The sequence below is a fragment of the Microseira sp. BLCC-F43 genome, assembly GCF_041929235.1.
In the GTDB taxonomy this organism is placed as follows: Bacteria; Cyanobacteriota; Cyanobacteriia; order Cyanobacteriales; family Aerosakkonemataceae; genus Microseira.
Genome location: NZ_JBHFNP010000207.1, coordinates 1 through 56245 on the forward strand (window position 1 = coordinate 1; position 56245 = coordinate 56245).

General features: G+C 44.8%; 49 protein-coding genes, 1 tRNA gene and 2 pseudogenes. 23 read left to right on the forward strand and 29 right to left on the reverse strand.

Going from position 1 to position 56245, the window contains the following annotated elements:
• Window positions 1-26: 26 nt before the first annotated feature.
• Window positions 27-2510, forward strand: a complete 2484-nt coding sequence (locus ACE1CM_RS28190; protein ID WP_374882175.1) for a hypothetical protein — start codon at window positions 27-29, stop codon at window positions 2508-2510.
• A gap of 502 nt (window positions 2511-3012) precedes the next feature.
• Window positions 3013-3381, forward strand: a complete 369-nt coding sequence (locus tag ACE1CM_RS28195; RefSeq protein WP_374882176.1) for a hypothetical protein — start codon at window positions 3013-3015, stop codon at window positions 3379-3381.
• A 30-nt stretch (window positions 3382-3411) separates the two neighbouring features.
• Here ACE1CM_RS28195 and ACE1CM_RS28200 read toward each other — a convergent pair whose 3' ends face one another.
• A complete protein-coding gene (locus ACE1CM_RS28200; protein ID WP_374882177.1) occupies window positions 3412-3645 on the reverse strand; it encodes a hypothetical protein in 234 nt (77 codons plus the stop codon).
• 75 nt (window positions 3646-3720) lie between these two features.
• On the opposite strand from ACE1CM_RS28200, the gene ACE1CM_RS28205 reads away from it, so the two are divergent.
• Both ACE1CM_RS28205 and ACE1CM_RS28210 read left to right on the forward strand, forming a co-directional pair.
• Window positions 3721-4536, forward strand: coding sequence for a hypothetical protein (locus tag ACE1CM_RS28205; protein WP_374882178.1), 816 nt, complete (start codon window positions 3721-3723; stop codon window positions 4534-4536).
• 122 nt (window positions 4537-4658) lie between these two features.
• Window positions 4659-5162, forward strand: coding sequence for a hypothetical protein (locus ACE1CM_RS28210; RefSeq protein ID WP_374882179.1), 504 nt, complete (start codon window positions 4659-4661; stop codon window positions 5160-5162).
• Window positions 5163-5291: 129 nt separating this feature from the next.
• Here the strand turns inward: ACE1CM_RS28210 and ACE1CM_RS28215 are convergent, their stop codons facing one another.
• The 3 genes from ACE1CM_RS28215 to ACE1CM_RS28225 all read right to left on the reverse strand — a co-directional run bounded on the left by ACE1CM_RS28215 (window position 5292) and on the right by ACE1CM_RS28225 (window position 7075).
• Window positions 5292-5897 (reverse strand): HU family DNA-binding protein, encoded by a 606-nt coding sequence (locus tag ACE1CM_RS28215; RefSeq protein ID WP_374882180.1) that lies wholly within the window; start codon window positions 5895-5897, stop codon window positions 5292-5294.
• 330 nt (window positions 5898-6227) lie between these two features.
• Window positions 6228-6536: a hypothetical protein gene (locus tag ACE1CM_RS28220; protein WP_374882181.1), complete on the reverse strand. Its 309-nt coding sequence runs from the start codon at window positions 6534-6536 to the stop codon at window positions 6228-6230.
• 80 nt (window positions 6537-6616) lie between these two features.
• Window positions 6617-7075, reverse strand: coding sequence for a hypothetical protein (locus ACE1CM_RS28225; RefSeq protein WP_374882182.1), 459 nt, complete (start codon window positions 7073-7075; stop codon window positions 6617-6619).
• Window positions 7076-7690: 615 nt separating this feature from the next.
• On the opposite strand from ACE1CM_RS28225, the gene ACE1CM_RS28230 reads away from it, so the two are divergent.
• The gene (locus tag ACE1CM_RS28230; RefSeq protein ID WP_374882183.1) at window positions 7691-8842 is read left to right on the forward strand and encodes an ISL3 family transposase; all 1152 of its coding nucleotides are present in this window, start codon (window positions 7691-7693) and stop codon (window positions 8840-8842) included.
• A gap of 20 nt (window positions 8843-8862) precedes the next feature.
• Here the strand turns inward: ACE1CM_RS28230 and ACE1CM_RS28235 are convergent, their stop codons facing one another.
• From ACE1CM_RS28235 to ACE1CM_RS28250, 4 genes are all read right to left on the reverse strand, one after another.
• Window positions 8863-10431 (reverse strand): AAA family ATPase, encoded by a 1569-nt coding sequence (locus tag ACE1CM_RS28235; protein ID WP_374882184.1) that lies wholly within the window; start codon window positions 10429-10431, stop codon window positions 8863-8865.
• A gap of 81 nt (window positions 10432-10512) precedes the next feature.
• Window positions 10513-11589, reverse strand: a complete 1077-nt coding sequence (locus ACE1CM_RS28240; protein WP_374882185.1) for a hypothetical protein — start codon at window positions 11587-11589, stop codon at window positions 10513-10515.
• Window positions 11582-11914: a hypothetical protein gene (locus ACE1CM_RS28245; RefSeq protein ID WP_374882186.1), complete on the reverse strand. Its 333-nt coding sequence runs from the start codon at window positions 11912-11914 to the stop codon at window positions 11582-11584. The genes ACE1CM_RS28240 and ACE1CM_RS28245 overlap by 8 nt, the downstream gene beginning before the upstream one ends.
• 76 nt (window positions 11915-11990) lie before the next feature.
• Window positions 11991-12560, reverse strand: coding sequence for a helix-turn-helix transcriptional regulator (locus ACE1CM_RS28250; RefSeq protein WP_374882187.1), 570 nt, complete (start codon window positions 12558-12560; stop codon window positions 11991-11993).
• Between the two features lie 290 nt (window positions 12561-12850).
• On the opposite strand from ACE1CM_RS28250, the gene ACE1CM_RS28255 reads away from it, so the two are divergent.
• From ACE1CM_RS28255 to ACE1CM_RS28270, 4 genes are all read left to right on the forward strand, one after another.
• The gene (locus ACE1CM_RS28255) at window positions 12851-13726 is read left to right on the forward strand and encodes a hypothetical protein (protein WP_374882188.1); all 876 of its coding nucleotides are present in this window, start codon (window positions 12851-12853) and stop codon (window positions 13724-13726) included.
• 43 nt (window positions 13727-13769) lie between these two features.
• Window positions 13770-14360 carry a hypothetical protein gene (locus tag ACE1CM_RS28260; RefSeq protein WP_374882189.1) on the forward strand — a complete coding sequence of 197 codons (591 nt, stop codon included), beginning with the start codon at window positions 13770-13772 and terminating at the stop codon, window positions 14358-14360.
• A gap of 353 nt (window positions 14361-14713) precedes the next feature.
• Window positions 14714-14857 carry a hypothetical protein gene (locus tag ACE1CM_RS28265; protein WP_374882190.1) on the forward strand — a complete coding sequence of 48 codons (144 nt, stop codon included), beginning with the start codon at window positions 14714-14716 and terminating at the stop codon, window positions 14855-14857.
• Between the two features lie 3 nt (window positions 14858-14860).
• On the forward strand, window positions 14861-18079 hold the full coding sequence (locus ACE1CM_RS28270) for an AAA family ATPase (protein WP_374882191.1): 3219 nt from the start codon (window positions 14861-14863) through the stop codon (window positions 18077-18079).
• A 282-nt stretch (window positions 18080-18361) separates the two neighbouring features.
• On the opposite strand, the gene ACE1CM_RS28275 is transcribed toward ACE1CM_RS28270, so the two are convergent.
• The 5 genes from ACE1CM_RS28275 to ACE1CM_RS28295 all read right to left on the reverse strand — a co-directional run bounded on the left by ACE1CM_RS28275 (window position 18362) and on the right by ACE1CM_RS28295 (window position 21132).
• Window positions 18362-19516, reverse strand: coding sequence for a tyrosine-type recombinase/integrase (locus ACE1CM_RS28275; protein ID WP_374882192.1), 1155 nt, complete (start codon window positions 19514-19516; stop codon window positions 18362-18364).
• Window positions 19517-19674: 158 nt separating this feature from the next.
• Window positions 19675-19748 (reverse strand) — tRNA-Pro (locus ACE1CM_RS28280).
• Window positions 19749-19804: 56 nt separating this feature from the next.
• Window positions 19805-20170 carry a DUF1818 family protein gene (locus ACE1CM_RS28285; protein WP_374882193.1) on the reverse strand — a complete coding sequence of 122 codons (366 nt, stop codon included), beginning with the start codon at window positions 20168-20170 and terminating at the stop codon, window positions 19805-19807.
• A 71-nt stretch (window positions 20171-20241) separates the two neighbouring features.
• On the reverse strand, window positions 20242-20841 hold the full coding sequence (locus ACE1CM_RS28290; protein ID WP_374882194.1) for a hypothetical protein: 600 nt from the start codon (window positions 20839-20841) through the stop codon (window positions 20242-20244).
• Between the two features lie 57 nt (window positions 20842-20898).
• A complete protein-coding gene (locus ACE1CM_RS28295; RefSeq protein WP_226585161.1) occupies window positions 20899-21132 on the reverse strand; it encodes a DNA-directed RNA polymerase subunit omega in 234 nt (77 codons plus the stop codon).
• A 181-nt stretch (window positions 21133-21313) separates the two neighbouring features.
• Here ACE1CM_RS28295 and ACE1CM_RS28300 point away from each other — a divergent pair, with 181 nt between their 5' ends.
• On the forward strand, window positions 21314-22024 hold the full coding sequence (locus tag ACE1CM_RS28300) for a GDSL-type esterase/lipase family protein (protein WP_374882195.1): 711 nt from the start codon (window positions 21314-21316) through the stop codon (window positions 22022-22024).
• Here the strand turns inward: ACE1CM_RS28300 and ACE1CM_RS28305 are convergent.
• Window positions 22010-22555, reverse strand: a complete 546-nt coding sequence (locus tag ACE1CM_RS28305) for a pentapeptide repeat-containing protein (RefSeq protein WP_374882196.1) — start codon at window positions 22553-22555, stop codon at window positions 22010-22012. The two genes, ACE1CM_RS28300 and ACE1CM_RS28305, sit on opposite strands and share 15 nt — an antisense overlap.
• 74 nt (window positions 22556-22629) lie before the next feature.
• On the opposite strand from ACE1CM_RS28305, the gene ACE1CM_RS28310 reads away from it, so the two are divergent.
• The gene (locus ACE1CM_RS28310; RefSeq protein ID WP_374882197.1) at window positions 22630-23367 is read left to right on the forward strand and encodes a Uma2 family endonuclease; all 738 of its coding nucleotides are present in this window, start codon (window positions 22630-22632) and stop codon (window positions 23365-23367) included.
• Between the two features lie 40 nt (window positions 23368-23407).
• On the opposite strand, the gene ACE1CM_RS28315 is transcribed toward ACE1CM_RS28310, so the two are convergent.
• The 3 genes from ACE1CM_RS28315 to ACE1CM_RS28325 form a co-directional block, all read right to left on the reverse strand.
• Window positions 23408-25270, reverse strand: a complete 1863-nt coding sequence (locus ACE1CM_RS28315) for a hypothetical protein (protein WP_374882198.1) — start codon at window positions 25268-25270, stop codon at window positions 23408-23410.
• Between the two features lie 144 nt (window positions 25271-25414).
• Entirely contained in the window at window positions 25415-26914 is a 1500-nt protein-coding gene (locus ACE1CM_RS28320; RefSeq protein ID WP_374882199.1) for an LCP family protein, read from the reverse strand.
• A 195-nt stretch (window positions 26915-27109) separates the two neighbouring features.
• Window positions 27110-27256, reverse strand: a complete 147-nt coding sequence (locus ACE1CM_RS28325; protein WP_374882200.1) for a hypothetical protein — start codon at window positions 27254-27256, stop codon at window positions 27110-27112.
• A 211-nt stretch (window positions 27257-27467) separates the two neighbouring features.
• Here ACE1CM_RS28325 and ACE1CM_RS28330 point away from each other — a divergent pair, with 211 nt between their 5' ends.
• A complete protein-coding gene (locus ACE1CM_RS28330; protein WP_374882201.1) occupies window positions 27468-28679 on the forward strand; it encodes an anion transporter in 1212 nt (403 codons plus the stop codon).
• Window positions 28680-28771: 92 nt separating this feature from the next.
• Here the strand turns inward: ACE1CM_RS28330 and hetL are convergent, their stop codons facing one another.
• From hetL to ACE1CM_RS28355, 5 genes are all read right to left on the reverse strand, one after another.
• The gene (hetL, locus tag ACE1CM_RS28335; RefSeq protein ID WP_374882202.1) at window positions 28772-29521 is read right to left on the reverse strand and encodes a heterocyst differentiation pentapeptide repeat protein HetL; all 750 of its coding nucleotides are present in this window, start codon (window positions 29519-29521) and stop codon (window positions 28772-28774) included.
• Window positions 29522-30151: 630 nt separating this feature from the next.
• Complete coding sequence (locus ACE1CM_RS28340; protein WP_374882203.1) at window positions 30152-31261, reverse strand: RNA ligase family protein; 1110 nt, start codon at window positions 31259-31261, stop codon at window positions 30152-30154.
• On the reverse strand, window positions 31254-31586 hold the full coding sequence (locus tag ACE1CM_RS28345) for a hypothetical protein (protein WP_374882204.1): 333 nt from the start codon (window positions 31584-31586) through the stop codon (window positions 31254-31256). The genes ACE1CM_RS28340 and ACE1CM_RS28345 overlap by 8 nt, the downstream gene beginning before the upstream one ends.
• Before the next feature lie 190 nt (window positions 31587-31776).
• Window positions 31777-31953, reverse strand: a complete 177-nt coding sequence (locus ACE1CM_RS28350) for a hypothetical protein (protein ID WP_374882205.1) — start codon at window positions 31951-31953, stop codon at window positions 31777-31779.
• Window positions 31954-32280: 327 nt separating this feature from the next.
• Entirely contained in the window at window positions 32281-33306 is a 1026-nt protein-coding gene (locus tag ACE1CM_RS28355; protein WP_374882206.1) for an ABC transporter permease, read from the reverse strand.
• 340 nt (window positions 33307-33646) lie between these two features.
• On the opposite strand from ACE1CM_RS28355, the pseudogene ACE1CM_RS28360 reads away from it, so the two are divergent.
• Both ACE1CM_RS28360 and ACE1CM_RS28365 read left to right on the forward strand, forming a co-directional pair.
• Window positions 33647-34851, forward strand: a pseudogene (locus ACE1CM_RS28360) (RNA-guided endonuclease InsQ/TnpB family protein).
• A gap of 42 nt (window positions 34852-34893) precedes the next feature.
• Window positions 34894-39483 (forward strand): AAA family ATPase, encoded by a 4590-nt coding sequence (locus ACE1CM_RS28365; protein WP_374882219.1) that lies wholly within the window; start codon window positions 34894-34896, stop codon window positions 39481-39483.
• A gap of 114 nt (window positions 39484-39597) precedes the next feature.
• On the opposite strand, the gene ACE1CM_RS28370 is transcribed toward ACE1CM_RS28365, so the two are convergent.
• Window positions 39598-41247 (reverse strand): ABC transporter substrate-binding protein, encoded by a 1650-nt coding sequence (locus tag ACE1CM_RS28370; protein ID WP_374882220.1) that lies wholly within the window; start codon window positions 41245-41247, stop codon window positions 39598-39600.
• Between the two features lie 156 nt (window positions 41248-41403).
• Between ACE1CM_RS28370 and ACE1CM_RS28375 the strand changes: the two genes are divergently transcribed.
• Both ACE1CM_RS28375 and ACE1CM_RS28380 read left to right on the forward strand, forming a co-directional pair.
• Window positions 41404-42192 (forward strand): DUF4058 family protein, encoded by a 789-nt coding sequence (locus ACE1CM_RS28375; protein ID WP_374882207.1) that lies wholly within the window; start codon window positions 41404-41406, stop codon window positions 42190-42192.
• Between the two features lie 24 nt (window positions 42193-42216).
• Window positions 42217-42372, forward strand: a complete 156-nt coding sequence (locus tag ACE1CM_RS28380; protein WP_374882208.1) for a hypothetical protein — start codon at window positions 42217-42219, stop codon at window positions 42370-42372.
• 436 nt (window positions 42373-42808) lie between these two features.
• Here the strand turns inward: ACE1CM_RS28380 and ACE1CM_RS28385 are convergent, their stop codons facing one another.
• Entirely contained in the window at window positions 42809-43825 is a 1017-nt protein-coding gene (locus tag ACE1CM_RS28385; RefSeq protein WP_374882209.1) for a sulfate/molybdate ABC transporter ATP-binding protein, read from the reverse strand.
• A 392-nt stretch (window positions 43826-44217) separates the two neighbouring features.
• Between ACE1CM_RS28385 and ACE1CM_RS28390 the strand changes: the two genes are divergently transcribed.
• A complete protein-coding gene (locus tag ACE1CM_RS28390) occupies window positions 44218-44664 on the forward strand; it encodes a DUF29 domain-containing protein (protein ID WP_374882210.1) in 447 nt (148 codons plus the stop codon).
• 338 nt (window positions 44665-45002) lie between these two features.
• On the opposite strand, the gene yidD is transcribed toward ACE1CM_RS28390, so the two are convergent.
• Both yidD and ACE1CM_RS28400 read right to left on the reverse strand, forming a co-directional pair.
• Window positions 45003-45458 (reverse strand): membrane protein insertion efficiency factor YidD, encoded by a 456-nt coding sequence (gene yidD / locus ACE1CM_RS28395; RefSeq protein ID WP_374882221.1) that lies wholly within the window; start codon window positions 45456-45458, stop codon window positions 45003-45005.
• A gap of 254 nt (window positions 45459-45712) precedes the next feature.
• Window positions 45713-46423: a PEP-CTERM sorting domain-containing protein gene (locus ACE1CM_RS28400; protein WP_374882211.1), complete on the reverse strand. Its 711-nt coding sequence runs from the start codon at window positions 46421-46423 to the stop codon at window positions 45713-45715.
• A 632-nt stretch (window positions 46424-47055) separates the two neighbouring features.
• Here ACE1CM_RS28400 and chlP point away from each other — a divergent pair.
• Window positions 47056-48276 carry a geranylgeranyl reductase gene (chlP, locus tag ACE1CM_RS28405; protein ID WP_374882212.1) on the forward strand — a complete coding sequence of 407 codons (1221 nt, stop codon included), beginning with the start codon at window positions 47056-47058 and terminating at the stop codon, window positions 48274-48276.
• Window positions 48277-48445: 169 nt separating this feature from the next.
• On the opposite strand, the gene ACE1CM_RS28410 is transcribed toward chlP, so the two are convergent.
• On the reverse strand, window positions 48446-49189 hold the full coding sequence (locus ACE1CM_RS28410) for a response regulator transcription factor (protein WP_374882222.1): 744 nt from the start codon (window positions 49187-49189) through the stop codon (window positions 48446-48448).
• 427 nt (window positions 49190-49616) lie between these two features.
• On the opposite strand from ACE1CM_RS28410, the gene ACE1CM_RS28415 reads away from it, so the two are divergent.
• The 4 genes from ACE1CM_RS28415 (at window position 49617) to ACE1CM_RS28430 (ending at window position 53899) form a co-directional block, all read left to right on the forward strand.
• On the forward strand, window positions 49617-50957 hold the full coding sequence (locus ACE1CM_RS28415) for an alpha/beta hydrolase fold domain-containing protein (protein ID WP_374882213.1): 1341 nt from the start codon (window positions 49617-49619) through the stop codon (window positions 50955-50957).
• Window positions 50944-51915 carry an SDR family NAD(P)-dependent oxidoreductase gene (locus ACE1CM_RS28420; protein WP_374882214.1) on the forward strand — a complete coding sequence of 324 codons (972 nt, stop codon included), beginning with the start codon at window positions 50944-50946 and terminating at the stop codon, window positions 51913-51915. The genes ACE1CM_RS28415 and ACE1CM_RS28420 overlap by 14 nt, the downstream gene beginning before the upstream one ends.
• A gap of 18 nt (window positions 51916-51933) precedes the next feature.
• Complete coding sequence (locus tag ACE1CM_RS28425) at window positions 51934-52731, forward strand: SDR family NAD(P)-dependent oxidoreductase (protein ID WP_374882215.1); 798 nt, start codon at window positions 51934-51936, stop codon at window positions 52729-52731.
• A gap of 100 nt (window positions 52732-52831) precedes the next feature.
• A complete protein-coding gene (locus ACE1CM_RS28430) occupies window positions 52832-53899 on the forward strand; it encodes a YheT family hydrolase (RefSeq protein WP_374882216.1) in 1068 nt (355 codons plus the stop codon).
• Between the two features lies 1 nt (window position 53900).
• Here ACE1CM_RS28430 and ACE1CM_RS28435 read toward each other — a convergent pair whose 3' ends face one another.
• Window positions 53901-54140, reverse strand: a complete 240-nt coding sequence (locus ACE1CM_RS28435; RefSeq protein ID WP_374882217.1) for a hypothetical protein — start codon at window positions 54138-54140, stop codon at window positions 53901-53903.
• 55 nt (window positions 54141-54195) lie between these two features.
• Entirely contained in the window at window positions 54196-55299 is a 1104-nt protein-coding gene (locus ACE1CM_RS28440) for a YihY/virulence factor BrkB family protein (protein WP_374882218.1), read from the reverse strand.
• Window positions 55300-55534: 235 nt separating this feature from the next.
• On the opposite strand from ACE1CM_RS28440, the pseudogene ACE1CM_RS28445 reads away from it, so the two are divergent.
• Window positions 55535-56086, forward strand: a pseudogene (locus ACE1CM_RS28445) (SDR family oxidoreductase).
• Window positions 56087-56245 lie beyond the last annotated feature (159 nt).

Genomic DNA, 56245 nt, shown 5'->3' on the forward strand with positions numbered 1-56245 from the left:
ACACTCACAGGCACGTGTAGCCCGAAATGCCGCCCACAAAGCGACAAAGTAGAAATCGACTAGGAGCCGGATGCGATGAAAGTCGCACGTCCGGTTCTGAATGGGAGGTGTCCCTTGGCAACAAAGGCATCGACCCTAACAGGGGCGAAATAAAAACTATATCAGAATTTAAAGTTTGGGACGCTTATCGCAAAGATTGGTCTAGTAAGCCTAACGTTGTGTTTAGAAACATAATGCTTTGTGCGCTTTACCCAACCAAGAATTTTTGTTTAACAGAAATATCAGAAACAGAAAGAAATTCAAGAACTCTAGATCCATTTAAACCAGCGGATGATAATAAAAATTGGTTTCTGGATTTAGCTAGCGGCGCTCGCACTCATGGCAGATTTACATTTACAAGGGAAACGACAGTAGGAAAACTATATTACGGAAGTAGACCAACAGACCAATGGAAAAGGATAATCTACGGCTCAATTATTCATACCGGATGCAAAAAACTCATCTACAAACAGATGAAGTATGTAGTTGTCGATGATGAAAATACTTTTAACGGAAACCCACTAGACGATCCGGTAAACCGCATTCATTGGGAAACAGGAGATTCCCATGCTAAAGCTAGCGGTGAACTGATGAGATTATTGGAAATAAGTACCACTGAAGAACCAGCTACTGGTGAAATTCCGATCCAGTTTAGAGCAGCACTGCGATCGCTCAACAATGGGCCAGGATGGGTCGGTAAAGGAACTGTTAGTTACAGCCCTCTATGTGACGCCAGAGGAGTTGATCTAGTAATACCGTGGAGTTCGCTTAAAGGAAATAAACCAGCCCTGGGGAATTATCAAGACAAAATCCTTATAGGCACTGTGTTTGAAGCTGAAGAACGAAAAACCAAACTAGGCTGGATGATATGGCAATGGTTTGCTTTTGAAACTCTAGAGCAAGATAACATCATCTCGCAGTTAAGACAAAAAGCTGAAAGACTAGGCAGTGCTTTTCAATCTATTCAGAATTTGGCAGAAATATTAAGGGTAGATCAGAAAGAAAAAGAAGAAGAGCAAGAGCAATCAGCGGATGGGCTAACAACAGATTCTTACAAAACACCTGTTCTAAGAATTATTCAGGCTGACAGAAGAGGCATCCTCCTCTTACACCCCTATGTAATCACAAGGGTGAAAGACGGAATCCAGGAAATGTGGCTAAATTTAGCTAAGTCTGCCGGTGTAAAATTTCATTCAGTAATGGCTCAGCCCGATGAGTCACTGGCGCATTATCACGTAGTTCAAGACGATGGCACGATCGTTGGTAGAAAAGTATTTTGTTCGGGTAGTTTTCCACCGGGCGAGTACATCGTCTACTGTAATCCCATGCGACATTGGGGCGATATCCAACTTTGGGAAAACCGTCATGAAGGAGCATTTGTCAGAGCGATCGGAACGATCGCTGCACCCAGAAAGTTACTCGCTAGTTTAGGCCGCGACACCGATGGTGATTTTATTCAACTGATCAAAGCCGATCGCTATCCTGGTTTAAGAGCAACGATCGCTAACTTTGATAGACCTCCCACGGTAGCAAAGTTTCCCAAAGTTGCATTACCCGGAACTTTACAGCAAATTGCGATTCGCAGCATGAGCGATCTTACAGGTGTAGTTGCTTCTTTGTTGGGCAGAGCAAGAGCAGTAAACGCCGAGCAACAAGTTCTACTGATTCCGCCTGGTGGGGAACAAAGAGAACCAATGGAAATGCGAATTATTGAGTTTTTATCCCAGGAACTTCAAATCGCAGTTGATTCTCTAAAATCAGCTTACCCAAACAACGAAAACGGTATCAGGGCAGTTACTGAATACTTAAATTCAATTGGGGCTGAGGCTCCTTGGCTGAGAGATTTCAAAAATGAAAGTTGTTACTACGATAGACCTTGTAATGTAGATCCCGATGCAATTGATACAGTTTCTCGAATTGTTCAGCTAGTTAATTCCTACTATCGCGCCCCTTCAATTGGATCGGATAGCTCACCCAGGTCTTATCAAAATGTTCTTTTTAACGATGTTCCGCATACTGAAGAGCAATATAACTATGCACTCTCAGAACGCGATAGGTATCGTCAGGAAATGGGTAATGCTGATGCGATCGCTCAAAGAGAGGGAGGTGACGATGCATACATAGTCAAACAACTTGCCTCAGAATACAAAAAACAGGTTGCTAACAACTTTAGAGAAAGGAAAACAGAAGTATATGAAATTGTTTCACCCAGAAGCCGTGAAAAATACCCTCCTATGAGTTGGGTTTCTGCTTACTGGAAAGCCAGCCACCAGGCTGAAACAGGTACAGCAGGTTTCGTGTTTTCTGTTTTTGTTGATGAAATAATTGAGAAATTAAAAAACATGGAAGAAACTTTTTTGTTTTCAATTGAAGTTTATGCAGTCCAACATACGTTTTTAAAAAGCTCTAGGTTTACAGGTCAAAAAGCGCAATTTCGGGGAGTTTTAAAAACGAGAAATAATAAGCAATAAATGAGGCTTGAAATAAAGTCCCTACTGGTATAAATGGAGTTTAAAGATTTAGGGATAGTCTCAGAACGTGATAGATCTAGATTAAGTCCTGGTCAAACGTTTATTATGATAATTTGTACACGCACAGTAAAAAACGGCGAAATGACTTCGGCAAAGTTATTTCACGAGGAAACAACTTATGAACACGCGATAGAGCATGTGGCTACTAACTTTTACAGAGAGCAATGGCCTGATTATTGATAGCGATCGCCCAAGTTAGTTGCAGAAGGAGCGTAGGCCATTGTTCACATCGCTGTCCAAGTTGCGGAAGGAGCGCGTGCCTGTGGCATATCACAGCCCCAGAACCAGAAGTACTTCATAGAGTTGCAAAAGTATAATTATCTTTGAATTTTGGTACGCATCATTACTAAAACTAATTCCAGGGCTTCAACTTAAGTCGAAGGCGCAGAATTAATTTTGGTCTATATTTTGGGTTAAAATTGTTTAAAGTTGTTTTTTTATTATGAACGATTCCAATTCTCACCAACCGCTGAAAATTCTCAAGGATAAAAACTTTTCCTTCCTCAGTTATAATATCGAACTTACCCAATCATCAAGTTTACCCAATACGGATTATTCTGCTATTCAAACCACACTTAACCAATCCTTAGAAAACCTTAACAGTTGGTTAAGGCAGTTACAACAGGTTTATGCAATTATCAGAAAAAGAACTTACACAGTTTCAGAAGTTGAACAACTAGCAGCAATCTTTTCTTGCCAGTTAGTTCGCGTTATAACCAGGTATAACCTAGTAAAAAATGGTCAGGTTTTGTTTAATGGAAACCTGACCCAAATTGTAGACTATTGCTTCAACAACTTAATACAGTTTTAGTTATTAGCAGTTTAGCTGAATTTTAAGACTTTAGGTTCCGGCTTCAGCAACCACTTCAGATAAAGACTGGGCAATTTGCTCTAGTTGAGCCAGCATTGCATCTGCTGCTGCGTCCTCTTGAGCCTCTTGTTCTCGAAATTCAGCGTATTCTTCCGAAACTTCTGCTAACTGACTTCTCAAATTATTGATTGTTTCTTTTTGCGATCTGATTAGGTTTATTGCTGCTGCGATCGCTTCCCTTATCTGATTTACGATTACTTCCATGATAGTATATTTAAACTACCGTACAATTCTATCCAAACCAAACTATTTTGTCAAACATATTAAAGGAGTAACAAGGTGTTTACAAAGTGCCAATTAGCTGATAGTTATAGACGAGCAAAAAACTATTCATTAGAAAAGTGGTGGTCAAGTCCAAAAATCGACGGTGTTAGGGGTATTTACACAGATAAACTGTTAAGCATAACTTTAAAACAAAACTATGTGGGGTTAAAGCATATAGAAGAAGTATGTCAGGAAATTGCATCAATGAGATATGTAATCGACGGTGAACTTTTCATAAAAAATGAAAGGTTTGATGTAATTTCAGGAATAATACGCGATCGCAAAAACTATGACATCAATCAAAAACTTAGAGTTCAGTTCCACGTATTTGCTTTGTGGAAAAATGCTCTATGGTTAAATACTGAAGAAATGTTAACCGAAATTAGCAATTTAATACCGTCTAATCAATCAGCAGTTGTAGCGGTTCCTTACAGCATTGTTTTAAATAATCCAGTTGCTATTTTTGCTCAAAACCAATTTAACTTTGAGTCGGGTGCAAGCAATGAAGGAACAATGCTGAGGAATACAGAAATAGCGTATCATCAGGGGCGATCGCAACATCTAATTAAGGTTAAAAACTTTACCAAAGGTCAGTTTATTGTTAAAGGTTTCTCAAAAGGAACTGGCAAGTACGCCAACTCACTGGGCAAGTTAGTTGTTGAAAGAAATGGAATTAGATCATCAGTTGGAACTGGATTTACTGATGCTGAACGTCGTGAAATTTGGTTAAACCAGAACAGCTATTTAGGCTCATTGACTGAAGTAATTCACATGGGAACAACGCCAAATAACAGCTTGAGGTTTCCAGTGTTTTCTCGTTTTGTTAATTAGAAAGCTTTAGCTTTTCCGGACTTAGTGCGATCGCGTAGCGTGCCGGAGGCATATCGCAGACAGTTTTGAGACAAAATCAATCATGGGTGATAAAATTAAATAGAAGCTTTTTTGGGTAAAAAATGGCAGCAACATTAACAAGAACGCTCGCAATTAAGGCACTAAGAGAAACTATTAGCGATTACAATTATTGGGGAGAAAGTGAATCAGATTCACCCCTAACAGTACGGTCTTCGCGGACACCGCTTGATGAACGACGAATTTTATCATTAGATGCATCGGCAAGGCGATCTGCACTGCAAACACCTGGTTACAAGGCTCCTGAAAGAACAATCCGAACTGAAAGCTTGGACGAGATTTTTGTACCATTGGCTATGAATAGCTTATCGGAGTTGCAGCAGTCTTCAGATGCGGTAAAGGCAAAAGGCTCTGGACTAGAAACTTTGGAAAAGCCAGCAGAAGCAGTGGAATTTTACGTTCAGCTTTACAGTACATTCAAGATGCTTGGTAATCCGAAAGTTTATTACGTAGAAGATTCAAGCGATCCCTATACTGGACTGTTTATTATTGGAGAATCTTCCGATGGCGAAACTGTTTACGCTCAAGCATTGTTAACCCAAACTTAATCAGTTTCGGTAAACTGGTGCGATCGCATTAATAAAAAAAGGCCGTGTATGCTCAAACACGGCCTTTCAATTTTACGGAGCTAAGGAAGACATAGAAAGGGTAACAAATTTGGCGTAACATTGGGCGTGCTATTGCAGCAGGTGAGCTAGTTCTGGAACATCTTTTACAAGTTTCCAGCCCGTGCGATCGCTCCAAATCGGAGTATTACCAGTTACGCCAGCACTTTTTAACTCAGATTCTGGTAATTCCACAAAAACACCGTTACTACCCTTGATGTGCCAAGTTCTCACAGGTGATAATAGAAAGGCAGGAATTGGAGGCGGAGACTTTAACTCATTTACAGTAACTTGAGGAACAGGTTCCGGGGATTCAAACGGTATCAATTCCACGGAAACGAGAGGATCGCTTACGGGTGCAGCGATTCCTATTTCCTTCTCTAAGGCAACGCCTTCAGATTTCGCCAACGCATCAGGCTGTATAAGTTTTGCAAACTCCTTAGAGAATTTGAAAACTGGTTTCCGCAACGGCGCAACGGTTATTGTTTCCCCGGTGCGTGGGTTTCTAGCTTCCCGTTCTGGTAAATCTTTAATTGAGAAAGTACCAAACTTTTGGAATTGAATTTTTTCTCCCTGCCTCAACGAGGTCTGAATCCCCATAAAGAAGGATTCAAGGACGTTTGCAACTGTTGATCCACTATATCCGGTTGAACTTTCAATGTACTTTGTCAGAGCCATAACAACAACAGGAAACACACTTACTTCAATTATTACTCTATTTACGCGAAGAAAGTAAATTAAACTTTTTACTATTTTAAAACACAACTGATGTGGCATATCTTCAAGCGATAAAACAAAGGCACTGATCTCCCATAAGCGATCGCAGTTGACGTGGGTTAAGAGCTACTACGGTTCTGGGATATTTTTTTACCAGACCATCACCGACGAAAAAATACGGTAAGCTTTCGTTGATGTTACGGTACGCCGCAATAAAATGCGATCGCATGTACTCGCTGAAACCATTTTCAATACACTCTTGCTACTGCGGCAAGATCGCAATTATTTCGTTTAAAACTCGATTTTATTTACATCAGCATCATCACTGTCACTGATTTTATCGGGTGGCATCAAAGTCCAACAAATATCTGAATCACATAGGTAGGGAAACTCTACAATGTCGTCGTTTTTCATATTCTCATTAATTCTAATCTTCACAGGATAAAACTCTCCATCTTTACATGCTAATGTTATTTGTTGTTCTGTTTCGCTTGATAAGGCTAAAGCAAGACAGTAAATCAGGTGAGCAGCAGCTTTCTTAGTGCAAACTATTTCTGCTGGGTATCCAGGGCCAAATTGCTGATAAATGTGAAGGTACATGTTTTACTCCATTTGAACTTTATGTGAACTACTGCACCGACCCTATCGGGGTAGGACGTGGGGCTTCTCCCGGAAGAAAGCTAAAATGGGCTTTCGTCGCTCATATCACTTTTCTCTTCATATACAATGCAGTCCGCACCAAGACTGTCAAGTTCAAATGAAACATTGCTAACATCAGTATCATTAGCTTTATCTTGTGTTATGCTCACAGCTTCAAAATCATACAAATAGGGTAACTGCACACTGTCGTTGCTGGTTATGTTCTCTTCAACTTTAACCTTGAGATAGTAAAACTTTCCATCCTTACATCTTAATGCCACCTGTTCTTCTTGTTTGGTTGATAAGGCTCTAGCAAGGGCATAAATTAAATCGGCAGCGGCCTGTTTATCACAAATTATTTTCGCCTCACTTTTGGGACATGACTGTTGGTAAAGATGAAGGTACATGTTTACTCCATTTGGTTTTTTAGCGATTTTCAGGATTCCCCAATATTTAGCTTGAATTGCGAGAAGCCCCACGTCTGACCTTGTGGCACTCATCACGATCCTGATGGTAATGCGGCATTGAACATCAGACCAGAAGGCATTCGGATATTAACTATAGACGGAGGGAAAGAGAGTCCCTGCTAGCTTTGCCTGTGTAAGACCGGATAGCCGTAAGGTGAAAGGGCAACGGGCTAAGAAGCTAGAAACCCACACCGACTCTTTAGAGCGGTGTGGTTAGTTTACATCCGATAAACTTGAGATTAATCGCACGCAAGCTGTATACTGCGATACGCAATAGTTTAGCAAACAGCGGTAAGCGATCGCGTATTGCAGGTTATGCAAGTCTTTCCTTGCCCCTGCCGACATGTGTGTTGGCAAAGTGACTTAATGGTGCTTTAACTTGGTGAAAAGGTTACATAGCGATCGCCGTGCCTTGGGCTGTGTGTGCAGAAGAAAAAATGGGTTAGTGCTGTCATGTTTCGTGCAGAACACGGCTCTCCCGTACTTAAGCTGATAACTTTTACTAATGAATAGTCACTTCAATCATTGCTTGAAAGGCTGAAATACTGATATAGTAAGACATTGGGGCTTGCCAATTCCCAAAAAAATGTCGGGGAAGAGGGATTGATTCTGATTTGATGGTAATTGTACGTGGAGCTAAGTTTAACTATGAACTCTCCTGTTGATGATTTGCTCAAATTGCCGGGGATTACTGTAGAGCGATACAGCCAAGTAGAGGGATGTATATTTTTCGAGCTAAAAATCAATGACGCACAAGTTAATTGTTATCGTTGCCAGCAATCAAGTCAAGAATTACATCGACAGACAATTTTATTAGTACGAGATTTGCCAGCATTTGGTCAACCAGTATATTTACGGGTACCGAGGCGACAGTTTTATTGTCGTCACTGTCAAAGATATTTTACAGAAAAACTAGATTTTATTACTTGGAGGCATAAACAGACAAAAAGATATGAAGAACAGATTTACCAACGAGTGCTTTATTCTAACATTGAACAGGTGGGACGTGAGGAGCAGTTAAGCCCAGAAATAGTTGAAAGCATCTTTAAATCAACCAGCAATCAAGTCAAAAAAAAAGATTGGAGTCGAGTTGAACGATTAAGTATAGATGAAGTTAGTAAGCGTAAAGGCCACAAAAATTTTGTGACTGTAGTTAGCGATATTGACTCCAGTTCGTTGATGGAAGTTATTGATAGTCATAAACAGAAGGATATCATTGAAGCCCTGAAACAGCAACCGATTGATCTGAGAGAACAAGTCAGAGAAGTCAGTGTGGATATGTGGGCTGGGTTTCGTAAAGTTGTCATCGAAGTGTTCCCTAATGCGGCGGTAGTTATTGATAGATTTCATGTGATGAAGCTGGTTAACGAGCGGTTAAATAAAATTCGCCGATTAGCTAAAGTTACAACGAAAGGAAGTAGATATTTATTGCTGAAGAATCACCAAGATTTGACCGAATCAGAGCAAGCTGCATTAGAGCTAATTTTAAATCAGTCAGCTTGCTTGAGAATCGCTTATGAGATGAAAGAAGAATTCCGAGACATCTATGAGACTTGTCAAAGTGTAGAATCTGGTAAGCATCGGATGTCACAATGGCTAGTCCATGCTCAAGTTTTTTATGGAAAAGTTACTCGCACTATTCGGTCACATTTATCAGAAATTTGTAATGATTTTATTAGCCACACAACTAGCGCCGTTATGGAAGGCATTAACAATAAAATTAAGTTAATTATGCGGCTAGGTTATGGCATAACAAATTTCGAGAATTTACGTTCTCGTTTGCTCGGCTGTTTCCCTTAATATGAGTAAAAGTTATCAGCTTAAGTACGGGAGAGCCAGAATGATAGTGTTTGTTTAGATTTCCCAGAATTCGATTCAACTAAGCCAGCAGATTTAGCACCGCTCCGCAATGCCCAGGATTTCAGCGCTTCTATTTGCGGTTGAGCAATGCGAGACAGCGGGACAGTTTCGGCGATCGCTTCCAATAAATCTGTCTCAGTAAATTCCTCGCCCCTACTAAATCCCTGTTGCATTCCTTCATAAATACACTGCTCAATCTCTGCCCCAGAAAAATCCGACGAAGCGCTTGCAAGTAAATCAAAATCAAATCCATTGCTATCAATTCGGTCGGGGCGCAGTCGATTTAAATGGACTTGGAATATCTGCTCGCGCTCTACGTGAGTTGGTAAATGAACGAAAAACAATTCATCTAGCCGTCCCTTACGAAGAAATTCAGCCTGCTGAATTTCCACATTGTTTGCAGTCATAACTATGAATACTGGGCTGGTTTTCTCCTGCATCCAGGTAATCAAACTACCAAATACCCGCCGTGAAGTTCCTGAATCTCCATCAGAGCCATTTTGAATGTTGCCAAAAGCTTTGTCAGCTTCATCAATCCACAACACGCAAGGTGCGATCGCTTCAGCCAGCTTGATTACCTGCCGCATCCGCAATTCGCTTTCTCCAACGATGCCGCCAAACAGCCGCCCTACATCCAAACGAAGTAACGGTAACCTCCATTCAGCGGCAATCGTTTTAGCTGAGAGCGATTTACCCGTTCCTTGAATTCCTGCCAGCAACAAACCCTTGGGTGCAGGTAATCCATAATCACGTGCAGCATCGCTCCAAATACGCGATCGCGCTCTCACCCATTCCTTCAAATTCTCCAATCCACCAACGGACTCTAACCCAGCCTGCACTGGAATAAATTCGAGAATGCCCGTCTCTCGAACGTAGGAGCGCTTCTCATCGATGACAGCAGCGATCGCACTAGAATCAACCCTTCCCGACTTCGCTAAGCACTTCGCCAATACCCGACTAATTCGCCATTGAGTTAATCCCTGACAAGCTTTCACCAGTTGCTCCCGGCTACTGTCAGATAGTTTTAACTTCGACCCAATCCCTATCAGCTTATCAATTAGGTCTGAGATTTCTCTTATCGATGGTAGTGAAAAATCTACAACTGTTGTCTCTTCTCTAAGTTCTACAGGTAGGCGTAATTGATCTGACAAGATAACTAAACAACGGCGATCGCGCGCCATTTCCCGTGCCAAATTCTTAATTTCCCTTACCAACGGCAACTGCCCCGCTGTAATTTGACTATTCCCTCCGGGTGCAATGACTGTCGCCAAATCTTTCAATACAAACAGTACAGCAGTATCGCCTGCTGTTTTAGCTATACGCCCCAATGCGTTCATTGGATTCGCCTTATCTGCACCGTCTTTGTCTGACCAACCGCGCGAAAAATCCCAGAAGTAAATTTGCGACTTCCGATTAACAGCAACTGCACTCAACACATATAAAGCTGTTTCTTCTTCTGGTGATACCACGTATAACAACGGATATCTTGCCGCCAACATTAGCTCTATTTCTGCTCCAATTTCTGGCATAATAATCTTGCTCCCCTTTAATGCTGCTATCCAATAACAAAAACGCGATCTCTGCTATTGGATAGCAAATATCGCTTCTCGCTATTTGCTATTTGCTGTTGTTAGTTTACTGTTTTTGGAAACAGTTTGTAACTTAGCTAATTGCAACTGAAGTTGACTAATTTCTTGCTCCCGTTCTGACAGTTCTTTCTCAAAGTCGTTAACTTTCTGCTCAAGGACTGTGTTCGTGAATGAATCAACTTCTAAGGCAGAAGTTGATTTTTGTTGAGCCTGCAAACGGGTAATGGTAAGAGTAGCCTCCTTAAGCTGACTACGCAACTGCTCAATTTGAGATTCCATTACCTGTTTCTCACCAATCTGTGCTTGCAGATTTTGAATTTGTTGGTGGTAAGTTGATATTTCCTTTTCTCTTGCCTCAAGTTGTCCATTGATCCGGGAAATCTCACCAGTGCTTAAGCGCTCTCTACTTTCCAAATCGGCAACTTCAGCCAACCGTTTTTGAGCCTCCGATAGCTTACCCACCAAATCATTACGTTCTTGATACAAATTATCTAGCTGTTGGCGGAAATTATCTGAATCTACTAATTGTTGTTTGTTGAGATTCATGTATGCTTCGCGCAGTTCGATCCGTTGGCGTTCGTATTCAGCTTTGTAGAAATTCAGTTCAAGTTGTAGTTGAGGAAAATCCTTAAGTTGCTGCTTCATCACATCATTTTCAGCAGCTAGAGTTTTCATCCGATCGCCACTTACCGACGTATCTGCGTTTTGGTACGCTAGCCTATATGTTGCGATCGCCATCTGTTTTGTTGCCGTCAGATATTCTTCAGGAATATCCTGTTCATCAAGCAATCCATCATCCGCAGCATCAACAATTGCACTAACTAAATCTTTCTCTCCTTTTCCTTGCTTCACAGAAAATAGGTTTTCAGCACGCCATTCTTTCAGAAGACTGCACACCGTATCAGCAGAACCGCCAATCCCATAAATGCTCTTCAGAGCCGCCTGGACTGATCGCATTACTACACCCACGCGGTTTTTTTGCAACACCGCGCAAGCAACGTCTACCATTTCCCGATTAATGCTGCTGTGCTGTTTATTTGGATCTATGTCAAATCCTGTCAAATCAAGCTTTGTGAATGTTGTTGGTAGTTTAGCCATGATTTATACTCCCCAAACGATTAGCGATCGCTTTAAGTAAGACACCCAATTCCTTTCGATCCATAAAATCGACAGAAACAGATATAGATTCAACTATTTCCAGCTGATCTCTTGCTGGCACCCAAGCCAATTTCCACTTATCCTCACCTAATTCACAGCTTTTTAATTTTTTCCAAGTCTTTTTAAGATTCAGCGAAAATCCTAAAGTCTTAACCTCGGAGGCTGTTGAATTAAACAAAAAGTAAACACAGGCTATCTCTGGCAAGTTGTTTTCTTGTTTTTCCCCCACCCAATTCAATCCCAATGGATTGATTAAATCGTCCACTACCAACCTGCCTTCATTTTTCAGCCTTCTTCTCTTACAATAGCCTGCTTACGCAAACCTGTAAATACGCCAACTGTTAATCTTTTTTAAAACGATCGGCGATCGCCTGAAGAACCAGAGAGATTTGCTCGTCAGAGAGGCCAGAGATTTGATTAAGCAATCTTTCCATAGGATCTCGGCGCTTGGCGCCATTCAGAAAGGAAAGGAATTCATCTAGTGACTCGCCGCGCATCTCGGCAACGATCTCAAGGCTTTCACGCTTTGGGACTACCTTGCAGTTTTCCCAGCCGATGATAGTAGGTCGGCTTACACCCACTATCTTTGCGAACTCCTCGCGATCGCGGTTTCCCCGCAAGGCTTTTACCGCCTCTGCAAAACGTTTCTTAGCTTCTTCATCCATATATGCACCTGTTAACCCTTCATCTAAACAAAAATTTACTAGACATGAATCCGTAAATACACTATTATGTAAATATAATATCAAATTATATAAAATGGAAAAACAAAAAAGGACAATTTGCTTGTCGTATGAAATTGACAACCAATTGAGGTTGTTTTCAGCGATTTTCAAAAAACCAGCATCGAAATTGATAGAAGAAGCTCTGGAAGAATTATTCAAAAAAAAGCCAATTACTTCTTCTAACAAACCTGATGTTTAACCCTATAACTTGCAGAAATTAGGGACACCAAAGAATTGTTTACAGTGCAGCACCCGATGGGGTGAAACACAAAAAAGCAAAGCCAGAAATACTTCACGAGGCAGTGTTAGCGGTACAAAAAAAATTCTGTATATTTACAGACTGCCAGAGCCTAACTGGAAGTGGGAACCAATTTCAAGACAGCTAGAGCTAGCAGTTTAATCGTTGCGAGATCGCAATACCGCGTTCGCGCAGCGTGTCCTTGGCGTATCGCTTTATTCCAAGTAAGCGCAAAAAAATGAACAGTGAAAATTTAATCTCCAAATTAAACCAACAACAAGCCGAAGAAATACTCAACCGAGCCAAGGCTTTAGTATTTGCAATGTGGCAGTGGAAAGGAACCGGAGTTGTTACAAGCAAACAGCTCGCTGAATACTATGAAGTCAAAGAGCGAACAATCAGAACAATTGTAGAAAACCACAAAATAGAATTTGAGTCTGATGGCTCAAAAGTCTTGATGGGCGCGGATTTGAGGGAGTTGACGAAATTCGGCATCACTACGGCGCAACGAAACCTCAGAGTATGGACACCCCGCGCCGCGCTACGACTGGGCGTACTACTAACCAAATCAGCAGTGGCAGAACAAGTCCGAGGATTATTACTAAGTCTCGTCCAAATCCAACAACCCCAAAACTCAAATACTCGCAGCTTTCAACAAAATACATTTGTACTGAATACAATCTGTGAATGGTTAGCAGAAGCACAGGTAGACTCCAACTTAATAACTCAGTTCAAACTTCAGAAGCTCGCTGTTCTAGAACCATCAGTTAAAGAACTGTGTGAAAGCGCCAGATTACTTGTTTCTAGTGAGCAACCTCTGCAAAGCAATTTGTACACAGCAACCGACTTGGGTTTGTTAATAGCAAAGATTCACAACTTACTATCACCCCCCAGGGGAGAATTTGTTAATAAAGCCTTGATGATAGCGGGGTTGCAAACTAAAGTTCTTAAAAATTGGTGTCCGAGCGATCGCGGCAAACAATATTCGGCGCTCGTTCCAACAGTTGGTAAACACAGCAACAAAGGTTTAACCCAACTCAAATGGTATGAAACGGTAATACCGCTAATTGAACAATCTTTTTTGAACAGCAACGCACCCAATCATGCCGGGTAAAACAACAGCACTTTAAAAGCTAGCAACCAAACACACGCGACACTTGAAGTTTTTCATGAACAAACTAAACATTCAGCCAACAAGTTTACCATCATTTGGATGGTGTTCCTATTGTCTTCAAAGCGTTGGTCAAAGAAAGTTTAGGCAACTAAACTCCAATCAAATGTGTCAGGATTGTTCCAAAAAATACAAGCCGCAAGTTAAAGAAAAACCCTGGCCGCCCTTGACTGCAACTAAGACAAGGCTTACGCACAAAGTAGTCGAAACTAAGTCTCATACCGCTGAAATTTCTGACCCAATATGCAAGGGGAGAGCCGCTGCAAGGGGGGCAACGGCGAGGAAAACCAAGGCTAAAAAACCACCAAGTGAGTTAAAATTGACACTTCTTTTAGAAGAAGATGAATTAAAGAAAGCGCTTGACAAAATGGAAGTAGGAGCTAATTGGAGAAAAGCGATCGCATCACATTTGAACTGGTCAATAAAAAAGGTAAGAGCAGTTGGCAGACGCTTGGTAAAAAAAGGGTTTTTGATTCCACCCAAACCAATTGAAGATATGATACTTGAAATACTTGCAGAAAACCCCTTTTCCACCTGCTATGAAATAGCTAATGACTTACCAATTGAAACCGAGTAGACAAGAGAGATTTTGGTTAAATTAGTCAAGCAAAAAATATTAGCACCAAAAAAAAATATTGGAATAACCCAGATAGATATTCAATTAAATCAACAAAACCCAGCTAGTTTAAATACTGCACCTTGTAAGTAAAGCTATTGCTTCTAGGTTTTGACTTTTCTCATCACATCAGAATATGCAACTATTAATTATTGACACAGAAACCGGAACCGACGAAACACATAGTGTTGGCGAAATCGCTGCAACACTTTATCAGATTGGAGAAACGTTCAAAAAATTGGATTGTGAGGAGGATTAGTATTTTGCCGAACTTTCAAGCAGTATCAAAAGGTTTTTCAGGCAGAGCAAAGAAGATGAAAGTTTCACCTACTTACAAATTAAGCGATCGCGTCAACATTAGGTGTTTATATCGCTTCAGAGAAACGCAGCAAAGTCAAACGTTTTTAGACCTCGCATTCGCCGCTGCCAACTTTGAAAGCTTTGAGGAGGTGGCCTAACATATGGTTGCAAACTTCTCCCAAAACCCTCGACTAATAGACCGCACCCAAGTGCAGCAACAACTAGAAGCACTGGGATATAAGCCAGGTGATTCGATATTTCTACGCGCCTTCTACCCCCAAGGCGACCCCCGCAAGGATACAGACAAGGGCAGAAAAGCTGAAGCTAGTAACATTGATGAAGTTATCAGATTGGCTACGCATTTCCAGAAGGAGGGGCGCGGCGTTTATCTAGTAGTTAATGGCGGAGGACACTTAGACAAGGAAGTCCCGGCAGCGCGCGCCATTTTTTACGAGCATGACGACTTAGACAAGGATATCCAAACTGACCTATGGCAACACTTAGGGCTACCAGAGCCTACGGTGCAAGTGGATACAGGAGGCAAATCAATCCATAGCTACTGGGTATTCGACATACCTATTGAGATTGACGATTGGCGGGAGCTTCAGCGGGACTTGCTCGAATATTCGGACGGCGGCGCTCTTAAAAATCCCTCACGGGTAATGCGCTTAGCTGGCTGCTGGCATCCATTAGGCAACCAATCCCGAATCATCCGCAACTCATTGCAGCGCTACGACTACTCGCACTTACGAAAAATCGTCCCTCGTCAGCAGTCAAGAAAACCTATTCAACCCTTATTCGATGCTCCCAAGACATCAAGAGCTACAAATCAAGGCATTAAATACGACGATATTCAAGTCCCCGTGCCTGCGGTAATTCCCTTAGTGCAGTGCTTGTCTAAAAAATCGAGAATGCTAATAGAGCAAGGAGTAAGTCAGGGGGGACGCAACCAAGCTGGGGCGAAGTTAGCCCGCGACCTGATAGGTACGGCGAACTATCTGCGAACTATAGAACAGCAATTTATTGACTTGCCTGAAGTATTGTTCAATAACTTTGCAATGCGCTGCAATCCGCCCCTTGATTTACACGAAATCCAGGATATTTGGCGCAAAGCAGAACGCGCAAATCCATCTCCCTCGTCCAAAGAAGAAGGCGTAAACAATTGCATTACCGCTTGGTATTGGAATAACCACATAAAAGCAGAAAAACGGTGTTCAATCTACGAAGCCGAGACCAGAAGGCAAACCTCAGACTTCGGTGTGAGCTATCAGATCAACGCAACCGTTGAACCCAAGCAACGACCTGCTGCGGTAGACTTCGATCGCACCAGATCGCGTATTCTTTCTATTCAACATGCCGCAGAACAAGCACGATCTATTTTAAAAGAGTGCGACGACGAAATTGCCGCTAACATCCGCTTAGAGAATGTAAGACTCTCTTGTGGGATGAGCGATTACTCATGGGCTAACAACATAATTAAGCCACTCAAGCGCGAATTAGAAGGCTCACGCTTCAAGCTTGAACTATTAGGTTTACTCCAGATGGAGGACGAGGTTGAGCGCGAAAGGTTAATCGCCCAGTTGGCTCCGAAATACTCAATGAGTGCGAGGCGGGTTGAGAAGGCGATGAATATGATGCGATCGCGAACCCAGACTCCAGAAACAAAAGTTTTTGACTTAGACGAGCTATTTGATTTAGAGGTCAACGCGCTTAGCTGGATTGTTCCTGGTATACTGCCAGAAGCGGAAACAATTGTATTGGCAGGCGCTCCAAAAAGCGGAAAAACTTTATTAGCTATTGATTTAGCTTATGCCGTAGCAACAGGCGAAGCTGACTTTTTAGGCGAAGGTGTACAGTGCGGCAAAGTGTTGCTTGTAAGCACAGATGAAACCCCTGCTAGTACCCGCAATAAATTGCTGAATCGCGGATTCAGACGATGCGACAAAGATTTAATCAAAATTGTTCCGTCCTGGGATATCTCGCAGCTTTCTAGCTTAGAAAAAATCCTAGAAGATTTTCGCCCGACAGTCACTATCATTGATTCGCTTCGTCGCATCAATAAAGGCAGTGAAATATCGGAAAATTCAGCCGAGTTTGCAGACAATATCTATACCCTTAAGGAGACACTAACTCGGTATAAATCTGCTGGAGTACTCATTCACCACACCAATAAAGATCGAGAAGCTTTGGGAGTAGATCGATTGCGCGGTTCTTCTGCGATCGCCGGGGCAACTTGGGGTGTGTGGCAGATAGATCAGATTGCCAAGCCAGACCCCAACAACAAGAAACGACTAATCATCGATCCAAAAGATCCGAAGCGCCTACTATCAGTATTCGCGCGGGATGCCGAAGGACAACAGCTAAATATCGAACTTGACCTTTCAGATAGCAGTTGGCGGAACTTGGGCAGCAGCGAATCGGAGGAGGAGCAGGCAGCTAAGTTGACCATCCGCGATCGCATTCTAAGAGTTTTGACCATCAATCCCTCGCCCATGAGTGGCAAGGCAATCATTGAGTGCTTCGATATTGAGGATATAAGCCCTAACAGCATCTACAACGAATTAAACGCGATTTCGCGGAAGCGCCTGATCAACAGCAAGCCCGCTCCTGGCGATAAGCGATATAAAGTTTTTTCGTTGGCGCGAAAATCTCAACAAAACTCCAGAAATACTCTACCCCCCCTCCCCCCTACACCCAATGTTCAAAATATGACTAATTTCTCTGAAATCCATACAGTGATTGGATTTGAGGATAGTCATATAGATAGTCATCTAATAGTCATATCCCAAACTGGCACAACCGAGCCTGAAATCGCTGAACCCCATACAGAGACAGGAATTGAAAATAGTCATATTGATATGACTGTCACAAGGGGAGGGGGGGTAGAGAGAAATTCAACAGAAGCTCACCAACCCATAAGAACCAGTGAGCTAGATCTTGTAGTACCTGTGGCTCGCGCTAGGGATATTGCTACCTCAAACCCAGCCACTTCTCACAAAGGCTCACAAACCAACGCATCCATACCCACACCAGCCGAACAATTAGCCGATTTGGTGCGTGCTGCAACCACATACGAACAGGTAGAAGCGGCGAAAGCACAGTATCCAGGTGTGACTAATGAGGCGGCTAAACTTCTCACAACAGAGGAGTTAGAGCGAATAAAAAATCTAAAACCACCGGAGTTGGTTTTAAGCGAACGCCTTAAAAACGTAAACACGCTCGCAGATTTTAAGGCAATTGTGCTTGAATTCGCATCCTCTTATCGCGGCACTCAAAAATCACTTAATGAGGCGATCGAAGAGGCTATAGCTAGGGTTAGTATTTCCAGGGGTGCAAATCAACTTTACTCTTGGTGGAACCAGATCTGGAAAGAAATTTGATCTCGGTATCGAAATATCAAATTGCTATTGCAAGAAATAGCAAATAGCAAATTTTGTTATGGTGAACAAAAATGAATCAGATAGTTTATTGTGATGGTCTGACTGCAAAGAAGATTTTGGGATGTAGCGATCTCACCCTAATCAGATATAGGCAAAAAGGGAAATTGTTAGAGGGAATTCACTGGGGACGCAATCCCAGCGGAAAGGTACTTTACAATTCGGTTTTACTGAATCAATTAATAAGATGTGGTGGCGATGTTAATCATCCCGATCATCAAAAATTCATTCAGAGATATCTGGAATCTCTAAGAGAGAATCAACCGATGAAGCGGGGGAGAAAGGCGGCAACAAATCGGGCAATTGTGGTTGGTTAACTAAACCAGCGTAGCTCTCATAAAGAGTTCGTACATCGTGTCCGGTTAGGGATGCGATCGCGACAGCATTCATTCCCGTTTCCAAGCCATGCGAAATTAAAGTATGCCTCGTGGTGTAGGGGCGACGATAATCAATTCCAAGTTCTTCCAGAGCAGGTTTCCAATAACGACGACAGAAGTTTTTCGAGTCTATTAAATTTCCTTCCATGCTAGTAAATATTATAACATCGGCAGTGGCATTATTAGCATTTTTTCGGTTCTGAAGCAATTGCTGAAGTCTGGGAGTAAGAAAAATAGTACGAGCCTTATTATTTTTGGTTGCCTTTCGATTTCCTCTACTAATGCTTTCTCCAATCCAGATGCTTGAGCAATTTTTTGAGCAATGTTTCCACTGCAAAGCTGCGGATTCGCCTGTTCTTAAGCCAACGCCAAATTTAAACTCAACATAATCAGCGTAATGCAGCAGGCGTGGAGCTGTACGAAATTTATTAATAATATTATTGATTTCTTCCAACGTAAAAGGATTTGGCTTTTGCTTCGGAGAAACTGATACCTTGATTTCTGCCCACGGGTTTTCCTGTACTAATTTTTTTTTGATACCCCACTGCCAGCAAGCGCTAAGCATTACGAGTCGCTCGCGAACGGTAATTGGCTCCAATTTTTCAAGCAACCAATCCCGAAAATTTAGTCCAACAGTTTCGGTAACAGCTTGAGCAGACTTGCTTTTAAAGTAAGACTCAAGATGTCCCCGCAGTCCCCGGTACTTTTCCAAAGTCGCGCTCTGTACCTGTCGCTGCTTATAATCAACAAATTTGTCCCATAGGGATAATAGAGCGATCGCCTGTTGCCGTTCCGGTTTGTACTTCGCCAGACTTGGATCGAAGTTCCCGGAAACAATATCTAGCTCGTTCTTGTCCGCCTTAATCCTCGCCGCTTTTCGATTAGCTTGGGTGTCGGGCAGCCCTACATACAAAAAGAAGCGCTTGCCCTCCCACGACCAATAGAGTCTAAGCCGACCTTTAAATTCTTCAACAGTAACGCCGCCTTTCGGAGTTCTTGCCATGTTTGTATGTTTATCACAGTTTTATCACAGATTTTGTCTGGTATTGTCATCCCTTGTCACCCCTTATTGAGAATTGACTGACTATTGCTTTGACTATCAAGTGGCTGTCAAATAGCCATAACCACCTACTAGATGTGGTTCTGGTGATTTTTTATTAATCGGAGCGACACGATTTGAACGTGCGACCCCCACTACCCCAAAGTGGTGCGCTACCAAGCTGCGCTACGCCCCGATGTTTTTCAATTCGCTTTGCTAGTATAGCATGGTTTTTTGGAAAATAACAACCATTCAAAACACTTTGAGAATTTGGGTTGCTTGCAGCAAACCTGGAACTGCTGCTGGCTGCCAATTACCTTCGCTGCGCCGTCCTGCGTTTAAAATAAAGCGCAAGCTGTAAGCATTGGGATAGCCTTCGACTTCCATCCAGAGTAAGTCGCTTTCGGCTTCGCAGGCTATTTTCTCTTCATCCATTAATTCGCTTGCCATATGACTCATGGTTGTTGCTAGCTGTGCCAGTAGGCGGCAAAAGTCGTTTAATTCGGCTTCTGTTAGCTCAATTGCCCAATTATCGCCACCGACTAAACCTTTATATTCTTGGGCGTTGGGGTTCCAACCGATGCGCCAACCTGGGCCACTTTTAATTAAACGATCCATTGCTGGAATTGGGTAATGGGTAATGGGTAATGGGTAATGGGAAGAAACCGATTAGCGATTAGCCATAATCGTTAAAGTCTAAGTCTTTGGGCGTCTCCCGGTTGTGGTAGGGTGGGAAGCGATGTGGGATTGGGTGTGGGCGTAAGCGGTGGCGTCTCCCGCCTTAAGGGTGCTTCTGTTTGCTGTGCGGCGTTGGGGTTAAAAATATTGACGAGGGTTTGAATTAAGGCATTGCGTTGAGGACGAGTTAGGCGTTGGATGGCGGCGCGATCGCTTTCCATAGGATTTTCTCGCAAGGTGTCACCTCCCGGATAAACCCCCTCTTCCATCAGTTCGTTTGCGTCCAGATAATCTGCGATCGTCAGTTTCCAATCCAAGCGAAAATTAGGCGGACGCCCTTTGACGAACATGTGATACCGAATCAACCGACTCGCCAGGGTATTATCTGAATCGACTTTCCCGCTTTGTTGGTTGACGTATTGATTTTCTAGCGGCAAGTCGGGCATCTGTTGGTATACTTGCCGCCAGAGATCTTGGGTTCTTAAAGCTTGAGCCATTACCGGATTTTGACTCAATATCCCCACTGGCGTTGATTGCCCCATCCCCGCTCCCAAAACCACAAGACCTGTTACGATAACTGGCAGCGCTGCCAAATTCAGTTTTTTGGTCATAGGTCAATGGTCTAGGATGATGGACGGCAATTAGCCATTAGCAATTAGCTAATCACTCTATTCGCCTATAATTTCCGGTTGCGTTAACTCATCGGACATTTCGTAAATCGCTCGCAGTACAGGCTTCATCATCGGATCGTCGCCATTGTCAAAGTCTTCGTACCGGCGGCGTTTGGCACGATTGGCAACTTGCACCGTAATCCGGTAGCGATTGGAAGCTGCTTTAATTAAATCTTCGGCTCGATACATGATTTGAGCCTGGGTTGTCTCGAACTTAGAACGCTTTGGCATAGAACCAGATATATATCCTGATGGAATATCCCCATCCCTAGTGTACCAGCAGCTAGTGGCTCCCAGGCGCTGCTTTACCCCTTTTGGTTATTCCGGAGCGGTTACACCCAGAATGGCATATTGTATAGGTTCTGCACGGTGTGCCAATATTTAATCTATCTTTACATAAGTGTTATTGCTCATGCGATCGCTGTTTGCACCTGCTTTGACACCGTTACGCGGGGCGAATCCCCATCCTCTCAAAATAGTCGTGTTGGGAGATAGTTTAGTTTATGGATTTGGCGACCCTGAAGGTGGCGGATGGGTAGAGAGACTGCGGCGCAAGTGGATGTCGCCCTCTAGTCCGGGTCACGTGCTGTACAATCTCGGGGTGCGGGGCGATCGCACCAGTTCTGTATCCCAGCGATTGGAACACGAGTTCCGCCATCGGGGAGAACTGCGAAATCGCGTCCCGGATGCGATTATTCTTTCCGTCGGCGTGAATGATTCGCCACGCATGGGACGATGGGATGGACGCAATTGCACGAGCTTTGATGATTTTCAACGGGAAATCGAGGCGTTGCTGCTACGATCGCACCAGTTATGTCCGGTTTTATTTGTCGGAATGGTGCCGGTAGATCAAACCAAGATGCCATTTCTAGATTGTTTCTACTTTAACCGCGCCGACCAATATCGTTACAAGGAAGCGACTCGACAAGCTTGTCTGTCGCGCGGCATTCCTTATTTGGATATTTTCGATTTATGGATGGCGCGGGGTGAAGACTGGGTAACTTCCCGCCTCACCGAAGACGGACTCCACCCGAATACTTTAGGCTATCAGGCATTGTTACACGATGTTCTCTCCTGGGAAGAAATGCATCAACTGATCGCCAACAAATCAGCGGCAACCTAAACTTTCCCGCGTCGAGACGCCGGTAATCGGATTCACCCCTGTTGCCCGAGGGCACAAAAGTTTTACTTCATATCTGTCTACCAGCGCATCGGTAAAATCTGCGCCAGTAATATCCGCATTAAAAAAACTGGTGCGAGTCAACATTGCTTCAGTAAAAATCGCATTCTTCAAATTAGCCTTGTCAAATGTCACTTGATCTGCTAAAGCACCCGTCAAGTTAGCACCTTCAAGATTTGCTTCGAGTAAAATTCCTTGGGTCAAAATCGCATTGGTTAAATCCGCACCCTGGAAATTTGCCCGTTTCATTTCAGCAGCGGCGAAAACAGCACCTTTTAAATCGGTGTGGGAAAAGTCGCGGTTTTGCAGGTTAGTTTTGGTGTAATTAATTGTGTTTGCTTGTGCATAAGCGGGAGTTGCACTCAGCATCACCCAAAACCAGGCAAGTGCGAGGATTAAAATTAAACTAAACAAGCGCCACCATATAGTTTTGAGGGTTACGCTGTTGTGGTTGTCTTGGGTAATTTGTGGCATTGTTTTCATCTTGATTTACAAAGGTGCATAATAGACATCAAGGGGTTAAGATAGCGCGACTGCGAGGTGAAACTATGCTCGCACAACCACCAGTTCCCAAATTATCAATTTCCTGGCCTGTATTGCCAGAAGATTTTATCTTACCGGACGCTCCTGTGGAAAATACCGACCAACCTCCACTTGCTGCGGCGCTGAAACAGCCTTTAACCCGATTTCCCGATTTAATCCAAGATGCACTAATTGTCTCTAATTTTGCTTTGTGTGCCGAGATTAACGAACGAATTATCTGCAAAGCACCCGACTGGATGTATGTAAAACCTGTCCATCCTTGGCAGTCAAGACAACCGCGTCGCAGTTATACGCCTAACACAGAAGGTGCAATTCCTCAAGTGGTAATGGAATTTCTTTCGGCTACCTATGGGGATGAATACTCGGTGGAGTCGGAAGAAAATGTGGGCAAGTGGTTTTTTTACGAACAGGTAATCAAAGTTCCCCGTTATGTTATTTTCCGACCCACTACGGGGCGGGTTGAGGTTTATAGTTTAGAGTCGGGGCGTTATAGTCGCCAAACGCCGGATGAGCAAGGGCGTTACTGGATTCCCGGATTAGACTTATTTTTGGGAGTATGGGAGGGAACCCACGAAGGTAGAACTGGCTTTTGGTTGCGCTGGTGGGATGCCCAAGGTAATATTTTATTGTTCTCTGAAGAACGGGCCCAACAGGCAGAAGCAATGCTTGAACAGGAAAGACAGCGATCCCAAGCCTTATTAGCTCAACTTTGCGAAATGGGCATCGATCCAAACCAATTATAGAGCAGTCTGGGAAAACCCCGCGTCAAGAAACCGGGGAGTGTCAATTTGATATCTTTTTGCCTGAACGCAATTTATTGGCGATCGCTTCGATTATTTGAGCTTCTTGGGATGTAATTATTCCATCTAATTGGGCAATTTTTTCGCATTGAGCCAAAAGTGGAATTGCAAAATCACCGTCGATTTGAGCGAGCAATGTTTCTAATGGGGGTGGGGAGTTAATATTGGCAGCGATCGCATCTAAAGATGCTGGACTAAGATTCGCTGCTTGTAATTCTGGCAAAATCATCTCCCAAGTTTTCCCTGCATTACCCGCCAAGACGACATGAACCAAAATTTGATCCATAATCGTTTCTTGAGTAATGGCTGCTTCTAAATACTTCTGACTTTCTGCTTGAGAAGTTTCCAGGGTAGCTTCCATTATTAAAGGATTGAGCTTCGCTTCATAAAAGCGACAAGCTCCATATCCCAGTGCATAAATCATAGCAGCATTAGAACTTGCACCGATCGCTGCGCCAGCTACGGGAATATTGCCTAAAAAACCCACACCTGCCTCAATAGCTAAACTCCCACTCAGCGATAAACCAAAAATTGTTAATATTTCGTGTTTTCGTTCTGATGATTGCAAATCCTGTGCGTAAGCAGCGGCAATCTGATAAACTAATTCTGCCGATAATGCAGTTGTAGCTGCTAAATCTATTCCGGCTAGTGCAATAGCTGTTCCAGGTATCAGATTGCTAAATAATCCACTTCCCGCTGCCAGCAAGGCTTTATCTAACATTAAGCGATGAGCAATTTGACGCGGTTGTTCGTCAGGATACCGCTCTTGTAATTTTGTGACTTCGGTTTCAGCTTGAACTATATCTACTTTGTCTATGATGCGGATCAGCCAATCTGTGCTTGCATTTGCAGCCGTTTGAATTGTTTTCCCAGTAGCATCAACAATTGGAGTGACTAAATCTGTAGTTCTTTTAACAATTGTCTGACTTGCAACTGAGGCAGTATTAATGATCGCTCCACCAATTTCTGTAGCCTTTCCCACCACATTTTTACCGGCGACTGAGGTATTGTTTGCGATCGATCCACCAATTTCTGCCGCTTTTCCTACCACATTTTTACTCGTTTGCAAAGCTGTATCAGCAATGGTTCCACCTACTCCCGTCGCTGTCTGCGCGATCGCGTTACTTGCTTGGGAGGTAGTATTGGCGATCTCCTTGGTAATTGACCCCCAAAAAGATGGTTGATTATTTTCTTTTGCTTTTACAATTGAGTTTGAAGATTCAACCTCTGCTGATATTTCATTGACTGGGTTTACCTGTGCTTCTAAATCAAATTCTTGTTGCCACTCGGGAAAATCTTCGCCTATTTCTCGCGCATATATTTTGACTTTCTTAAAATCTTCAATCCCTAAACTGTTTAATTTATCTCCGATTAGCGGAACGATTATGTTTTGAGTTGGCACTGGGGTTGATTCCAGCATAACCTGTAAGCAACCCGGTTTCAAACTCGCTTTAACTGTAATATTAGGAGAGTTTAACCAGCGATTTATCAGGTTAACGATCGCATTTGCATCACCTTGCTTTGCCAGTTGTTCCAACTCAGGCAGATTCTGCGTTACTAAATCAAATTCTTCATGCCATGCGGGAAAACTTTCCCCTATTTTACGTCCATAAACCTTTACCTTCTTAATTGATGCTGCTCCCAAGCTGGTTATCCCTTTCCGTATAATTGCGACAAGGGTTTGTTGATTTGGTACTTGCACCGCTTCGGTCATCACGTTCAAACAATCGTTTTTAATAGAGGTTTTTACAGTAATGCCTTTGGGTTGCAACTGGCGGTTGATTAGGGAAGCGATCGCTTCTGCATTTCCCTGTTTGGCAAGTTCCAGAATATTTGGCTTTGTCATAACTGGCGGCGCCCAGAAGCTTTTTTCCAATATACTATGCTCCCAGGGGGAATCGATCGGTGTTTTTACTGATATTTAGGATGCGATCGCTAACCAGTAACTAAAAGCCCCCCTCTCCTCGCAGGAGAGGGGATGGGGGAGAGGTCAAAACCCTGCTAAATAAGAAGACCAATCTTCTCCAATCCGCAGCGTTATATCAGACTCGATATCGCCTGTAGATGCAGACTCAATATTTCCCAATCCCAACTTATCTTTAAGTCTTTTTGCCGCTGCTATATCACCCTGTTGTACAATTATTTGAGTTTGACGTTCTCGCTCGGGCCAATCTTTGACTAAATAAATGTTGTTGAATCCCAAAGTTTTTAAGTACTGGGCAACTCGACGACTCATGTGGGGTTCGCCAGAGGCGTTTTGAACTGCAATGCGAATATTATCTTGGGAACGCTTGGTTTCGCGGGCAATATCGTTGCCATCGACGGCGAAGAAGTCGCGCATGACACGATCGCGCCCCCTGGGATCGACGATCCAGTGACTGGCATACTGTCTCGAATCGCTGAAATGACCGGGCAACATTACCATTTGGATATCCGCCCGATCGAGTTTCAGCCCGAAATTCGCCAGCGCCAGCATTTCTTCTAAACTAACGTTCGTGTCCACATATTTTTGCATCACCCGCAGCAACTGAGGCAAGCGGGGTAAAATCGCCGGACTGACCAAACGCTGTCGCAATGCTTTTAGCAGCACTTGCTGTCGCTGCACTCTGCCGATATCGCCGTATTTATCGTGGCGATAGCGGGCAAATTTTTCTGCTTGTTCGCCGTCGAGTAACTGCCACCCCGGATCTAAACTAATATTTAACTGCTGAGTTTTATCTACATAACGCATCGGGTAGGGGACGAATACTTCCACGCCGCCTACTAAGTCTACGAGTTCGCGGAAGGCATCGGTGGTGACGCGGACGTAACGGTCTATGGGTACGTCGTTGAGGGTGCTGCTGACGATTCTGGCGGCTAATGCGGGTCCGCCATCCGCGTTGGCTTGGTTAATTTTTTGGATGGTTAATTCCGGACTATCGACTTGGGTGTCTCTGGGAATCGAAAGCACTTTGACCGAGTTGTCGCTGGGGTCTACCCGCAGCAGCAGCATCGTATCGCTGCGACCATTGAAGCTGGCGCTTGAGTGGGGTGGAATGTTGGGAACACGGTCTATCCCCATGACTAATATATTAACCGGGCGGGTGAGGCGATATAAGAAGGCATCGCGCCACAAGTCTACAAGCGATCGCGCCTGCTTCTCTGGCACTACGCAGCGGGGTGGCGGACATATCGCCGTAGATAATGGCGTGATCAGCGCCAGCGTTGCTCCCAACGTTGCAGAAATGGTAGTTGTCAGGAATAATACCAGACTCCAGAACAACCATCTAGCTACCGACGACCTTCTTCCCGTGCTTGACTTGGTCTTTTCTGTATATTTAGAAACAAATAATGCTCGCCACAACCACCACTTCGTTATTGGATGCGGATCGTCGGTAGATTGGTTACTGTCTACCCTTGCTGTTATGGGAACAATTGCTCCCGCGGGTTCCTCAGATTCTCGCGAAAAGTTTGGAGTTGACTCGTTGTTAGGGATTTTCACTCCATCCACCACAGATATCTCCTACCACACCTGAAATACCACAACCCGCGTGTATCTTTCTCTACACTTAGGTCAAGGCAGATTATAACCCGAAGCCAGGAGAAACTCGATCGGAGCGGATGATGATACAAAATCAAGTGCTTTCGCAACAGACGCGATCGCTTGGGGGATGGTTGGAGCTATCTATCCGATTATGGAGAAATCCTAGCGATTTAACCGTACTTTTTTAGCCAATTTTAAAATCGAACCGCTCAGATGTTGGATTCCCCAAGACTGTTGGTTTTTTTGCGGTATCTGACCGCACACTTCCTGGGGCGACCAAAAATGGTCATCAAAATCGTAGTATGCCATATTTTTGGTTTTAATATTAATGTTTTGGCAATTGTACCGCTTTTACTTACACTGGCAAAGTTTCTGGTCGGCATCTCCCACCCAGCTTTGTCAAAGTCTCAAGAGTAAGACGAAGATTTTCTTAGCGTCCTTCGCGTCTTCGCGGTTTAAAAATTATTTTTAACCACGAAGACGCGAAGAGCGCGAAGGTAAAGAGTAGAGTTAGGTTTGTGTGTTTTTCCAGTTTATTGAAATGCTGCTGCAATATACGAGGTATTTAATTTTAGGGGTAACTTACCTGGGTCTGGTATGGGGAAATTTCCCTGGTTTAAGGATGAACCGACCTACGATTGCTTTGGTAGGTTCGGCTTTTTTAATTGCGTTGGGTGTATTAGATTTGCCAGAGGGTTGGCAGGCAATTGACCCCGGTACGATAATTTTCCTACTAAGCTTGATGATTGTCAATGCGAATCTATCTTATGCGGGTTTTTTTCAATTGGCGCTGGCATCGCTGTTGCGGTTTACGCGCAGTCCGTTTGGGTTGTTGGTGATTTTAACGTTTGGGGGCGGGATTTTATCGGCTTTTTTCTTGAACGATACGCTGGCGTTGGTGTTTACGCCGCTAACGTTAGGTTTGACGCAAGCTTTGGGGTTAAATCCGATTCCTTATTTATTAGCAATCGCAGGTGCTACCAATTTGGGTTCGGTGGCGACTCTGAGCGGTAATCCCCAGAATATCTTAGTTGGGACTTTTTCTGGGATCGGTTATCTAAAATTTGCCCAAGTGCTGACGCCGGTGGCGCTAGCGGGTTTAATCGTACAAGTTGGACTGTTGTGGTGGCTTTATCCGGAGGTGCGTTCCGGCGCAGCTGGCGATAATTTTACTCTACCGCGCTACCGCCTCCACAAGCCTTTATTAACTAAAACTTTGGTAATCACAACAGGATTGTTAATTGCGTTTGTGGTTGGGGTTTCTTTGGGAAAAGCGGCGTTAGTCGCGGCGGCGTTGTTGTTAATTACCCGGCGGGTCAAACCAGAACGAGTTTTAAAGCAAGTGGATTGGAATCTTTTGGTATTGTTTTCGGGGTTGTTTATTCTCACCGAGGCTACGCAAAAACTCAATCTTTTACAGGCATTTACGGGTTGGGTGGGAACGCCTGCGGGGTTGTTGGGAACGATTGCAATTTTATCCAACATAATTTCTAACGTGCCTGCGGTGTTGTTGGTGGAACCGCTGATTGGGCGCGAAGATACTCGCGCTTGGTTGCTGTTAGCTGCAGGTTCTACTTTAGCGGGAAATTTGACCTTGTTTGGTGCTGTGGCTAATTTAATTGTTGTGGAAGCTGCGGCTAAGTTGGGTTACAAGTTGAGTTTTTGGGAGCATTTACGTTTTGGTTTGCCTCTGACAGCGATTACTCTGTTGATGGCTTATTTTTGGATTTAGGAATCCCAGCAATAGACCCCAGAGGAAAGAGCGTCCTCTGCGCTTAGTTTAAAAAAGTCTTTACCCGCAACTCGAATCGGATTGCTACACCTTCAATCGTGAATCTTGCCATCGGGCATAATAGCGCCTTGCAAGTTAGCATCGGTGAGGATAGTGCGGGTAAGGTCGGCTCCTTTTAGATCCGCTTTTTGTAAGTTCGCTCCGGTTAAGTCGGCATAGCTGAGGTCTGCTTCTTGTAAGTTTGCTTCCCTTAGATCTGTCGGGTGGGATTTGTCGTTTCCCCTGCCTAAAACGGCGCGGCAAAGTTTGGCGCGCTTTAAGTTCGCCCGTTGCAGTAATGCTCCGCTTAAGTTGGCATAACTCAGATCGGCTTCTTTTAAGTTGGCGTCGCTCAAGTCGGTTTGTCGTTCGGAATTAGATCGCAAGTTGGCTGCAAATAAAATTGCCTTTTCTAAATTCGCCCCGCTTAAGTTGGCGTCGGACAAGCAAGCTTTGGCGAGTTTAGTTTTTTCCAGGTCAGCTTTCACTAACTTGGCTCCGCTTAAATCTGCTTCCCGCAATTCGGCTTTGCTCAAGTCGGCTTCGCTCAGGTCGCATCCCCAGAGTATGCTTTCGCTCAAGTTCGCTTTCGACAGATCCGCTTTCGCTAGATTCGTTTGTCCTAGCCTTGCTTCCCGCAAGTCGCTGCGACTTAAATTAGCGCCCGCAAGATTCGCGTTGACTAAGTTGGCTTCTCGCAGCGAAGCCAAAGGTAGGTCTATTCCAGCAAAATCACGCTCATCGGCTGCGTATCGTCTCAAAAGTTCATCCGCATCCATGTCTTTCTCAAATTGTTGATTCAAAACCTTTCCCACCTGGTTCCTCCGCTATAACCCGGACTTACTCTAGCCTAATCGCAACATGATTACCCAGATTCCAACTGGATAAACCCGTTTTAGCGATTACTCCGATGGCAATCGATTAGCTAGGCACAAGGTTTCAGCTTCCCTAACCTCCTGGCGAATTTTATCATAAATGGTCAATTTTGCAATGGCTTTTCCCCGCTATATAGCTTTATTTAATCAAACAACGCTAATCATTTTTAAATTTTAAAATTTATTTCGTGTAACGGAACGTAAAGGGTCAATTTTTATTGACACCATTCTCAATTATTCCACGAATTTACTTGCTTTGAGGCCAAAAATTCAATTATCATAATCAAGGCGTCGTATGACTAAAAATGCCATTTTGGCGAGCGATAAGCCTTAAACCCTATTAATTTCGTTAGTGGGACGCCAAAATTGTCAGGGAACATTGATAAATACTTAGGCAAAAATTGTATAAAAAAAACAATTAACCACCGATCTTTGGTAAATTCTCCAGACCATGTCAAAATACTATTGCTATGATTGGGATTTGCTGATATAATTACAAGCCCGGAGATTGAAAAAGCCAGAATTCTCAGGAGTGGCACGGGGAAAAAATGGCAGCATTTAAAGACATTTTCCAATAAATTTTTCGGCCTCGTTTTCTAATTTATGGATTAAAGTTTGCTGACTTGGGTGGGGTAGACTTTGAAAGAATTTTCCATACTGGTCTTGAAAGGTTTCGAGGGCATCGGCTACGAATAATTGAACTAATTGGGATTTGAGTTTGACATCGGTTGGCGAGACTCTACCAATTTTAGAGATAGCGTTATGCAAGGGATTTTCGGTAACCATTGCTAGTAGTGCTTGAGTTAACCATTCTTCGGTACTGGCAAGATAAGAGGAATGCTGATTCCATTTCTGCGCCTGATGAAAGCGGGTTTCGGAGAAGTCGGGGATTTTGATTTTCAGAATGGGTCTAATTTTGCCTTTGGGAGTCTCGACCCAGATAGATTGGACTGGTTTGATGACAATGCCTTCGGCGCGATTGCTAAAGGGTAATTTTGGCAATGATAGTAAAGCTGGGATAGTAGACTCGAACTCTGGGTTATAGGTAATGGCTCTGTCGTATTTACCGATGAAGAGGGGGGAAGCGCAGAACATGCCGACTTGCTGACAGAGGTGGAGGGTTTGGTTGTAATCGAAGTAAGTTCGGGAGGCGGGATTGTTGTTGGCGATCGCCGCAATATCGAAAGCACAGAATTGGATATTGGGGGAATAGTAGACGCCGGTTTGTACTGGTTGGATATGGGGAGTTGGAGGAACATCTGGGTGGGGATACTCGCCCCCAAACAATTCGCCGTAAATTGAAACGCAAAGGGGATGGTTAGAGGAAGTTTGGAGCATCTGGAAAATTTCCCTAACCTGGGGGACCAACTGACTCTCAAAAGATTTAAACCCAAAGAAATCTTCCCCTGGTTCCAGAAACTCTTTGCGTTTGGCGAAGCGGACTATTTCGCCATCGGTGACGATGCAGAAATTAGCGCCGTGAATTTTTTCAGTGACGACCCAGTAGGTTTTGTTGAAAGCGCGATAGTCGGAGGGGGAAAGATTCCATTGATTCGGACTATCGGCAATTTTCTCGTAACTGACGAAGTGGGGAGGCGGGTTCATCTTTATTTCTCGGAAATTGGCAATAAATTTATCCCGGTCATAGTCTGGTCCGTAATTATCCAAGTTCCCGACCCTGGAGAGAGTTTAGCACCCCACTCACCCTTGTGGCGATAGATTGATCGATGGCGCAGCAAGCAGCTAAAGGGTCGTGGAACACTTTCCCGTGGGGGCGAACGCGCAGGTAGATATCGATTCCTTGCCAGATTAAGGATAGAGATAAACTTTTATCTTTAACTGCTGCGAGTTGCCCGTGCATTTCCCAGTCATAGCAAATGCCGTAACAGACATTTTTAGAGACAAATCGTTTGACGGCAATACCCAGATAGGCGAGTGCAGCTAAAGCGGATTTCGGGTCGCCGTTGAGGTTGTAGCTCCGACAAGTTACCAATCCTTTGAATTTATCTAACTGTTTATCTGGGGGGATGACGCCAACGCCAGCAAATCACGGGGCGACCCAAGGACAGACTGGGAAATTTAATCGGATTGCGCTGCCCAAATTTTTCAGCGACGCCCCTGTAGTTAGCGTTGTATTCGAGTCGCAATAGCGCCGCAAAACTTCGCCGCCATCTTCAGCATTGTCAGGATGTGGGAATATCGCCTGCACGGATATCGAGGTTAAAAAAAGAAAGCGCTTTCCTCACCAATCCAATCTGCTGCGGCGAACCTGGGGTAATCGTTACTGCTTTAAGGTTGACTGCTGGATGTCCTAGTAACAGTAACAGCGTGAGGAAGTCATCGGGGTCGCCGGTTTCCATGTCCCAAACTACATCAATCGTTAGTCTTTTCCCTGTGGAAGAAGGGAAGAATTATTGAACCGCCAAGAAGCCATAGACAAGGGTAGCGTCTTCTCGAAGAGTAGAACGCCAAGGAAGAAGAAGGGAAGAATTATTGAACCGCGAAACGAAGGACAAGAAGGAAGAGAAGAAGAAGGGAAGAATTATTGAACCGCCATAGACGCGCAGCGACTTCCCGTAGGGTAGACGCCAAGAACGCCAAGGAAGAAGAAGCGAAGAAGAAGGGAAGATGATAGGTAATCTGGTGGCGTACTAGGAGTAAGTCGATCTGCGATCCCTCTCTCGTTATTAATACCGAATGCGCGGGTCTATATAAGCGTTGACGATATCGATCAATATGCTGGCGAAGACTACTATGGCGCCGAAAAAGACCATGATTCCCTGTACTGTGGTGTAGTCCCGTTCCGAAATGGCTTGGTAAAGTTGATTTCCCAATCCAGGCCAAGAAAAGGTAACTTCGGTTAGTACTGCACCGCCTAGCAAAGATGCGAAGGTCAAACCCAAAATTGTAATCACGGGAATCAAAGCATTTTTGAGGGCATGGGCGAACAGGATTCGTCGTTCGGCAATGCCTCTGGCTCTCGCGGCTTCTACGTAATCTGCTTTGAGGGTTTCTTTTAAGTTGACTCGCACTATTCGCTCGAATATACCGCTGATTAGAATGCCTAAAGTTAGGCTGGGGAGGGCGAGATAGTAAAGCGATGTCAGCAACTGACTGATGTTGCCGTTGAGCAGGCTATCGATGGCGTAAAGTCCGGTAATTGTGGGTGGTGCTTCTAAGGCGAGGGGGAAGCGAGTACCCAAGGGAAACCAACCGAGTTGGACGGAAAAAATTAACTGCAAAATCATTCCGAACCAATACATAGGTATGGCGTAGGTGATGATGCCAAATAAGCGTCCGCCTGCGTCGAAAGCAGAATTGGGTTTCGAGGCGGAAAGTGCGCCGACGCCGACGCCGACAAGGAAAGCGATCGTCATGCCAAATAAGGATAATTCCAAAGTCGCGGGGAAATGTTGCCAAATAATCTCCCAAACGTTTTGACCCTGACTGGTAATCGATGTCCCTAAATCGAATTGCAATATCTTGCCCAAATAGCGGAGGTATTGCACTAGCAATGGGTCTGCCAATCCTAATCGCTGGCGCAATTCTTCCTTGGCTTCATCGGCAGCGCGACCGCTGAGTAATGCATCGACTGGATCTCCTGGTGTGGCGCGTAATAAGAGGAATACCAGGGTTACGATGGTCAAAATCATTAACGGCGCTAGGAGCAAACGCGCCAAAATGTAATACTGTAAAGCTTTGGAACGGGACATAAGGTTGAGGAGGTGAGAGATTGGCTGTCCAAACAATATCGTAAGGTTTGATGGCACTTAGAGCGGACTCGCTTGTCACCGGAAGAATACTCGGGTAATGAACCACAGAGGCACAGAGGACGCAGAGGAAAGAGAAAAGCAGAGGTAGGCAATCTTGGATGTGGATTTTGGATGGTCTGTCCCCTGGTTGGGAATACTAACTGGGAGTTAAAATCTTTCCATGAGTTCCCAGATGCTAAATTTACCAAAAAAATGGGTCTAAAGCCTCCCCCTTCTAGGGGGACTTTTCTTGATTCTTCATACATGATAGAATTATCTATACCAAACGCAACAACGTAAAATGCTGGTATTTGAGGCAAAACTTGAGGGAGAAAAACAACAGTACGAGCGGCTTGATGAAGCCATCCGTACTGCGCGTTTTATCCGCAATTCTTGCATCAGATACTGGATGGACAATCAAAAGATCGGACGATATGAACTGAGTGGTTATTGCAAAGTTCTTGCCAGAGAGTTTCCTTGGGCAAACAAGCTCAACTCTATGGCTCGTCAGGCTTCTGCCGAAAGGGCTTGGTCTGCTATTGCTCGGTTCTACGACAACTGCAAAAAGAAAGCAGCGAAGAAGGGGTACCCACGCTTTAAGAAACATCAAACACATGGTTCTGTTGAATACAAAACTTGTGGTTGGAAGCTCTCGGAGGATAGAAGAACTATCGCTTTCACCGATGGCTTTGATTCGGGGAGTTTCAAGTTGTGGGGAACTCGTGACCTGCATTTTTATCAGTTGAAACAGATTAAGCGAGTCCGGGTTGTTCGTAGGGCTGATGGGTACTACGTTCAGTTTTGCATCGCTCAAGAGCGGATTGAGAAACGAGAACCAACTAATAAGACTATTGGTCTTGATGTTGGGCTGACTCACTTCTACACCGATTCCAATGGTCAGACTGTTGAAAATCCCCGTCATTTGAGAAAGTCCGAAAAAGCATTGAAACGGCTTCAACGCAAACTTTCTCACACTGAAAAAGGCTCTAAGAACAGAGCTAAGGCGAGAAACCGCCTGAGTCGAAAACACCTCAAGGTAAGTAGGCAGCGTAAAGAGCAATGCTCGTGAAATTGGCAAGGTGCGTAGTCCAGTCTAACGACTTGGTTGCCTATGAGGACTTGCAGGTGCGGAATATGGCGAAGAACAGAAAACTGGCTAAGTCTATATCTGATGCTGCATGGTCGGCTTTTCGCCAGTGGTTGGAGTATTTTGGCAAGGTATTTGGCACGGTGACGGTTGCAGTTCCACCCCACTACACAAGTCAAAATTGTTCCAACTGCGGGGAAGTTGTCAAGAAGTCTTTGAGTGTGAGAACACATGTTTGTACTCATTGCGGACATACTCAAGACCGCGATTGGAATGCTGCACGAAACATACTTGAGAAAGGACTCCGTACTGTGGGGCACACAGGAACGTTAAACGCCTCTGGAGACATCGACCTCTGCATTGGCGAGGAAACTCCTCAATGTAAGCCGAGTCGCGGAAAGAGGAAGCCCAAAGAGTAATCTTTGGAATCACCGTGGCTTTAGCCCGGTGAAGATGTCAAGATCCCGGAAAAGCTCTACGGTAGAAAGGCGGAAGTTGCAACCTTACTAGCGGCTTTTGAACGAGTAGCAGGAAAAAGAGACGCGGCGAGGCGGGGACTCTCTGACGCGGAGATGGAAAAATCCCAAATCGAATTAATGTTGGTTGCTGGTTTTTCGGGGATTGGTAAAACCGCTGTCGTGAATGAAGTTCACAAACCTATCCTTCGCCAGCGCGGTTATTTCATCAAAGGCAAATTCGACCAACTCAACCGCAACGTTCCTTTTTCTGCCTTCGTGCAATCCTTCCGAGATTTGATGCGGCAATTACTCGCCGAAAGTAACGAACAGATGGCAAGGTGGAAAGCGGAAATTTTAGCCGCGTTGGGAGAAAATGCTCAAGTAATTATTGAAGTTATACCGGAACTGGAATCAATCGTTGGCAAGCAACCTCCTGTGGTGGAACTGTCGGGAAGTGCAGCTCAAAATCGGTTTAATTTATTGTTTGGTAAATTTATCCGCGTCTTCGCCACCGCAGAACATCCCCTGGTTATTTTCCTCGATGACTTGCAATGGGCAGATTCCGCTTCGTTAAAGTTAATGCAAGTGCTGGGCAGCGAAAGCGAAATCCGTTATTTGCTGTTAATTGGAGCTTATCGAGATAATGAAGTTTATCCCGCCCATCCCTTGCGATTGACTTTAGAAGAAATCCAGAAGAGTGGGACAAAGGTAGAAACTATCACCCTCGCGCCTCTATCCCAGTCAGACCTCAACAATTTAATTGCCGATACGCTCAATTGTCCGACAGAAAGGGCAATGCCTTTAACCGAATTGGTCTATGGGAAAACTCAAGGCAATCCCTTCTTTAGCAATCAATTTCTCAAAGCATTGCATGGGGATGGGTTGATTGCTTTTGATGCGGAAAATAATTGCTGGGAGTGCGATTTGGGACGAGTGCGATCGCTCGCCCTCACCGATGACGTAGTAGAATTTATCGCAAGTCAATTGCAGAAGCTGCCAGCACCAACTCAAACCGCCCTCAAACTCGCTGCCTGCATCGGCAATCAATTTGATTTAAACACCTTGGCAATTGTTACAGAACAATCCCAAACAGAAACCGCCGCAAACTTGTGGCAAGCTTTACAAGAAGGGCTACTTTTACCTATCGGCGATCTTTACAAGTTTTTTATCCACGATGGCATCAATACCCAATTACCAATTTCCCATCCCGAATTACCAGGTTACAAATTTATCCACGACCGAGTGCAGCAAGCGGCTTATTGTTTGATTGACGAACAGGAAAAACAAGCCACTCACTTAAAAATTGGGCGATTGCTGTTAACCCATACCCCTGAAGCAGAATGGGAAGAAAACATATTTGAAATTGTCAACCATTTGAATTACGGTCGGCAGTTGATTGCCTCTCCCAGGGAACAAGATCGATTAGCGCAGTTGAATTTATTAGCCGGACGCAAAGCTAAGGCAGCAACAGCTTATGAGGCGGCGCGTAAGTATTTTACCTTTGGCTGGCAATTGCTCGCGCCAAACAGTTGGCAAACTGATTATCGATTAACTCTAGCTTTGTCTGAATCAATCGCAGAAGCAGCCTATCTATGCGGCGAGTTTGACCAGATGAATCAATGGGTGGAAATCGTTCTGCAACAAGCAGAAACCCTCTTGGACGCCCTGAAAGTATATGAAATTAAAATTGTAGCTCTCACTGTTCATGGTCAACAAATTGAGGCATTAAATTTAGCAATTTCTGTTTTAGAACGGGTCGGAATTAGTTTTCCAGAACCAGAGAATATAGAGGCGGAAATTCAGGTAGAAAAAACAGCGATCGCCACTTTTTTAGCCGGAAAATCAATCGAGGATTTAACCTATTTACCCCCCATGACCGATCCGGATAAGCTGGCTGCTATGCGGCTACTGTTCGGTGTGGTTACTGCTGCTTATAAAGTAGCTCCTAACTTGTTGCCTTTCATCATATTTAACCTGGTTAAATTATCGTTTAATTTTGGCAATTCTCCCGCTTCACCCTATTCTTATTCGTTGTATGGAATGATTGTTTGTATCGAGGGGAATATCGAGTTAGGCTATCAATTCGGCAAACTGGGTCTGAATTTGTTAGAACAATTAAATGCCAAAGAATTTAAAGCCAAGGTGATTGATATATTTTTTGGCACGATTGGTCATTGGCAAGATAGTCTAGCTCAAAGTTTGTCACCTTTGCTAGAAGGTTATGCTAGCGGACTAGAAACTGGAGATTTAGAATTTTCTGGCTATTGTGCTTTTATTTATGCTTACCATTCTTTTTGGGTAGGTAACTCACTTGGGGCGTTGGAAACAGAAATGGTTTCCTACGCTGATGCACTGGGTAAAATCAAGCAAACAGCTACGCTAACTTATCATCAAATTTATTGGCAAACAACTCTTAACTTGCTAGGAAAAGCCGAAAATCCCTGCTATTTAGTAGGGGAAGCTTACGACGAGAATCAAATGTTACCTTTGCACCAACAAGCGAAGGATCTCAATGCCCTTTCATATTTTTATGCGTGCAAACTGCTTCTTTGCTATTTGTTTGGCGCGTTTCCACAAGCGTGGGAAAATGCCCAACTAGCAGAAAATGCTGTTTCAGGAGTGACAGGACAAATAGTCGTACCTTTGGTTAATTTTTATGATTCTTTAACCAGACTGGCTTTGTATTGCGATACATCTTCATCCCCACAGTCTCCTCTGCTCGAAAAAATTGAATCAAACCAAAGAAAGATGCAGGATTGGGCAAACTATGCTCCGAGCAATTTTCTGCACAAATTTCATTTAGTAGAAGCGGAAAAACACCGGGTTTTAGGTGAAAATGTCGCAGCAATGGATTTATACGATCGCGCAATCAAAGGAGCAAAAGAAAACGAATACGTCAACGAAGAAGCTTTAGCTAACGAATTGGCTGCCAAATTTTACTTACAATGGGGTAAGGATAAAATCGCCCAAACTTATTTAATCGATGCCTACTATTGTTATTCCCGTTGGGGAGCGAAAGCTAAAATTGAGGACTTAGAACGCAAATATCCCCAACTTCTCGCTCCGATTTTGACCCGTCAAAACAATAACCAAATCACAAATGGGACGATTGCATTAACGTCTGTAAGAAGCGTCACATCAACCAGTTTAGAAAATTCAGTGGTTTTCGATTTAGTAACAGTAATCAAATCCTCGCAAGCGATTTCCAGTGAAATTGAACTGGAAAAATTAATGACTGCTTTGATGCAGGCGCTGATTGAAAATGCTGGAGCGGAAAAAGGATTTCTCATCTTATCCAGAGACGAAAAACTTATCGTCGCTGCTGGTGCATCGGCAGACGAAAAAGAGATAGTTTTGCACCAATGTATTCCCGTTGACGAGTTTGATGAATTGCCAGTAACGGCAATTAATTATGTCGCTCGCTTGCGTCAGGATTTAGTTTTAAGTCATGCAGCTAAGTCAGATGAATTTATCCGCGATCGCTACATCGCTGCGAATAATTTAAAATCGCTTTTGTGTACTCCCATAATCAATCGAGGTCACCTCATAGGAATTTTATACTTGGATAATAATTTAATTGTTGGTGCCTTTACTCCCGAAAGGATGCAAATTGTAAAAATCCTGTCTTCCCAAGCAGCAATTTCGTTAGAGAATGCTTTCCTATATGCAAATTTAGAAACGCAAGTGTCACAGCGGACTAAAGAATTAAATAAAAAAAATGCGCGGTTATATCAAGCTTTAGACCAACTTCAACGGACTCAAGCTCAAATGATTCAGAGCGAAAAAATGTCCAGTTTAGGACAAATTGTCGGGGGAGTCGCCCACGAAATTAACAACCCGATTAATTTTATATACGGCAATCTCGAACACGCCAATCAATCGGTTAAACAATTGTTAGAACTGATTGGTTTATACCAGCAGGAATATCCCGAAACAGTGGCGGAAATTCAAGCAAAAATAGAAGAAATAGAGCTAGATTTCCTCGCCGAAGACTTGCCAAAAATGCTGACATCGATGAAAGTAGGAGCAAACCGCATCCGCGATATTATCCTCAGCTTGCGGAACTTCTCCCGACTCGATGAAGCGTCGCTGAAACCAGTGGATATCCATGAAGGAATTGAGTCTACATTACTGATTTTGCAGCATCGACTCAAGTCAGGGGGTATTGAACTAATCAAAGAATATAGTCAGCTTCCCAAAGTTACCTGTTACGCTGGCGAAGTCAATCAGGTTTTCTTGAATATTTTGAATAATGGGATTGATGCTTTGGAAAATGGTAATGAGACAGGAAGTTCCCAGAAGAAATTACCTACAATTCGCATCCGTACTGAAGCGATTGACTCAGACTTGGTCAGAATTCGCATCGCGGATAATGGTTGTGGGATAGGGGAGGATGTGCTTTCAAAAGTTTTTGAACCGTTTTTCACGACAAAACCCGTGGGTTATGGCACGGGTTTGGGTTTGTTCGTCAGCTATCAAATTATGGTAGAAAAACACGGGGGAAATTTAACGTGTTTTTCTACCCCAGGAGAGGGTACGGAATTTATCATCGATATTCCTGTAAGCGCGATCGCTACATCGGGGCGAGTTTAGTTCAATGCGATATCGTTTCCGGTTGCATCTGAATGATTAAACCACAGAGACACAGAGAACACAGAGGAAGAAAGAAGAGGGGTGGTTGAGTAGGATTTGGTGTTATTGGTAAAACTATGCTCCTTTTTGAATTTTCCAGAGGGGAAGCTGCACAATTGGATCTAATTGAGCATTCTGCAACCCTTTTCTGGCGAAGGCGTAGTCTTTGGTCTGCCACAAAGGAATGATGGGAACATCTTTCGCCATGATGTCTTGAATTTCGGCAAAGATTTGCTGTCGTTGCTGGGGATTTTGTTCGCCGAGTTGCTGTTGGATGAGTTGGTTCATGCGATCGCTATAATAAAATGACCCCTGATTCTGACTCCCGCCTTTCTCGCACCCCGTCTTCGCCGTACCTTTTTCGCACTTTAAAAACGGTCGAATAAAGTTATCGGCGTCGGAGAAGTCGGGATACCAATTCACCAATGCTGCTTGATAAACTCCTTTGCGAATATTGGCAAAGAAACTAGCAGACTCTTCCGAACGAGGTTCGATCTCAACAACGCCTGCTAATTGCGACTTGACGTATTCTTTCAAGGTACTGGAAACTTGCTGGCGAATTGTCGATGCGGAAGGATACCAAACTTCTATCTTTAAAGGTTTCGCTTGAGAAAATCCTGCCTTGGTTAGCAATTCTTTTGCTTTGGCGATATTACTTCCATCCCCGTAAGCGTCTTTATAAGTTGGTTTGGAAACGTCGAAGGTGTTGGGAATCATGCTGTAGGCGGGTTCCCCTTGGTTTCGCAATACGCGCTCTACAATTAAAGGACGGTTGAGGAGGGAGGCGATCGCTTGTCTGGTCTCGACTTTATTCAAAGGTTCCGACTTGGTATTCAATACCATATAATTAACCACGTTCCCCTTGGTCTCCAATACCTGCCAACCTCCCGACGCCGCATCCGCTTGCAGCTTGGCAATCTGATCCGGATCTAAACTTTGATAGGCAATATCGATCGCACCCGTGCGAAATGCATTAAATAAGTTCGCCGAACTCGTTAAAAATTGAAAGTCTATCCCTTTGTTCGGCGGTTTTTCGCCCCAATACTGGTCAAAAACATCCAAGCGAATCAAATTGGGATTAAATTCTACCAATTTATAAGGCCCCGTGCCGACAAATTTCGTCGGATTAAACTTCCCGCCACCAATCTCGTAAGCTTTCGGCGAAATCGCGCACAAACCCGAATAGGATAACACTGCCGGAAACGGCGCAAAGGCATTTTTCAGTTTAATTGTCAGTTCGTATTCTCCCGAAGCCTTGACAGATTCAACTAAATCTGCTATTAGCGAACTGGGTTTACCGCCATTTTGCATAAATCTATCGAGGGAAAACGCCATTGCTTGGGCGTTAAAAGGCGTCCCGTCGTGGAAAACAACGCCCTGACGCAGGGGGATAGTGTAAGTTTTGCCATCGGGACTGATTTTGGGGAGGGCGGTGGCGAGTTGGGGTTCGAGTTGGGTGGTTCCCAACTTGTAGGAGTAGAGGCGATCGCCCAAACTATAAAGTACGGTACTCGATGCTAGTTCATAAGCATCCGCCGGATCGAGAGTGCGCGGTTTAATCGTCATCCCGACTGTAACGCGCCCCGAATTGCTTCCCGTCGCGGGAGTGGGTGCATTAGCGGAGGGACGCCTACCGCAACTCGTGACCAGCAACAAACAGAGACAGAACAAACCGAGAAATTGAACTAGGGAACGAAATGATTTAGATCCGGGTAACCAAAGCATGGGTACTATTTGCGCCAAAGTTAGTTCTGAGTAGGGGCGGGTTTTACAGACTATTTTGAGATACTCGCAGATAGTTTACATAAACCTGCCCCTGAGTATAGCAGCAGAGCGCGCCGCCAGCAGAATAAAATAATTTTAGTATCGCCACAACTTCTCATGCCATCTCCATTTCCGGGTATGAACCCTTACCTCGAAGGTTACCTTTGGTCTGACGTGCATAATGCCTTGGCGAATAAAATTCGGCAGATGTTAGTCCCCAAACTCCGTCCCCGATATACGGCAAGATTAGAAATTTATTTGGTGGAAGATACCGCACCGGAAACAGAAATTGGGATTCTATACCCCCATGTGGAAATCCTTCATAAAAAGCAGACTCAATCTATTAATTTACCCTTTGGTAGCTCTGCTGCAACTGCGACGACTCCTGCTGCTTTAAAGTTACCAGTTTTGCAGCCAGTTGAAGTAAGAATTCCCAGCATCGAAATCCGAGATACTGCTAAAAATATCCTTGTAAGCTGTATTGAAATTCTCTCCCCTGTCAATAAGCGAGAACCGGGATTAACTGCTTATCGGCAAAAACGTCAGCGTCTCTACCAAGCAAACGTACATCTGATTGAAATAGACTTATTATGGCGGGGAACTCGTCCTTTTAACCATCCGCGTCTGCCAAATGCGAGTTATTTAATTACCCTGACTCGCGCTCAATCTGGGATTGTAGAAATTTGGCCTATTTTGTTACAAGATTCCTTACCGATTCTACCAGTTCCGTTACGGGAACCGGACGCCGATATTCCCCTCGATCTTCCCACCGCTTTGAATGCAATTTATGATGAGGCAGCTTACGATCTTTCGATTGATTACAGTCAAATGCCGCCGCCTCCGGTATTTTCTGAAGCGGAGATGGATTGGATGCGATCGCTTCTCGCCCAGGAAAATTTAGGTTAAATTGGCAGCGTTCTTTTAGACTACGTGAAATCTCTGATTGCCAATGTGTTTGCTGCGATTAAACTTATACTATTAACTCAAGTTGCTAGCTACATCCAAGGACAAAGAAACTTTGGTGAGCGGAAAAATCCGGCGTTTGACCGCAAAGAAACTTTGGTGATCGGAAAAATCCGGCGTTAGAAACCGGGTTTCTGACTGGGGTAATCGGTAATTCTCAATAGTGCATCGCATTTTACTCCAATTACCAATTAGCTATTAGCCATTAGCAAGCTTAACGCAGATGAAAGTTACGTAACTCAATACAATGTTTCAGCGAGGAAAGTGTTAGTCCCTGCTCAGCTGACTATCACTTTAAATGGGAAGTGGAAAGCAGATATTCCATTTTGCCCTAAAGATAATATGTCAGACATCGAAGTTGCAAATATCATTAAAGGTCGTTTAAACGAAAGCGGAATACCTCAGTTAAAGTTTTCATTTAAATCTGAGTCCACACGCTAGCATCTTACTCTGCAAAACTGAAACTTGGAGCATCAGCGCAGGCGAGATGCCTACCCCACAATCAGATTACTTTTCTTGTGGGGTGGGTAGTATTGCCCGCCCAACTATATCCACCCAACTAAATCGAATAATACAGGGGAAAAGACTTGGCATCCTTGGGTTTTACATACACTCGCTCTTGCGGTTCCAACTTTAACTGATCGAAGCGCTCTCTGGTCAAATGCGCGGTCAAAACTTGACCATCATCTAAAGTTAATTCCGCCTGAATTTCCCATCCCAAATGAATCAAACGACTCACTCTCGCCGCTACCGTCGTGCCGTTTGGTTCTCTTTGCACCAAAATATCGTGAGGTCGTAAAAATATTTCCGGTTGCGCTGATTCAAACCCATTCCCTGCAAACATGCGCGATGTACTTGGCAATACGTTTACTGGACCGATAAAACTCATGACAAACGCCGAAGCGGGATGGTCGTAAATTTCTGCTGGCGTCCCCACCTGTTCGACGCGCCCTTTATTCATCACCACAATCTCATCGGAAACTTCCATTGCTTCTTCTTGGTCGTGGGTGACGAATACTGTAGTCACGTGGACTTCGTCGTGCAGGCGACGCAACCAAGCGCGCAAGTCTTTGCGGACTTTAGCATCTAATGCGCCAAATGGTTCATCTAGCAACAAAACTTTAGGTTCAACCGCCAATGCCCGCGCTAAAGCCACCCGCTGACGCTGACCTCCAGATAGTTGGGATGGGTAGCGATCTCCCAATCCCGACAACTGCACGAGTTCTAGTAATTCCTCCACCCGCGCCAGGGTCTTGGCTTTGGCTGCTTTGCGAATTTCCAACCCAAATGCGATATTCTGACGCACGGTCATGTGCTTGAATAAAGCGTAATGCTGGAACACAAACCCGATGTTGCGCTCCTGTACGCTTTGATTGGTAGCATCTTTGCCAGTGAGCAATATTCTGCCAGTATCCGGCATTTCCAAACCGGCTATTAACCGCAACAGGGTGGACTTTCCCGACCCCGATGGCCCAAGCAAGGCTACCAGGGAACCGAATTTGATTTCCAAGCTTACATCGTCTACGGCTTGGAAACTACCGAAGTGTTTTGATACCTTCTCAACAACAATGCCCACAGGCAAAACCTCTAATAACCCGTTCTGTAATCGCAGTAAGTCCAATTCACCGGGTATTAAAGGACACCAAACTTCGGCTCAACTTACGATTAAGCGCTCCCAGTTCTGCCAAATCCCCAGTTAATTGCTGGACTTACTGTAGTTTATACCATATTAGGAAAAATTTTTGCATCTTTTATTACCCGATCGGTGAGTCCGACTAGGTGCAAAGTCAGGAAAAATGTAAATCAGCTATTGGTTCTCGAGTGAGGGACTTGTGGCTGGCAAAAGCTCCGAGAAAGTAGAATTGAGTCAGTTTGGCATGAACACCCCAGCCAAATCGTCTGTAGAGAACGATCGTCGCACAATCTAGTGGGCGAAATTGTTGATTAAAGTTTGAGCGCAGAAACAAGATGACACAGATTGTTACGCAATCTCTGTTATACGCTCGCGACTTTGTGGCATGGTGTGAAGATACCGTAGCCAAATTAAAAACAGGTCGCTTCGCTGAGATTGATATTAACAGTTTGAGCGAGGAGATAGAAGGCTTGGCGGGACGGGACAAACGGGAATTGAAAAACCGCTTAAGACTACTTATCAACCACTTGCTCAAGCGAATTTATGTCGAATTTACTGATGAATATCCGGGTTGGGAACTGACAATTCGAGAGCAACGCAGACAGATTTTAGACTTATTAGAACAATCTCCCAGCTTGGGAAATTACTTGGTCGAGGTATTTGCCAAATGCTGGGAAGATGCACTTACAGATGCAAGGGAAGATTATCCAAAGGTACAGTTTCCTGATGAATGGATGTTTAGCCTGGATATTGATGCCTTACTGGGCGAGAAGTTATGGTAAAGCGCCAGAAAAGCCCTTATGTGGCAAAGGCAGAGCCTTTTTGCTCTAGTTCCCAGGTTCAACCTGGGAACTAGCATTTGGAACTACGAGCGAACAGCATTACTGCTAAAGAACCCACATTCCGCACCCTTAACGGTCACAATCTGTTTTGCGATCGCATTAATTGGGATCAACAAAAATATCCAATTGCGTAGGGACACGGCATAAGTAGGCTTTGCTGCTAACGAAAAGAAGATCTTACGCCGTGTCCCGACAACCAAATCAGACTTTACCCACGATGAACCTAGAAAAGAAGCTCACCTGCTAGCCTAACCCAACCGATACTACCGGACACGATATCACAGTTGGGGGCGTTTGTTGTATAGCTTGTAGCTGAGAAAGCGAGGAGACAGAATTGCCAAACCTGCGGCAGCGCAATCGCAGCTAGCGCCATCCAAAGAACCGCAATCGGCAAGGGAGCAATCTGGAATGGCGCTGGCAGTCTCGCAGCCAAACAGGGTGCAATCGCACAGATGCGCAGGATTCTGGCAATTATTTGCCGATCTTTGTGAATTCTTGTGATTTCCTGTCTCGGATTCGGAGTCTTCTGACTGCTGAGACCGGAGGATGAGACTTGCTCGTTTACAAGCTTGAAAGCGTTCCCTGGCGCTGCTCAAAGCTTCTAGCAAGCCTTTTTGAGCGATCGCGCGTTTAACATACCCAGAACAAGACTCGCCGCCATACAGCACCCTGTGGGCGCAGTCAAAGCCCTTATGTGGCGAAATATACCGCTGATAGGCTTTGATAGAAGCGATATGCCGACCGCACGCTTCGCGAACGCAACTTGTCGGGCAAGCAAATCAAGAAGATTAATTCTGCGAATTCTCAGCATGAATTTGTAGTAGCATTTGAACGCCAAAAATGTAGAGACGTTATATGTAACGTCTCTACATCAGAACTACAAACCTTCACTCCTCAATTTCTGAACTTGGTTTTTAGTTTGTTTCAACTGACTTTAGCTAAAAGCCATGGGATTTAAATCCCTAGCAGCTCTAGCGGTTTATTAACCTTAACCTTGATGTTGCTGCTTGCGCTTTAATCCCGAAGTGGCAGCTATTGCACCGACGGCTAGCAAACTGATCGCCGAAGCTGGTTCGGGAACGGCTTGGATTTGTTGGGCTAGATACATCTGACCGAAGGCAAAACCACCAGCACTACCAGATTTATCAGTGATTGTGATGCTGGAAATTTGATCTCCGTCAGTAGCGTAGAACCCGAAATATTTTGCACCTGCGAAACCGTTAACAAACTGCGACAGAGTTGTCGTAGTTCCACCAATCGCCGTTATTTTAATCTCAAATAAACTAAACACGTTTGGTTCCACGTAAAGATCGAACGCACCAATCAACGAGGGCAGTGTAATCGTTGTGGTCGTACTACCGTCGTTAAAGTATACCTCGCCTGTATAGCCATTGCTCCAAGTTGCCCAGCCGTTACCAATCCCTAGTTTATTAACAGGAGAGCTGAAGCTTAGGGTGCCCAATGGTGACGAAAGACTGGATAGGTTGGAAAACAATGGTTCGGGACCATTGGGAACCGCAACCATGTTGAAACCGAGATTAGAAATCGTGTTCGACCCACTTATCCGGGAACCCGAATCATCCACTGATAAAATTGCCGCCTCGGCTGGGGGAGCCTTAGCTAAAGAAGCTCCCAGGGATAGAAATGTTGCTCCAGCAGCAGCCATCAATAATTTTTTCACAAAAGTTGTAATAGACATAATTACTGGTTTTACCCCAGATGTAAAGTTTGACATTCGGAATCATTTGGACATGGTATCTCTCCCGCCACGTTCAAATAAATCCTGGTGAAATTGCCACAGCAATTCACCGAATTAGAACCAAGGAACTATCGCGTATTCTGTAGATGCCAAAAACCTGTACTTTCAGAGCGGACGGAGAGCGAATCCGTCATCATTAGTTATTGCTCTGATAGTTGACCGCTTAACAAGATGCACGCACTTTTTACAGCTCTTGTTAATCTCTCGGTCACTTGTGATTTATCCCTTAAATCTAATTTGGCATACCCTGATGATTTTTTTTACGTATATTCGTTAGATTTACCCAATCTTTAAGTAATTAGACCGGGAAAATCCCAGGGCGATCTCAGTGAAAGTGCTGATGAATACTAGCTTTCGTTAATTTTACTTAAGCAGAAACTTCATAAATTTCCCGTAAAGACAGCTGCGGGCAAAGTGCATCGAGCATTCCCCAGTCTCCAGTTCCCGGTTGTATCTTAAGAAGTGTTAAAGTCTGTAGCAATTTCTTCATATCCAGCCCAGTCAGTGCCAACCAGACTCAAACTCCGTGATACCATCTCACCTTGTAGCTTGAAGCGATTGGGAGAAAACCTTTGTCACTACGGGTTGCTGTTGTAGGAGGGGGACCAGCGGGTTCCTGTGCTGCCGAAACGCTTGCCAAAGCTGGAATTGAGACGTATTTAATCGAGCGCAAGCTGGACAACGCCAAGCCCTGTGGCGGAGCGATTCCCTTGTGCATGGTGAGCGAGTTCGACCTACCGCCGGAAATTATCGACCGGCGGGTGAGAAAAATGAAGATGATCTCGCCGTCGAATATTGAGGTTGATATCAATCTAGAAAAAGAAGAAGAATATATCGGCATGTGCCGTCGCGAGGTGCTGGATGGGTTCCTGCGCGATCGCGCAGCCATTCTCGGCGCGCACCTAATCAACGGCACGCTTTATAAACTCGATATTCCCACAAGCAATAACGGTGCTTACACTCTCCATTACGCCGACCACTCAAATGGCAGCATAGAAGGGGAGAATAAAACCTTACAAGTCGATCTGGTAATTGGTGCCGATGGAGCGAATTCCCGCGTTGCCAAAGCCATCGATGCCGGGGATTATAACTATGCGATCGCGTTCCAAGAGCGCATCCGCCTGCCAGAAGACAAAATGGACTACTACCAAGACCTGGCAGAAATGTACGTCGGTAACGACGTCTCCCCCGACTTCTACGCCTGGGTATTCCCCAAATACGACCACGTCGCTGTCGGCACCGGCACGATGAAGGTCAACAAAGCGATTATCAAAGACCTACAAGCAGGGATTCGCGCCCGTGCTGCCCGGAAACTGGTTGGCGGTAAAATTATCAAAGTCGAAGCGCACCCCATCCCCGAACATCCCAGACCCCGCCGCGTCGTCGGTCGCGTTGCCTTGGTTGGCGACGCCGCCGGATACGTCACCAAATCATCGGGTGAGGGAATATACTTCGCCGCCAAGTCGGGACGGATGTGCGCCGAAACGATTGTAGAATTTTCCAACAACGGCGCGCGCATTCCCACCTCAGACGAACTCAAAGTTTACCTGAAGCGTTGGGATAAGAAATACGGCATGACTTACGTGGTGCTGGATATCCTGCAACGGGTATTCTACCGTTCCGACGCCACGCGGGAAGCGTTTGTGGAAATGTGCGCCGACATGGACGTGCAGCGCCTCACGTTTGATAGTTACCTTTATAAGACGGTAGTGCCTGCAAATCCTTTGATCCAAATGAAGATTACTGCCAAGACGATTGCTAGCTTACTCCGAGGTAATGCCCTCGCCCCTTAATTTAAGAAACCCGGTTTTGCCAAAAAACCGGGTTTCTGTAGCAGTACCCTTTGATAATCAGATGCCAGGATTAGATGAACAATCTAATCCTGGCATTTTCTCCGTATAGTTAATCAATCATAAAAAATCATCACCTAAACATAAGCGGAATCTACGTGTAAATCCCGATCTATTCAACCGTCGAACCCACATCCGCCGCGGCTACTTGTTCCCGACTGGGTAACTCCAGACAGTAACCTGCACCGTAGACGGTCTTAATGTAGCGCGGGTGACGCGGGTCGGGTTCGAGCTTGGTTCTCAAGTGTCGGATATGCACGCGAATCGTTTCTATATCATCATCTGGGTCATAGCCCCAAACTTCCTTAAGAATTTCGCTGGGAGAAACGGTTTGACCGTGACGCTGAAGCAAGCAATGTAACAATTCAAACTCTAGGTGAGTCAGTTTGATCGTATGACCGAACCATAAGGCTTCAAAGCGTTCTGGAACCAGGGTCAACGGACCGTAATTCAGGATTTCGCTATGCTTGGCAGCTTGAGGAATGCGGTCGGTGCGTCGCAGCAGCGCCCTCACCCGTGCCAGCATTTCTTCGACTTCAAATGGCTTGGTGAGGTAGTCATCCGCACCGGCATTAAAGCCGTCCACCTTATTTTGAGTTTGGCCTAAAGCCGTCAGCATCAACACCGGGATATCTTTAGTCCGCTCATCCCGGCGCAGGCGCTGACAAACCGTGAATCCATCTACTTTAGGCAGCATCAAGTCTAAAATTATCAGGTCTGGCTGGATCTGGAGCGCCAACGCCTGACCTTTAATGCCATCTTCTGCTTGGCTGACATCGTATCCAGCCATTTCCAGGTTGACGGCTACTAATTCTGATATGGCACGATCGTCGTCGATAACAAGTATGCGAGGCATCATTAAACAGCTTTGAGTGAAGTTTTTTTAAGGTTCGATAAGGAACTGTTGCAAGTGGCAAAGTTTCCTGTACAGATTATAAGCACGATTCTAAAAAATTACTAAAATTGGTGGACTTTTGCTGACAGTTTGTACAGCTTTGCCGATAAAGCGCGAAGTACACTGCGTTTTTGGCGCAATTCGCCAGCAGTCCCTGAGCTGACTTGGTAGTTGCTCGAACTCGGATGGATCCGAAAGGGGGAAAATCCAGACTAGGCAATAGTTTCTGGCGTATGAGCGCCAAAAACTGCCGATTTGGTGCAGTATATTCCGTTTTTCTGGAGTAAAACTCTAATGATCGGGGTTTTGTCCCGTCACGCCCCTAGTAGTTGTCACGTGCAAAATGCCCCATCTTCCTTACTCTCCACCCAGGTGGCCCAGAAACGGTTTGGCAATAACGCTTGACAGCGCGCTGGGGGCAAGTCGCGACTGGGAAGCAACGCTACAAGACCCAGAGTTGAAACCGGGTAAGATGTCTAAACCCAACCGTCACAACGGCAAAAAGTTAGCCTTATTGGGGGCGTTTCTCGCTTCGCTGTTCGTCCCTTGGCTTCTGAGTGCAATCGGCTTATTTCTCAGCCTTTGGATTATCGTACCAGCGCCCACCTTTTTTCTGTTTCCTTTGACAGTAGGAGCTACAGAGCTAAGTCCTTGGCTCGCGAGTGGGAATGCGATCGCACTCGTATTAGCTATCTTGAGACTACAGCCAACCGGGCTTTCTACTATCCCCTTGCTTTGCAGCCTCCTGGCTCTATGGCTGAGTCTACTCCCCCTAATCCAATTGCCCGCAACCAATGCACAGATAGCTACCCAAATGCAAACGGTTCTGGGGAAAGATTATTTAGCGGCAGTTCCTGCATCTGAACGGGAAAAACTACGTTTTCACCCCTTTGTCCTAGCAGATGCCTTTTTCTCGATTCCCATTGGCGAAGTTCGCATTGACCGAGGTATTGTATTTGCTAACCCGGATGGGGTGGAACTGAAACTGAATGTTTACCGACCCCCAAAAATAGGGAGATACCCCACCCTGGTTACCATTTACGGGGGCGCTTGGCAAGCAGGCAGTCCCGATAGCGATGAGACATTCAGTCGCTACATGGCAGATCGGGGTTATACCGTTGTTACTATTGATTATCGCCATGCGCCTCAATATCGCTTTCCAGCTCAACTTGAAGATGTAAGTGCTGGTCTATCCTATATTCAAAGCCATGGGGAAAAATTAGAAGTGGATAGCGATCGCATTGCTGTCATCGGGCGATCGTCAGGTGCCCATTTAGCCATGCTAACTGCTTATCATCCCACTACAATCCCCGTGCGGGCAGTAGTAAACTACTATGCGCCAGTTAACCTCACCGAAGGATACTACGATCTGCCCTTTCCAGACCCTCTCGACGTCCGTGCCATCCTGCGGGCTTTTTTGGGAGGAACCCCAGACGAACTTCCAGAAGTTTACCGCAAAGCATCTGCCATCAGTTACGTCAAACCTAATCTTCCCCCCACTTTGCTCGTCTATCCAGGTCGCGACCACATTGTCAAGGCCAAGTTTGGACGCCAACTCTACGAGCAATTGCAAGCAACTGGAAATCTAGCAATTTGGCTGGAAATTCCCGGCGCCGAACACGCCTTTGATCCAGTTTTCAATGGCGTGAACAATCAATTAGCTTTATACTACACAGAACGCTTTCTCGCTTGGTGTTTGAAGTCTGAAAAAAATTATGAAACCGCTTGAAGGCAAAGTCACATTAGTTACAGGTGCAACGCGGGGTCTAGGCAAGGGAATTGCGATTGGACTGGGTGAAGCAGGCGCAACAGTCTATATTACGGGTCGCAGTCTTAACACCTCCCAAGATGATATCTCAGGCAGTCTCATAGAGACGCAAGCACTTGTCGAATCAGTCGGTGGCGTTTGTATCCCGATCCAAGTAGACCATAGCGACGACGAGCAAGTAAGTTTGCTGTTCCAGCGCATCCAAGATGAGCAGGGACAGCTTGACTTGTTAGTGAATAATGCTTACGCAGCAGTGCAAGCGTTAAAGAATAGTTACGGCAAACCATTCTGGGAATGCGACCTCAGCTTATGGGATAAATGCAATAACGTCGGTCTTCGCAGCCACTACATCGCCAGCGTATATGCGGCTCAAATGATGACCCAGCGCCAGCAAGGACTGATTTGCACCATCTCCTCTTGGGGGGGGCTATCGTATATTTTCGGGGTTGCCTACGGGGCGGGCAAGTCCGCGTGCGATCGCTTAGCTGCTGATATGGCTCTTGAGCTAAAGCCCCATAATGTAGCCTCGCTCTCGATTTGGCCTGGAATTGTCGGCACTGAACATATCTCCCTTTTGGCAGATGAAATGAATGCCAGCAATGTGCATGACCAAGGCAGCGCCGCGATCCGAGAGCGTTATAACTGGGAAACGCCCTTACTGACGGGACGTGCGATCGCAGCTTTAGCCGCAGACTCCACGGTGATGCGTCGGACAGGTCGGGTGCAAATTGTCGCAGAACTGGCACAAGAATATGGATTGGTAGACCAAAATGGCGAAAGTCCTGTCTCGTTACGCTCTCTGCGTTTCCTGCTACCCTCTGCCTTACCAGCACTGAGAAAGTATGCCGGACTCGTGCCCGATCTTAAGATACCTTGGTGGCTGTTACTTTTAACCATACTCAGGTCGCCTAAAATTTGAGCTGCTACCAAACAGAAGATGACCCAATTACAAAATGCAGTAGTACTAATTACAGGTGCTGCGGGAGGATTTGGACAAGAACTCACCCGACAATTATTGATGGCGGGTAGCCGATTAATCCTGACCGATTTAGAGCTAGATATTCTGCAAAAACAAGCTGAAACTATTCAATATGAAGTCAAAACGGGTGAGATAATCGCTGGCATCGCCGCCGATCTGTCTTCTCTAGAAGGCTGTCAAACCCTTTACCAGCAGGTAAAAGCCTTGGGTATCCCCGTTGATGTTTTAATTAACAATGCTGGGATCGGGTTGTTCGGACGCATGGATGAAGTTCCTTTGGCAAAATGGGAACAGTTGATGCAAGTAAACCTCCTGACTCCAATGCGATTAAGCGCCATGTTTGCATCTGATATGATTGCCCGTAAAAAAGGTCATATTGTCAATATTTCATCCCTCGCCGGGTGGATAGCACCAGCGGGAATGGCGCATTATAGTGCGAGTAAATTTGGCTTGCGGGGGTTCAGTGAAGGGCTATTAAATGAAGTCAAAGCTTATAATGTTAAAGTGACGGCTGTTTATCCTTTTTTCAGTCGCACTCCTATTTTGCAATCAGAAAGTTATGGTACTTTAGCTCAGGGGTTAGAGGGTATTCCAGAACGGTGGGTAACTGACCCGGCGAAAGTGATGCGCCAGACTATTAGAGGAATTATACAGGATCGCTCCGAGGTATTTCCGGATGCGATCGCTCAAATCACCCAGGTGCTAAAACGCTATTTCCCGGGTTTGATCGGCTGGCTTTTCGAGGCTTGGCAATAGTTTCCGGCGTTTGCACCCCAAAAGCTTCAGATTTTGTGAAAAATTTTCAGTTTTTCTCAATTCAAACTATCATGATTGGCGTTTCGTCCTTACCTGCAAAATGTCCCATCTTCCTTACTCTCCACCCAGGTGGCTGAGGAACGGTCTGGCAATAACGCTTTACAGCGCGCTGCGGGCAAGTCGCAACTGGGAAGCAACCCTACAAGACCCAGAGCCGCCTTATCAGGAGAAAATCTTTACAGGTGCTGGCGGTGTGCCGATTTTTGGCATTGTTGCCATCCCAGACAACCCGCGCGGCACAATTGTCGGCACTTATGGAATTACCGGCTCTCTGGATAACCAGTGGTTTCTGAGACTGCTGGGACGCAAGGCGTTTGCTAAGGGTTATGCGGTGGTTTTATTTGACTGGAGGGCCCACGGTAAAACAGCGGTTTTATCTCCCACCTTGACTTCCGATGGCTTGTACGAGGGAGAAGATTTTGTTTGCATTGCTGCCGAGGCGAAGGCGATGGGTTGTCCTGCACCCTTTTGGTTTACCGGGTTTTCTTTGGGGGGACAGCTGGCGCTTTGGGGAGTGAAACCACCAGGGGAAAATCTCTTCTCACCGGGACTTGTTCCCCATTTCCCACTCACTACTGAAGATATTGCTGGTGCGGCGGTAATTTGTCCCAGTTTGGATTCTAATCGTTCGCTTTCTTATTTAGTTAAGCATCCGGTAGGGAAGTATTTGGAGCGAGCGATCGCGCGCGCACTCAAAAAACTAGCATGGCGGCTGTACAATCTTCACCCAGAGGCAATCGACCCCGCTGCCATCGAACGGGCGAACAGCATAGCCGATTTTGACCGCGAACTGGTAATCGAACGTTTGGGTTTCCCATCGGTGGAAGCTTATTACCAGGCAAGTAGCGCCCTGCCCATCTTGCCCCATTTAAATAAACCCACGCTAATTATCTACGCCGAAGACGATCCTTTATTTGACCCAACCCTCGTACCCGACTTAAAAGCAGCTTGTGCCAGCAATCCCCACATCGACTTGATGCTAACTCGTTATGGCGGTCACGTAGGCTACATCAGTAGCAAAGCGAACCAACGCCAAATGCAAGATACCGATGCTTGGTGGGCGTGGAATCGAATTTTAGAATGGTGCGATCGCTTTGCTACATTGTGAGCTATTCTTTTTCCTCTTCTTTGGGTACAAAGCTAGTCCCGTGCTGGGTGACTAGATACTCTCCATCTGACTGCATAACGACTATCCGAACATCATCATCCTCACCCTCTATATCGTCAACGATATCAAGCTCGTTGGAGTTCTTGAGCGCTTCAATCGCTTTGGGATCTCCTTGCTGTGCGAGTAATGTAAGCAAATTGTGAACGGTTTGATGAACCGATCTGGAAACTGGTTCTGACATAGCGTTTTCCTATTGAACAAGCGATCGTTGTCCAGTTAACGATCGTATTACAAAATTATCTTGTTTTGCTTTTCCCACTTAGGCGTCGGAGAAACCCTTGCCATCGGGAACGTTTAGACCTGCGTCGATCTACTCGTCTGCTGCGGTTATTCTGTCCCCCATCCTCAATATCCGATCTGTGGGGTATTCCTTGTTGGGCGCGGGTTTCCTCTGTAACGGTTACGGCATGTTCATCCGGTACAATTTGAGAGCCAAATTTTCTGGCGTAAACTTGGGTAAACTCCGCGCCGAAAAATAAAATTTGAGCTGCATAGTAAACCCAAGCCAGGATAACTACAAGCGATCCAGCAGCACCGTAAGTCGAGCCAAAACTGCCATTTCCCAGATACGCACCCAACAAAAACCTGCCGATACTGAACAGCACCGAGGTAATCGCCGCCCCAATTAAAACATCTCCCCAAGTAATTTTGGCATCGGGAAGAAATTTAAACATCATTGCGAACAGGAACGTAGTAACGCCGAACGAGATGATAAAATTGCCAATTCGCCACATCACGTCAAAACCGGGTAACAAACCGCTGAAATAGCTGTTAATTGCTGCCAAAACCGCGCTAATAATTAGGGAAACCAGCAGTAAAAAGCCAATGCCCAATACCATTGTGAAGGACAAAATGTTTTGGCGAATAAAGCCTTTGACAGGGAGTCCAGGCTTTGGCTGCACTTCCCAAATTGTGTTGAGGGCATCTCGCAGTTGAGAAAATACCCCCGTAGCCCCAAATAACAGAGCAACGATACTGATAAGCGAAGCAATTGTCCCGGTGGCGGGCTTGTTTGCATTTTCAATTGCCGTTTCGATGACTTGGGCGCCACTTTTGCCAACCAAACCTTGAATTTGCCCGACTATTTCGCCTCTGGCTGCTTCTTCACCGAATATACTGCCTGCGATCGCGATCGCAATAATCAACAGCGGTGCCAGGGAAAAAATCGTGTAATACGCCAACGCCGCCGCCAATCGCGACGCTTTATCCTCGTTCCATTCATCAAACGTTTCTTTTAGCAATCCCCCAATTGTTTTAAAATTCAGACGCGCTGCTTTTTTACCCGACTGAAACTCCTCGGTTGGGTGGCTATCTGATGGGTTGGAAGTGCGTTGCGGCATTGTTGATTAATCTAGCAATCAGTTTAAGCTTTTGCCTTTTTATTTTTTACTACTCCCAACCAAGTCAGGTCATCTCTCTTAAGGTTGACTGCCCCTTGCCTCTAAAAATTCTATCTTTAGACCGAATTACGAATTGATTCGCTTAGGCTTTAATTAAACTTGGGTATTTAATAAAAAAATTCAATTACCTATTACCCATTACCTATTACCCATTACCCATTACCTATAAATAATTATGCAACTTGTAGGTAAAGTAGCGCTAATTACGGGAGCCGGATCTGGAATTGGTAAGGCGGCGGCAAATTTGCTAGCCAAAGAAGGCGCTAAAGTAGCCGCGTTAGGAAGAACAGAAGGCGATATTAATAAAACTGTTGCCCAGATTGAAGATAATGGCGGCTTTGCCATGCCGATAGTCGCCGATATTTCCCAACCAGAGCAGATGCAACAAGCAATCGAAAAAATTGCAGATCGATGGGAAAGAATTGATATTGTATTTGCCGATGCAGGAATTAATGGCGTTTGGGCAACCATCGAATAATTAACGCCCGAAGCATGGGATAAAACTTTAAAATTCAATCTTAAAGGGACATTTTTAACCGTTAAATATGGCGTACCTTACTTGAAAAAACAAGGCGGAGCGGTAATTGTTACCTCATCGGTTAACGGCACGCGCATGTTTAGCAATACGGGTGCTACCGCCTATGCTTGCTCTCAAGCTGCTCAAGTAGCTTTTACTAAAATGATAGCGCTAGAACTTGCCGAACATCGGGTGCGGCCAAAACACTAGACATCCGAAATCCAAAAGGAAATCAAGTGAGTTGGCAAACCAAGGTAAAGTCGCTGAGTTTCATAAGATACGCAGACGACTTTGTAGTCATACACGAAGATATAAACGTGGTGACTCAATGCCAAAAGATAATATCCGAATGGCTCAAAGGAATGGGAC

What these genes read in the sequence shown, in the direction of transcription:
- ACE1CM_RS28190 (WP_374882175.1), top strand. Translation starts at nt 27, where the DNA reads ATGCCGCCCACAAAGCGACAAAGTAGAAATCGACTAGGAGCCGGATGC.
- ACE1CM_RS28195 (WP_374882176.1), top strand. Translation starts at nt 3,013, where the DNA reads ATGAACGATTCCAATTCTCACCAACCGCTGAAAATTCTCAAGGATAAA.
- ACE1CM_RS28200 (WP_374882177.1), bottom strand. Translation starts at nt 3,645, where the DNA reads ATGGAAGTAATCGTAAATCAGATAAGGGAAGCGATCGCAGCAGCAATA.
- ACE1CM_RS28210 (WP_374882179.1), top strand. Translation starts at nt 4,659, where the DNA reads ATGGCAGCAACATTAACAAGAACGCTCGCAATTAAGGCACTAAGAGAA.
- ACE1CM_RS28215 (WP_374882180.1), bottom strand. Translation starts at nt 5,897, where the DNA reads ATGGCTCTGACAAAGTACATTGAAAGTTCAACCGGATATAGTGGATCA.
- ACE1CM_RS28220 (WP_374882181.1), bottom strand. Translation starts at nt 6,536, where the DNA reads ATGTACCTTCACATTTATCAGCAATTTGGCCCTGGATACCCAGCAGAA.
- ACE1CM_RS28225 (WP_374882182.1), bottom strand. Translation starts at nt 7,075, where the DNA reads ATGAGTGCCACAAGGTCAGACGTGGGGCTTCTCGCAATTCAAGCTAAA.
- ACE1CM_RS28230 (WP_374882183.1), top strand. Translation starts at nt 7,691, where the DNA reads ATGAACTCTCCTGTTGATGATTTGCTCAAATTGCCGGGGATTACTGTA.
- ACE1CM_RS28235 (WP_374882184.1), bottom strand. Translation starts at nt 10,431, where the DNA reads ATGCCAGAAATTGGAGCAGAAATAGAGCTAATGTTGGCGGCAAGATAT.
- ACE1CM_RS28240 (WP_374882185.1), bottom strand. Translation starts at nt 11,589, where the DNA reads ATGGCTAAACTACCAACAACATTCACAAAGCTTGATTTGACAGGATTT.
- ACE1CM_RS28255 (WP_374882188.1), top strand. Translation starts at nt 12,851, where the DNA reads ATGAACAGTGAAAATTTAATCTCCAAATTAAACCAACAACAAGCCGAA.
- ACE1CM_RS28265 (WP_374882190.1), top strand. Translation starts at nt 14,714, where the DNA reads ATGAAAGTTTCACCTACTTACAAATTAAGCGATCGCGTCAACATTAGG.
- ACE1CM_RS28270 (WP_374882191.1), top strand. Translation starts at nt 14,861, where the DNA reads ATGGTTGCAAACTTCTCCCAAAACCCTCGACTAATAGACCGCACCCAA.
- ACE1CM_RS28275 (WP_374882192.1), bottom strand. Translation starts at nt 19,516, where the DNA reads ATGGCAAGAACTCCGAAAGGCGGCGTTACTGTTGAAGAATTTAAAGGT.
- ACE1CM_RS28285 (WP_374882193.1), bottom strand. Translation starts at nt 20,170, where the DNA reads ATGGATCGTTTAATTAAAAGTGGCCCAGGTTGGCGCATCGGTTGGAAC.
- ACE1CM_RS28290 (WP_374882194.1), bottom strand. Translation starts at nt 20,841, where the DNA reads ATGACCAAAAAACTGAATTTGGCAGCGCTGCCAGTTATCGTAACAGGT.
- ACE1CM_RS28295 (WP_226585161.1), bottom strand. Translation starts at nt 21,132, where the DNA reads ATGCCAAAGCGTTCTAAGTTCGAGACAACCCAGGCTCAAATCATGTAT.
- ACE1CM_RS28300 (WP_374882195.1), top strand. Translation starts at nt 21,314, where the DNA reads ATGCGATCGCTGTTTGCACCTGCTTTGACACCGTTACGCGGGGCGAAT.
- ACE1CM_RS28305 (WP_374882196.1), bottom strand. Translation starts at nt 22,555, where the DNA reads ATGCCACAAATTACCCAAGACAACCACAACAGCGTAACCCTCAAAACT.
- ACE1CM_RS28310 (WP_374882197.1), top strand. Translation starts at nt 22,630, where the DNA reads ATGCTCGCACAACCACCAGTTCCCAAATTATCAATTTCCTGGCCTGTA.
- ACE1CM_RS28315 (WP_374882198.1), bottom strand. Translation starts at nt 25,270, where the DNA reads ATGACAAAGCCAAATATTCTGGAACTTGCCAAACAGGGAAATGCAGAA.
- ACE1CM_RS28325 (WP_374882200.1), bottom strand. Translation starts at nt 27,256, where the DNA reads ATGGCATACTACGATTTTGATGACCATTTTTGGTCGCCCCAGGAAGTG.
- ACE1CM_RS28350 (WP_374882205.1), bottom strand. Translation starts at nt 31,953, where the DNA reads ATGGAAACCGGCGACCCCGATGACTTCCTCACGCTGTTACTGTTACTA.
- ACE1CM_RS28355 (WP_374882206.1), bottom strand. Translation starts at nt 33,306, where the DNA reads ATGTCCCGTTCCAAAGCTTTACAGTATTACATTTTGGCGCGTTTGCTC.
- ACE1CM_RS28370 (WP_374882220.1), bottom strand. Translation starts at nt 41,247, where the DNA reads ATGCTTTGGTTACCCGGATCTAAATCATTTCGTTCCCTAGTTCAATTT.
- ACE1CM_RS28375 (WP_374882207.1), top strand. Translation starts at nt 41,404, where the DNA reads ATGCCATCTCCATTTCCGGGTATGAACCCTTACCTCGAAGGTTACCTT.
- ACE1CM_RS28390 (WP_374882210.1), top strand. Translation starts at nt 44,218, where the DNA reads ATGACACAGATTGTTACGCAATCTCTGTTATACGCTCGCGACTTTGTG.
- ACE1CM_RS28400 (WP_374882211.1), bottom strand. Translation starts at nt 46,423, where the DNA reads ATGTCTATTACAACTTTTGTGAAAAAATTATTGATGGCTGCTGCTGGA.
- ACE1CM_RS28410 (WP_374882222.1), bottom strand. Translation starts at nt 49,189, where the DNA reads ATGCCTCGCATACTTGTTATCGACGACGATCGTGCCATATCAGAATTA.
- ACE1CM_RS28420 (WP_374882214.1), top strand. Translation starts at nt 50,944, where the DNA reads ATGAAACCGCTTGAAGGCAAAGTCACATTAGTTACAGGTGCAACGCGG.
- ACE1CM_RS28425 (WP_374882215.1), top strand. Translation starts at nt 51,934, where the DNA reads ATGACCCAATTACAAAATGCAGTAGTACTAATTACAGGTGCTGCGGGA.
- ACE1CM_RS28430 (WP_374882216.1), top strand. Translation starts at nt 52,832, where the DNA reads ATGTCCCATCTTCCTTACTCTCCACCCAGGTGGCTGAGGAACGGTCTG.
- ACE1CM_RS28435 (WP_374882217.1), bottom strand. Translation starts at nt 54,140, where the DNA reads ATGTCAGAACCAGTTTCCAGATCGGTTCATCAAACCGTTCACAATTTG.
- ACE1CM_RS28440 (WP_374882218.1), bottom strand. Translation starts at nt 55,299, where the DNA reads ATGCCGCAACGCACTTCCAACCCATCAGATAGCCACCCAACCGAGGAG.